This is a genomic window from Aliiglaciecola sp. NS0011-25 (genome assembly GCF_040370605.1).
Taxonomy (GTDB): domain Bacteria; phylum Pseudomonadota; class Gammaproteobacteria; order Enterobacterales; family Alteromonadaceae; genus Aliiglaciecola; species Aliiglaciecola lipolytica_A.
Genome location: NZ_BAABWR010000008.1, coordinates 115343 through 173013, shown reverse-complemented (window position 1 = coordinate 173013; position 57671 = coordinate 115343). Strand labels below are relative to the sequence as shown.

At 42.7% G+C, this 57671-nt stretch carries 45 protein-coding genes (2 of these 45 running past the window's edge); 23 read left to right on the top strand and 22 right to left on the bottom strand.

From position 1 onward, the window contains the following. From ABWV72_RS09080 to ABWV72_RS09045, 8 genes are all read left to right on the top strand, one after another. On the top strand, positions 1–79 hold the end of the coding sequence (locus tag ABWV72_RS09080) for a glycosyltransferase (RefSeq protein WP_353370127.1). 992 nt of this gene lie to the left of the window's left edge; only the last 79 of its 1071 coding nucleotides appear in the window; its start codon lies beyond the left edge, outside the window; it ends in the stop codon at positions 77–79. Beyond that, on the top strand, positions 69–869 hold the full coding sequence (locus ABWV72_RS09075) for a sulfotransferase domain-containing protein (protein ID WP_353370125.1): 801 nt from the start codon (positions 69–71) through the stop codon (positions 867–869). Before ABWV72_RS09080 ends, ABWV72_RS09075 begins: the two co-directional genes overlap by 11 nt. Further along, complete coding sequence (locus tag ABWV72_RS09070; RefSeq protein ID WP_353370123.1) at positions 866–1963, top strand: glycosyltransferase family 4 protein; 1098 nt, start codon at positions 866–868, stop codon at positions 1961–1963. The genes ABWV72_RS09075 and ABWV72_RS09070 overlap by 4 nt, the downstream gene beginning before the upstream one ends. Next, complete coding sequence (locus tag ABWV72_RS09065) at positions 1944–2510, top strand: putative colanic acid biosynthesis acetyltransferase (protein WP_353370121.1); 567 nt, start codon at positions 1944–1946, stop codon at positions 2508–2510. The genes ABWV72_RS09070 and ABWV72_RS09065 overlap by 20 nt, the downstream gene beginning before the upstream one ends. 464 nt (positions 2511–2974) lie before the next feature. Beyond that, positions 2975–4234, top strand: a complete 1260-nt coding sequence (locus ABWV72_RS09060) for a glycosyltransferase WbuB (RefSeq protein ID WP_353370119.1) — start codon at positions 2975–2977, stop codon at positions 4232–4234. After that, positions 4231–5352 carry a GDP-mannose 4,6-dehydratase gene (gene gmd / locus ABWV72_RS09055; RefSeq protein ID WP_353370117.1) on the top strand — a complete coding sequence of 374 codons (1122 nt, stop codon included), beginning with the start codon at positions 4231–4233 and terminating at the stop codon, positions 5350–5352. The genes ABWV72_RS09060 and gmd overlap by 4 nt, the downstream gene beginning before the upstream one ends. A 778-nt stretch (positions 5353–6130) precedes the next feature. Further along, positions 6131–7090, top strand: coding sequence for a GDP-L-fucose synthase (gene fcl / locus ABWV72_RS09050; protein WP_353370115.1), 960 nt, complete (start codon positions 6131–6133; stop codon positions 7088–7090). A gap of 24 nt (positions 7091–7114) precedes the next feature. Beyond that, positions 7115–7567 carry a GDP-mannose mannosyl hydrolase gene (locus ABWV72_RS09045; RefSeq protein ID WP_353370113.1) on the top strand — a complete coding sequence of 151 codons (453 nt, stop codon included), beginning with the start codon at positions 7115–7117 and terminating at the stop codon, positions 7565–7567. A 612-nt stretch (positions 7568–8179) separates the two neighbouring features. On the opposite strand, the gene ABWV72_RS09040 is transcribed toward ABWV72_RS09045, so the two are convergent. From ABWV72_RS09040 to ABWV72_RS09010, 7 genes are all read right to left on the bottom strand, one after another. Next, on the bottom strand, positions 8180–9292 hold the full coding sequence (locus tag ABWV72_RS09040) for a nucleotidyltransferase family protein (RefSeq protein ID WP_353370111.1): 1113 nt from the start codon (positions 9290–9292) through the stop codon (positions 8180–8182). Continuing rightward, positions 9285–10685, bottom strand: coding sequence for an O-antigen ligase family protein (locus ABWV72_RS09035; protein WP_353370109.1), 1401 nt, complete (start codon positions 10683–10685; stop codon positions 9285–9287). Before ABWV72_RS09035 ends, ABWV72_RS09040 begins: the two co-directional genes overlap by 8 nt. After that, on the bottom strand, positions 10682–11395 hold the full coding sequence (locus ABWV72_RS09030; RefSeq protein WP_353370107.1) for a hypothetical protein: 714 nt from the start codon (positions 11393–11395) through the stop codon (positions 10682–10684). Before ABWV72_RS09030 ends, ABWV72_RS09035 begins: the two co-directional genes overlap by 4 nt. A gap of 74 nt (positions 11396–11469) precedes the next feature. Continuing rightward, entirely contained in the window at positions 11470–12201 is a 732-nt protein-coding gene (locus tag ABWV72_RS09025; protein ID WP_342806497.1) for a tyrosine-protein phosphatase, read from the bottom strand. Between the two features lie 27 nt (positions 12202–12228). After that, positions 12229–14469, bottom strand: coding sequence for a GumC family protein (locus tag ABWV72_RS09020; protein WP_353370105.1), 2241 nt, complete (start codon positions 14467–14469; stop codon positions 12229–12231). Between the two features lie 125 nt (positions 14470–14594). Continuing rightward, on the bottom strand, positions 14595–15149 hold the full coding sequence (locus ABWV72_RS09015; protein ID WP_342806501.1) for a polysaccharide biosynthesis/export family protein: 555 nt from the start codon (positions 15147–15149) through the stop codon (positions 14595–14597). 32 nt (positions 15150–15181) lie between these two features. After that, on the bottom strand, positions 15182–16369 hold the full coding sequence (locus ABWV72_RS09010) for an outer membrane beta-barrel protein (RefSeq protein ID WP_353370102.1): 1188 nt from the start codon (positions 16367–16369) through the stop codon (positions 15182–15184). 322 nt (positions 16370–16691) lie between these two features. Between ABWV72_RS09010 and ABWV72_RS09005 the strand changes: the two genes are divergently transcribed. The 5 genes from ABWV72_RS09005 to ABWV72_RS08985 all read left to right on the top strand — a co-directional run bounded on the left by ABWV72_RS09005 (position 16692) and on the right by ABWV72_RS08985 (position 25611). Then, entirely contained in the window at positions 16692–17114 is a 423-nt protein-coding gene (locus ABWV72_RS09005) for a hypothetical protein (protein ID WP_353370100.1), read from the top strand. Positions 17115–17550: 436 nt separating this feature from the next. Further along, the gene (locus ABWV72_RS09000; RefSeq protein WP_353370098.1) at positions 17551–18957 is read left to right on the top strand and encodes a TolC family protein; all 1407 of its coding nucleotides are present in this window, start codon (positions 17551–17553) and stop codon (positions 18955–18957) included. Continuing rightward, the gene (locus ABWV72_RS08995; RefSeq protein ID WP_353370096.1) at positions 18957–20783 is read left to right on the top strand and encodes an efflux RND transporter periplasmic adaptor subunit; all 1827 of its coding nucleotides are present in this window, start codon (positions 18957–18959) and stop codon (positions 20781–20783) included. The genes ABWV72_RS09000 and ABWV72_RS08995 overlap by 1 nt, the downstream gene beginning before the upstream one ends. After that, positions 20776–23934 (top strand): efflux RND transporter permease subunit, encoded by a 3159-nt coding sequence (locus ABWV72_RS08990; protein ID WP_353370094.1) that lies wholly within the window; start codon positions 20776–20778, stop codon positions 23932–23934. The genes ABWV72_RS08995 and ABWV72_RS08990 overlap by 8 nt, the downstream gene beginning before the upstream one ends. Positions 23935–24879: 945 nt before the next feature. After that, the gene (locus tag ABWV72_RS08985) at positions 24880–25611 is read left to right on the top strand and encodes a MauE/DoxX family redox-associated membrane protein (RefSeq protein WP_353370092.1); all 732 of its coding nucleotides are present in this window, start codon (positions 24880–24882) and stop codon (positions 25609–25611) included. Between the two features lie 330 nt (positions 25612–25941). Here ABWV72_RS08985 and ABWV72_RS08980 read toward each other — a convergent pair whose 3' ends face one another. From ABWV72_RS08980 to ABWV72_RS08950, 7 genes are all read right to left on the bottom strand, one after another. Beyond that, the gene (locus tag ABWV72_RS08980) at positions 25942–26511 is read right to left on the bottom strand and encodes a PEP-CTERM sorting domain-containing protein (RefSeq protein ID WP_342806513.1); all 570 of its coding nucleotides are present in this window, start codon (positions 26509–26511) and stop codon (positions 25942–25944) included. 66 nt (positions 26512–26577) lie between these two features. Beyond that, positions 26578–28032, bottom strand: coding sequence for an alkaline phosphatase PhoX (locus tag ABWV72_RS08975; protein WP_353370090.1), 1455 nt, complete (start codon positions 28030–28032; stop codon positions 26578–26580). Between the two features lie 163 nt (positions 28033–28195). Then, complete coding sequence (tatC, locus tag ABWV72_RS08970) at positions 28196–29032, bottom strand: twin-arginine translocase subunit TatC (RefSeq protein WP_252729421.1); 837 nt, start codon at positions 29030–29032, stop codon at positions 28196–28198. Beyond that, complete coding sequence (locus ABWV72_RS08965; RefSeq protein WP_353370088.1) at positions 29029–29424, bottom strand: Sec-independent protein translocase subunit TatA/TatB; 396 nt, start codon at positions 29422–29424, stop codon at positions 29029–29031. Before ABWV72_RS08965 ends, tatC begins: the two co-directional genes overlap by 4 nt. A gap of 21 nt (positions 29425–29445) precedes the next feature. Continuing rightward, positions 29446–29643, bottom strand: a complete 198-nt coding sequence (locus ABWV72_RS08960) for a twin-arginine translocase TatA/TatE family subunit (protein WP_216050544.1) — start codon at positions 29641–29643, stop codon at positions 29446–29448. Positions 29644–30763: 1120 nt separating this feature from the next. Further along, entirely contained in the window at positions 30764–33898 is a 3135-nt protein-coding gene (locus ABWV72_RS08955; RefSeq protein ID WP_353370085.1) for an efflux RND transporter permease subunit, read from the bottom strand. Positions 33899–33908: 10 nt separating this feature from the next. Beyond that, positions 33909–35075, bottom strand: coding sequence for an efflux RND transporter periplasmic adaptor subunit (locus ABWV72_RS08950; protein ID WP_353370083.1), 1167 nt, complete (start codon positions 35073–35075; stop codon positions 33909–33911). Between the two features lie 375 nt (positions 35076–35450). Between ABWV72_RS08950 and ABWV72_RS08945 the strand changes: the two genes are divergently transcribed. The 3 genes from ABWV72_RS08945 to ABWV72_RS08935 all read left to right on the top strand — a co-directional run bounded on the left by ABWV72_RS08945 (position 35451) and on the right by ABWV72_RS08935 (position 38145). Then, entirely contained in the window at positions 35451–36014 is a 564-nt protein-coding gene (locus tag ABWV72_RS08945) for a DsrE family protein (protein WP_353370081.1), read from the top strand. An 86-nt stretch (positions 36015–36100) separates the two neighbouring features. Then, on the top strand, positions 36101–37096 hold the full coding sequence (locus tag ABWV72_RS08940; protein WP_353370079.1) for a hypothetical protein: 996 nt from the start codon (positions 36101–36103) through the stop codon (positions 37094–37096). 176 nt (positions 37097–37272) lie between these two features. Continuing rightward, positions 37273–38145 carry an ATP-grasp domain-containing protein gene (locus ABWV72_RS08935; RefSeq protein ID WP_353370077.1) on the top strand — a complete coding sequence of 291 codons (873 nt, stop codon included), beginning with the start codon at positions 37273–37275 and terminating at the stop codon, positions 38143–38145. Positions 38146–38164: 19 nt separating this feature from the next. Here ABWV72_RS08935 and ABWV72_RS08930 read toward each other — a convergent pair whose 3' ends face one another. After that, complete coding sequence (locus ABWV72_RS08930) at positions 38165–38614, bottom strand: Lrp/AsnC family transcriptional regulator (protein ID WP_353370075.1); 450 nt, start codon at positions 38612–38614, stop codon at positions 38165–38167. A 142-nt stretch (positions 38615–38756) separates the two neighbouring features. Between ABWV72_RS08930 and ABWV72_RS08925 the strand changes: the two genes are divergently transcribed. Next, the gene (locus tag ABWV72_RS08925; protein ID WP_353370073.1) at positions 38757–39518 is read left to right on the top strand and encodes a tryptophan 2,3-dioxygenase family protein; all 762 of its coding nucleotides are present in this window, start codon (positions 38757–38759) and stop codon (positions 39516–39518) included. Further along, on the top strand, positions 39515–40645 hold the full coding sequence (locus tag ABWV72_RS08920) for an aminotransferase class V-fold PLP-dependent enzyme (RefSeq protein WP_353370071.1): 1131 nt from the start codon (positions 39515–39517) through the stop codon (positions 40643–40645). The genes ABWV72_RS08925 and ABWV72_RS08920 overlap by 4 nt, the downstream gene beginning before the upstream one ends. Before the next feature lie 50 nt (positions 40646–40695). Here ABWV72_RS08920 and ABWV72_RS08915 read toward each other — a convergent pair whose 3' ends face one another. Together ABWV72_RS08915 and ABWV72_RS08910 are read right to left on the bottom strand one after the other, a co-directional pair. After that, positions 40696–42339, bottom strand: coding sequence for a response regulator (locus ABWV72_RS08915; protein ID WP_353370069.1), 1644 nt, complete (start codon positions 42337–42339; stop codon positions 40696–40698). Between the two features lie 346 nt (positions 42340–42685). Beyond that, on the bottom strand, positions 42686–44185 hold the full coding sequence (locus tag ABWV72_RS08910; protein ID WP_353370067.1) for a DUF3300 domain-containing protein: 1500 nt from the start codon (positions 44183–44185) through the stop codon (positions 42686–42688). 329 nt (positions 44186–44514) lie between these two features. Between ABWV72_RS08910 and ABWV72_RS08905 the strand changes: the two genes are divergently transcribed. Both ABWV72_RS08905 and ABWV72_RS08900 read left to right on the top strand, forming a co-directional pair. After that, positions 44515–45621 (top strand): efflux RND transporter periplasmic adaptor subunit, encoded by a 1107-nt coding sequence (locus ABWV72_RS08905; protein WP_303501474.1) that lies wholly within the window; start codon positions 44515–44517, stop codon positions 45619–45621. Between the two features lie 15 nt (positions 45622–45636). Next, complete coding sequence (locus ABWV72_RS08900; protein WP_353370064.1) at positions 45637–48807, top strand: efflux RND transporter permease subunit; 3171 nt, start codon at positions 45637–45639, stop codon at positions 48805–48807. Positions 48808–48923: 116 nt separating this feature from the next. Here the strand turns inward: ABWV72_RS08900 and ribA are convergent, their stop codons facing one another. The 4 genes from ribA to ABWV72_RS08880 all read right to left on the bottom strand — a co-directional run bounded on the left by ribA (position 48924) and on the right by ABWV72_RS08880 (position 54305). Beyond that, positions 48924–49562, bottom strand: a complete 639-nt coding sequence (ribA, locus tag ABWV72_RS08895) for a GTP cyclohydrolase II (RefSeq protein WP_216050532.1) — start codon at positions 49560–49562, stop codon at positions 48924–48926. Between the two features lie 71 nt (positions 49563–49633). Next, positions 49634–52495 carry an EAL domain-containing protein gene (locus ABWV72_RS08890; RefSeq protein ID WP_353370062.1) on the bottom strand — a complete coding sequence of 954 codons (2862 nt, stop codon included), beginning with the start codon at positions 52493–52495 and terminating at the stop codon, positions 49634–49636. A gap of 83 nt (positions 52496–52578) precedes the next feature. Beyond that, complete coding sequence (locus ABWV72_RS08885) at positions 52579–52881, bottom strand: DUF3630 family protein (RefSeq protein WP_216050531.1); 303 nt, start codon at positions 52879–52881, stop codon at positions 52579–52581. After that, entirely contained in the window at positions 52869–54305 is a 1437-nt protein-coding gene (locus ABWV72_RS08880) for a protein adenylyltransferase SelO (RefSeq protein ID WP_353370059.1), read from the bottom strand. The genes ABWV72_RS08885 and ABWV72_RS08880 overlap by 13 nt, the downstream gene beginning before the upstream one ends. 149 nt (positions 54306–54454) lie before the next feature. Between ABWV72_RS08880 and ABWV72_RS08875 the strand changes: the two genes are divergently transcribed. After that, the gene (locus ABWV72_RS08875) at positions 54455–54745 is read left to right on the top strand and encodes a c-type cytochrome (protein WP_252729426.1); all 291 of its coding nucleotides are present in this window, start codon (positions 54455–54457) and stop codon (positions 54743–54745) included. 125 nt (positions 54746–54870) lie between these two features. Then, entirely contained in the window at positions 54871–55533 is a 663-nt protein-coding gene (locus ABWV72_RS08870) for a glutathione S-transferase (protein WP_216050528.1), read from the top strand. Between the two features lie 17 nt (positions 55534–55550). Here the strand turns inward: ABWV72_RS08870 and recQ are convergent, their stop codons facing one another. Continuing rightward, the gene (gene recQ, locus ABWV72_RS08865; RefSeq protein ID WP_353370057.1) at positions 55551–57380 is read right to left on the bottom strand and encodes a DNA helicase RecQ; all 1830 of its coding nucleotides are present in this window, start codon (positions 57378–57380) and stop codon (positions 55551–55553) included. 130 nt (positions 57381–57510) lie between these two features. Here recQ and ABWV72_RS08860 point away from each other — a divergent pair, with 130 nt between their 5' ends. Beyond that, positions 57511–57671 carry the 5' end (the start) of a thioesterase family protein gene (locus tag ABWV72_RS08860; protein ID WP_436792315.1) on the top strand. Its footprint extends 313 nt past the window's final position, so only the first 161 of its 474 coding nucleotides appear in the window; it begins with the start codon at positions 57511–57513; its stop codon lies off the right edge, out of view.

Below are 57671 nucleotides of genomic sequence, written 5' to 3'. Positions count from 1 at the left end.
GGCGAAGTGCACATTAGAAAAAGTAGCGAATCAATACTTTAATATATTTTGTAAGGTGCTCAATAATTATGATAATTGAAAAAATAGAGAAATGTCTGAGGTCCCGTTGGGAGGTACCGGCTAAACAAAACACTAATGCAGTTTTACTTGCGTCTTTCCCTAAGTCTGGGAATACTTGGTTGAGATTTGTTTTTTCCAATGTTATTGCAGAAAAGACAAACTTTCCTCAAGAGGTAAACTTCGACAATATACAATTACTGGCCCCTGAGATTAGGGGAAATAGAAATTTAGACAACGCCATTTTTTCAAATGAATGCCCTACATTTCTAAAAACACATTTTTATAATACTCGTAAGTGTAAAGAGTATAAATCGGTAGTCTTATTTCGAGAGCCACAAAAAGCGCTCGTATCGTACTATAAATATATGACTAATGAGCAAGGAAAGAATTATAGCTCTTTCGAAAGGTTTTTAAATTCATCGAGAGTAGGTATCGATTATTGGTCGTTGTTTCATCGCAGTTGGCTTAGTTCCGAAAACACTATTTTTGTTTCTTATGATGATCTCATTAAAAATCAATTTGTAGGTATTACCCAAATATTAGATCTACTTGGGTATCAAATCGAAGAACCAATTATTAGTAATAGTTTACTTTTATCGTCTCGTGAAAATATGGCGAAGTTAGAATCGTTGTACGGTGATCCGAATAAAAAAAATACTGATTTTAAATTTGTTTCGAATAATGAAAATAGATACGCAGAGTTATTTAAGGAAAACCCAGAATTGGCGCGAAAAGTTAAAAGTCTTACACCAATTTACGATGCTTTGCTGGCAAAAAAGATTAAAATTTCAGAGGCAGGGGAATCGTGATTGCATTGCTTGACCGAGCCAAACCGATACATGGTATGTCAAACATAAATGAATCGATACTCAAAGAGTTAAGAGAGTCTAAGCATGTTTATGTTTTAAATACGGTACCTTCCTACGCTGCATTTTTATTCCCTGGAAAGTTGTGGGTATTTATTAAAATATTCCATACTATTGTCTCTTATTTTCGGCTATTGATTACTCTGACTTTTAGAAAACACAAAACAATATATCGTCCAATCAATGGTGGTTCAGGTCAGATATTTGACGTTGTATTTTTTATCATTTGTAAAGCTTTCAATTCACACTTATATATCCATCACCATTCATTCAGTTACCTCAATAACAAAAGTAGACTGTTTTTTATTTTGAATAAACTCTTGGGTGATAAAACTGTCCACGTCGCTCTAGGTGCCAAAATGAAGGAAAAACTTATAGAGCTTTATGCTATTCCTGAAAATAATATTGTGGTGTTATCCAATCTAGCCTTTTTTCCTAAATCAGTAGAGTCGAGTGTCACTGAAAGAAAAAGCAAATTAGTGATAGGGCATCTTGCTAATTTGAGTATCGATAAAGGTTTAGATATTTTTATTGATGTTTGTATAGCGCTCAAAGAAGCAGGTGTTGATTTTCATGCGAGGGTGGCTGGGCCCTTCTCAAGTGAAGCTGAAAAAACACTCTTAGAAAGAGCTTTACAAGATTTGAAAGAGGTAGAGTATGTTGGTTCTGTTTACGGACATGAGAAACAAAAATTTTTTCAATCATTAGATTGTTTCGTATTTCCGTCGAAATATCAAAATGAAGCTGAACCACTTGTATTGTATGAAGCAGCTCAATTTGGTGGACTCTTAATTGGTTCTCAAAGGGGGTGTATGAAAGATGTGATTGGTTGTTTAGGTGGGTTTTCTTTTGAAGAAAATAAAAACTTAGCCGAAGAATTTGTTCTTTCAATCCTAAATGCTCAAAAATGTAATTTGTTTGCTAATGATGCGCGTTTGGCAAGAATAAATCTGTTCAACAAGCAAAAAGAAGTTACAGATGGAACCCTTAGTCAACTTATTAATGGAATGATACAAGATGACATATCAAAACCTTAGTCGCTTTCGCGTGCCTGCAGGCTTTCGGGGGCGTAATGCATTATGGGTGCAACTCTGGTGGCTCGTACAAGCGAGCTTATTTGCTTGGTCTCCTCAGTTCGCTTATAAATGGCGAAATTGGTTACTTCGGCTATTTGGAGCAAAAATTGGTACTGGCGTAATTATTCGACCAACGGTAAAAATTACATACCCTTGGAAATTAACTGTCGGGGATTATGCTTGGGTCGGTGATGAAGCAGAGCTTTATACTCTAGGTGAGATTACTATTGGTAATAATGCAGTGGTCTCGCAAAAGTGTTATCTCTGCACAGGTTCCCACGACTTTGAAGTAGAAACTTTTGATATCTATGCAAAACCCATAGTGATTGAGCCTGAAGCTTGGTTGGCAACGGATGTATTTGTTGCTCCTGGTATAACTATTTGCAAAGGAGCTTTAGTTGGGGCGAGAAGTTCCGTTTTTGAGGACATGCCAAGTGGCATGATCTGCCTAGGGTACCCGGCTAAACCAGTTAAAAAAAGGCAAGTAACAGGTCAATCGACGACGTGATCCTTCTTAGGACTATGAAGCTGATCATTTATGGTGCAACGATTGGCTTAACTGCCTTTTAATGAGACAATCTCGACTATAGAAATAGAGACTTAACACCCGCATCTTAGTATTGGTTAGTCTGTAAAAAATGTTTCTCTTTTCCAAATCTATCTGTCACAGAGTATTCAGTTACATAAGTACTGTTTTTTTGGCAAAAGTGAACGCTCGTTGTTTTGAAGCCTTAGTTTTTGTAAATTTCAAATTATTGCAACAAATTTACAGTAAATTCTAGTTTACTGGTAAGAGACTTGCATATTGCACAACAAATGGTAGGGGAATTTACCTTTTTGACCCATAGTTATTTTGTAGCTGATTTAAGGCTGTATAAACAAGTACTAAAAATGCTTGAAAAATAAAGAACAGAACAGTCTAGGAAATGGTTCGAGCGTGAATTTAGTTGGCAATTTTGATAGGGATATAGCTTGAAGCTGCTTTTAAAAAGTTTAAATTATGCGCCGGAATTAACTGGAATCGGCAAGTACAACGGTGAGATGTGTGAAGCGTTTGTGGAAAGAGGTGTGAACGTAACTGCTATTGTCGCGCCTCCATATTATCCCGAGTGGAAAGTTCACACTGGCTATCGTAAGTTTTGGTTTAAGTCTGAAATTAAAAACGGTGTAGAGCTAGTTCGTTGCCCTTTGTATGTCCCTGAAAAAGTTACCACCATTAAGCGTTTACTGCATTTAGCTACCTTTGCCTTTAGTTCCGGTTTGGCCCTTTTTAGTCGTCTTTTTAAAAAGCCGGACGTGATTATTTTGGTTCAACCTACCTTGTTCTGTGCGCCTTTAACTTTGTTGTATGCCAAATTAATTGGCACTAAAACGGTTTTACACATTCAAGACTTTGAAGTCGATGCAATATTTGGTCTTGGGTTAATGGGGGATGGTAAAGCTGCAAGTGTCGCTAAGAGAATTGAACGTTGGTTAATGTCTGGTTTCGATGCGGTATCGACTATTTCTTATAGTATGTTAGAAAACGCGAAAAAAAAGGGTGTGCCAGAACAGAAATTAATTCATTTTCCCAATTGGTCAGATACTACTTTTGTAGCTCCAGACACCGACGGTTCTGTTTTGCGCCAAGATTGGGGATTTAGTAACCAAGATAAAATTGTACTTTATGCTGGTAACATGGGCGCGAAGCAAGGCTTGGAAATTGTTTTAGATGCTGCCAGTGCTTTACGAGAAAACAGCCAAATCAAATTTGTATTTGTTGGCGCAGGGGCTATTGTTGATAAGCTAAAAACAATGGCAAGTGATCTTGAATTGTCGAATGTGTATTTTAAGCCCTTGCAACCTTGGGAGTTAGTACCCCAATTGCTTGCTATGGCTGATATCCATTTGGTGATTCAGAAAAAAGGTGCTGCCGATGCGGTTTTACCTTCAAAACTAACCAATATATTATCTGCCGGTGGTCATGCAATTGTCACCGCGGAAGAAGATACCGAATTGGGGCGTATTGAAAAAGAACAGCCTGGCATCTATGAGTGTATTGAGCCGGAAAGTATTGGTACACTAGTGTCAGCAATAGAAAACTCTATTAAAAAGAACACAACTAAACACAATGAGGTAGCACGAAAGTTTGCGCTGTCCCATTTAGATAAAAATGTCATCATTGATAGATTTATTAGTAGATTAACAGAGATAACGGAATCAAATTCAGATTTTGCAAAGGAAATAAAATGACAAAAAAAGTCGCATTGGTAACTGGGGTTACAGGTCAAGACGGTTCTTACCTGGCTGAGTTCTTATTAGAAAAAGGTTATGAAGTTCACGGTATTAAACGTCGTGCTTCATTATTTAATACTCAGCGTGTTGATCATATTTATGAAGATCCACATGTTGAAAATGCTAACTTCAAGTTACATTACGGCGACTTATCTGACTCGTCTAACTTAATCCGCATTATGCGTGAAGTTCAGCCTGATGAAGTCTACAACTTGGGCGCTCAGTCTCACGTTGCGGTTTCATTTGAAGCGCCAGAATATACTGCTGATGTGGATGCTTTAGGTACTTTGCGCCTGTTAGAAGCGATTCGTTTCTTAGGTTTAGAAAAGAAAACGAAATTTTACCAAGCCTCTACGTCAGAGCTTTACGGTGAAGTACAAGAAATTCCACAAAAAGAAACCACGCCATTCCACCCACGTTCACCTTATGCCGTGGCAAAAATGTACGCTTACTGGATAGCAGTAAACTACCGTGAATCCTATGGTATTTATGCCTGTAACGGTATTTTGTTTAACCATGAGTCTCCGCGTCGTGGTGAAACCTTTGTAACACGTAAAATTACTCGTGCTATTGCGAACATTGCCCAAGGCCTAGAAAAGTGTTTGTTCCTAGGAAATATGGATGCATTGCGTGACTGGGGTCATGCAAAAGACTACGTTCGTATGCAATGGATGATGTTGCAACAAGACAAGCCAGAAGATTTTGTTATTGCAACTGGTAAACAGATTTCTGTACGTGAGTTTGTTCGTATGTCTGCAGCAGAAGCCGGTATTACTCTTGAATTTAGCGGCGAAGGTGTAGATGAAATTGCTACCGTTACTGCTGTTAGCGGTGACGATGCACCAGGTGTAAGTGTTGGTGATGTGATTGTGAAAGTTGACCCACGTTATTTCCGTCCAGCAGAAGTAGAAACCTTGTTAGGCGACCCTTCAAAAGCCAAAGAAAAACTAGGTTGGGTACCAGAGATCACAGTAGAAGAAATGTGTGCCGAAATGGTTCGCAGTGATTTGGATAAAGCCAAGCAACATGCCTTGTTAAAAGAACACGGTTATTCGTTAGCAGTATCCAGAGAATAGTAAGGCAAAACTCCTTGTAGGCTCGGGCTTCAGCCCGGGTGAAAATTGCAATAGCGAAGCTGTTTTTGATAACGGTGCTCTATGGGCTAAAGCCCATGCTACAAAATAAAAGCGGTTTAAAATTCGTTGTAGGCTCGAGCTTTAGCCCGGGTGAAAATTGCATTACCGAAGCTGTTTTTGATATTGGTACTCCATGGGCTAAAGCCCATGCTACAAAATGAAACGGGTTAAAATTCGTTTTAGGCTCGGGCTTCAGCCCGAGTGAAATATTTCAAATGCCGGTATTGTTTTTTACATCGGTGTCCATGGGCTAAAGCCCATGCTACAAATTAAAACGGGTTAAAATTCGTTGTAGGCTTGGGCTTCAGCCCGAGTGAAATATTTCAAATGCCGGTATTATTTTTTACATCGGTGTCCATGGGCTAAAGCCCATGCTACAAAATGAAACGGACGAAAATTCGGTGTAGGCTTGGGCTTCAGCCCGGGTGAAAATTGCAATAGCGAAGCTGTTTTTGATAACGGTGCTCTATGGGCTAAAGCCCATGCTACAAAATGAAACGGGTTAAAATTCGTTGTAGGCTCGGGCTTCAGCCCGGGTGGAATTGCATTACCGAAGCTGTTTTTGATATCGGTGTTCCATGGGCTGAAGCCCATGCTACAAAATAAAACGGACGAAAATTCGTTGTAGGCTCGGGCTTTAGCCCAGGCAATATTATCGCCTTTTGTATACCGAGGGTTTATCTCGGTGAAATGACTATTATTTAAAGAGTAAATCAACATGAAAAAAGTTTTTGTTGCAGGCCACAGAGGCATGGTGGGTTCCGCCATCGTTCGTCAGCTGACAAAACAAGGTGATGTGGAAATTGTCACTAAAACTCGCAAAGAGCTAGATTTGACTAGCCAAGCCGAAGTCAGTGAGTTTTTTGCTAAAGAAAACATCGAACAAGTGTATTTAGCTGCAGCAAAAGTAGGTGGGATCATTGCTAACAACACTTATCCTGCTGAATTTATTTATGAAAACTTGATGATCCAATGCAACATTATCAACAGTGCTCATGTTGCTGGTGTTCAAGATTTATTGTTTTTAGGTTCCTCTTGTATTTATCCTAAGTTGGCTGAACAGCCAATGTCAGAAGATGCGCTGCTTACCGGTACACTTGAACCAACTAACGAACCTTATGCCATTGCGAAAATCGCCGGTATCAAGCTGTGTGAATCATACAACCGCCAATATGGCCGTAATTACCGTTCAGTGATGCCTACCAACTTGTATGGTGAAAACGATAACTTCCACCCTGAAAACTCTCATGTTATTCCAGCCCTTATTCGCCGTTTCCATGAAGCGAAATTGGAAGGTAAATCTGAAGTGGTAGCTTGGGGAAGTGGTAAGCCAATGCGTGAGTTTTTGCATGTGGATGATATGGCTGCCGCCTCTATCTATGTGATGCAACTAGACAACGCTACTTACGAAGCGAATACCCAGCCAATGCTTAGTCACATTAATGTGGGTACAGGTGTTGATTGTACTATTCGTGAATTAGTTGAGACAGTCGCTAAGGTAACAGGCTACGAAGGTGAGATTAGCTTTGATGCATCTAAACCCGACGGTGCTCCTCGTAAACTAATGAACGTATCGCGCTTAAAAGACTTAGGTTGGCAGTACAGCATTTCATTAGAAGATGGGTTAGCCAGTACGTATGAGTGGTTCTTAGCAAACCAAGATAGCTTTAGAAAATAAGCTTAGTATTAAATAAGAAAACATATGTTTTTAGACAAACCAACCTTTAGTACTGTCATTGCCAGCACACCGCTGGTATCTATTGATTTGGTGATCACCAATGAAAACAATGAAGCGCTGCTTGGGCAGCGCTTAAATCGCCCTGCTAAAGGTTATTGGTTTGTGCCAGGCGGTCGTATTCTAAAAGACGAACCCTTAACTGAAGCGTTTAAGCGTTTGACCGAAGAAGAGTTAGGCGAAGTGTTTACTATGGAGCAAGCCACTCTACTAGGCCCATATGATCATTTTTATCAAGATAATGTGTTTGGGGACGAGTTTAGCACCCATTATGTAGCTATTGCCTACAAGTTAAAATTAACCCAGCCATTAGAAAACCTGCCATTAGATAAACAGCATGGCAGTTATCAGTGGATGCCAATCACCGAATTGTTAAACAACGATGCCGTACATAAACATACCAAATGGTATTTCATGTAACTTGGTATTCGTTAACTCTCCCAATGTAGCATGGGCTTCAGCCCATGGAATCAGATATCAATCATTCTCGCGGGGCTAAAGCACCCACCTACAGGTGGTAACAACCACGTTGTAGCATGGGCTTCAGCCCATGGAATCAGGCATAAATCATTCTCGCGAAGCTAAAGCACCCGCCTACAGGTGGCAACAACCACGTTGTAGCATGGTCTTCAGGCCATGGAAAAAGGTATAAAGCATTCTCGCGAAGCTAAAGCACCCACCTACAGGTGGTAACAACCACGTTGTAGCATGGGCTTCAGCCCATGGAATCAGGCATAAATCATTCTCGCGAAGCTAAAGCACCCGCCTACAGGTGGCAACAACCACGTTGTAGCATGGGCTTCAGCCCATGAATGCTAGCATTAATCATTCTCGCGGGGCTAAAGCACCCGCCTACAGGTGGCAACAACCACGTTGTAGCATGGTCTTCAGGCCATGGAAAAAGGTATAAAGCATTCACACGGGGCTAAAGCACCCGCCTACAGGTAGCAACAACCACGTTGTAGCATGGTCTTCAGGCCATGGAAAAAGGTATAAAGCATTCTCGCGGGCTCAAGCACCGCTAACAGGAATCTAATTAGCTAGGTATTTAATTACTCCGCCGATCAAACGGCGAATGTAAAAAAATGGCATTAAATAACCCGGCTGTTTTCCGTATTTTTGATATATTTCTTGCGCTGGTGGGAATGCTGTCTCTTTTATAAATAGCCACTTTTCTGGTAAGCTTTTCCGTTGTTGCAAAGAACGCTGTAACTGTTTTGAACGGCTATCTATGGTCGTTAAATATATTAATTCAGGGTTTGATGAAGCACCATCTATCAAACCTAACACTCTGTGAATACTTTCGTCCTTAAAATAGCTATTAGCCAATTCTAGGGCAAACTTTGCTAGTGTGCCAAGTCCCTTCTCATCAACACATTGACGAAAATGAGCTTTTTCAGAATGGGTCATTTGTCGACAAAGTAGCAGCAAGTCATATAACCAAATCAACTTCACCGCATCACCCACATTGCGGTGATGAAGAAGATGCACTATTGCGTGTATTAGCCCGTGAGATTTACACACTAGAGGAATGTTCCTTAGCGTTTTGGTATCCGCAGCGTTGGCTAATTCATCAAACTTGAGAATGTTTTCTACTCCAAGTTCATTACTTAATCGCAGATGAATATCAAAATCAACGTTTACTCCAGGACTTAAGGTTTCACGCATTGAAAATTGGTTGATAATAGCTGTAGGGTTCCACCCTCTTGGATTACGAAAGCCCATTGATTCGAAGACCTCAATAATCTCATTTTTATCATCGCTATTGATAAAAATGTCCACGTCAGATTTGGTTCGTAATAAAGGGCTGGTATACACCGTGTGGCCTAGTGCATAACCTTTAAGTACCACAAATTGAACCCCAGACTCGGTAAGCTGCGTTAAAGTTTGATGGAACTGTTGCTCTAACAATTGATTGCGTAAGCTTTGGTGCATTTGATAATTGATTAAAGAAGCAAAAAACGTTCTTTTAAGCTTATGATGTTCGAGTACTTGAGCAAGCAAGGCAGCCACACCGTGTTCAATGGCTATGTCGGTTAGCGCTTGCGCATCTTGCATACCTATTGATTGCAAGCTTGTAAGATCTGCAAGAATCAACTTACTAAGCTGTACTAGCTTTGGTGTTGTTTGGGGAGAGTTAAGCACTGGCGCTCCCCCTGCGTTTAGAAGGTTCAACTAACCTTAATCCAATGGCTAACAAGGTAAAAAACAGCGCGGATAAGTAAAAAGTAGCAACGTTATAATCGAAGCTTGAATGCAATAACAACATTAACAAGGATGCTTGGCAGCCCATTAACAGCCCTTGTTGGGTACTCGATTTGCCCATGAATACTTTTTTCAGCATAAGTAAAATTGCAATACTAAATATCAAGATCCCGACGATACCCTGGGTCGCGAGGGTTTCAAGGTAGTCGTTATGAGCTCGTTTCGACATTTCACTGTTACCCAATGACTCAGGTTTATAATGATGTTGAATTAGCGGGTAAGTGCCAGGGCCACTGCCAAATAGCGGGAAATCAGCTATCACACTTAAAGCCACACTGTGTAAGTTAGAGCGTGAGCTATCACTAAAACCATATTTTTCGAATCGCTCGAAGGAATTGGAATTCACAAAAATCAGTCCAAGCACCACAATTACGCCAAAAATAGATAAAAGTGACTTTCGTTTATTAAGCTTCTGTTGTTGCCAAAATATATAGCGTGCACATATTCCACAGATAACCAGCATAAATACCAAGTTACCACCTCTAGAGTCGGTTTTGGTTAGTACGAAAAACAGTAACAGTGCGATGCAAAGATAGACAAATATTCGCGAGCAGATGATATAAATCAGCGCACGTGATAAACGATTATGTTGCCAATTTTTCTTTCGCTTTTTTAAGACATCAAAAGTTAATCCAAGGGCCAGAGGAATGCTCATCGCTAAATAGATGGCATATTGGTTTTTGTAACTAAAGGTGCCCCGTATCACCTTGTTCCAATCGGAATCCCAGGGTGGTATGGCCTTTGAAAGTTGGTATTGTCCCCCAGTGTAATGATTTACTAGGGAATACAGCGCGGTAGCTGAGGCAACAATTAACAAGCAATACACTAATTTGCTTAATCGCTGTGGCCGTTTTAAAAGTACGTAAGTGAGCAAAAACAGCATCACTAGGGTGGTGAGTTCGAACCACTCGATGGCAGAGGTGGTAGGAGATAAACTAAGGTACCCATAATCTGTATTCGTATTAAGTTGATAATAATAAGCGCTTTGCGGGCTAATTATCGATAATAATTCCATGGGGATTGGAATTAAATAGATACCCAAATACAGCAACCACAACAACAAAACCAATAGTGGTTTTTGTACCTGCCTAGTCTCCGCAAAAAACTGTTCTTTACCCAAGACTAAAAGAATTAGCCCAAAAGTCGTGATTATCGCGATTGAGGAAAGCTCCCAAGCCAGTTCAGCACCGTGTAACCACGGTGAAACAATGTGAACAGCCAGTAAACATAAAAATGCGCTAGCTGTTAACCAAGTGCTTATGTGTGTTTTCATTGTAGCAGTACCCGCTGAATACGGTCGTTATATCGTGAATTAGCGATCAATCGACGAAAAGGCTCAATATTGCCAAATTTACGCATATTCATAGCAGCTAACCGTGACATATGGAGTTCATTCAGTGCGGCATGGAGCATATTACTAGCAAGAGCCTTATTCTTGAGAGATAAAGTTGCCCAATTCTCTATAAGTAAAGGAACAAGACGGATCTGGTTCGTCCTTTCGAATGGGCCCAAAGTTAGTGTTTTTGTCAGAGCTGATTGATCTTCCCAATTGTAGTTTTCGTTGTTGACTTTGGATTGTGCAAGTAAAGTCCAACCTAAATAATCTGACGGTGCCTCTTGGGTCAATCGCAAGGCATAGTGTTCTGCTGATATTAAGTTACTTTCGGGGTGCTCCAATAAAGCTAAAGTTAGATAGAGTCGGCTATATAGCTCATTGATTTTCGTGGAATCCCTTAATCTGAGTGGTAAAAATGCCAGTCTTTCCGCACGCTCCAAACGATATATAATTGTAAGTGCTTGAGCAGCGTCCACTGGCTTTTTTTTATTTTCCCACAGACTAATTGTCTGTTCCGGTTTTACAATAAGAACGGATGAGATAAAAAACTGACAGGCGAGAATGAGTAAAAAACTTAAAAAAGCAATACATGCTAGTTTGCTGATTTTAGCTAGTTTGTTGGGGGAATGCTTAGACGAACTAGTCATGATTGAATTCACTGCAATTTAGAGAGATAAAGAAATTTATTGGCTGTAAGCCACTAAAAAATAGCATCTACATTTCAAAGCCGAGTTTCATTACCGTCGAAAAGGGATTGTGGATTATTTAACACTAGGTTATTGAGCTTATCTTGGCCAATAATCGCTGGTAAATCTGCAATACTAGGTTTTAAATCCGGCGCACGTCCTTTCAAGTTATGGCAATCAGAAGCGATAGCAAAGGCTTTGTCTTGTTCAACTAATTGCAATGCCATCTGTTTAACGTCATCCCCAAATTTTCCGGTTAAACTGCTGGCGGTAATTTGCAGTGGGCAACCCATATCGGTAAAAATTTCTAGTTTGTGAGGGTGATTCAAAAAGGTTTTATTGCGTTCAGGGTGCACTATGATGGGAATAATGTCTTTTTGCAGTAGCCAGCGGACTAAATTATCGCTGCCGTGGGGCACATCGATACGAGGAAACTCTAACAAGAAAGTTTTCTTGCCTTGGTAAGTGCCTAGCCAAGGAATTTGATCTTGCTGCACCAATTGCATAAGCTCAGTGCCAATTCGGATCTCGGCACCTAAACGTAATTCAATATCAATATTGGCTTCAATAACCTGTTGTTGAAATTGCGCAAAACGATTGATTAAATCGGCTTTGGTATTTTCATAACGACCAAAATGTATATGTGGGGTGAGCACTTGTGTTTTCACCCCCTGATCCACAGCCATTTTTAACATTTCCAGCGCTTCAGCCAGAGTTTTTGCTCCGTCATCTACTCCCGGTAATATATGGCTGTGAATATCTATCATAGCTGGTGTTCCTTCAAGCTATGCAGCTCAGCTTTTAACGTTTTCAGGCTGAACCACAGTACCGTAATATTCACCTGAATAATAATGATCACCGTAGTAACTCATCTTCTGAGGTTCGGCTACTGTCAACACTGCGCCTATAACGTTGGCATGTAGCTTCTGCAAACGTTTAACCGCTTCTTTAGAGACTTTAATTTTAGTCTCTTCTGCTCGTACTGCGACTATCACACCATCAACTTTAGTCCCCACAATGCAGGCATCACTTACCGGTAAAGTAGGGGGGCCATCTAATATAATGTGATCGAAGTGGGTTTTTAACGACTGCAAGGCTTTAGCAAACTTTTCTGAAGACAACAGTTCAATGGGGTTGTGTGGAATAGTCCCGCAAGGCATCACATTAAACTGTTTATTGTCTGTTGGGTTTACAATGCAATCTGCGAAGTTTACCGTGCCTGCTAAAAGATCGGTCAAACCATGGCGAGATTGAATTTTAAGATTTTTTGCAATGCTCGGCTTACGTAAATCCACTTCTAACAACAGCGTTTTGCCAATTTGACTGTAGGCAGCTGCTAAATTCATTGCTAAAGTAGATTTGCCTTCTGCACCCGTTGCCGAGGTCACTAACAAGGTTTTAGGCGGATTATCGATATTCGAAAACTGCAATCCGGTACGGATACTGTTAATACTCTCAGCAAAAACAGAGCGGGTATCTTCTGAGTATTCCATCTCTGGAATAGTGTGAGTATCTTTTTTCTTCAAGGCCATGGTAATGCCCAGCGCTGGAATATTTAGATTTTCTTCCAGTGCATCTGGTGTTCGATAAGTGTTGTGTAGTGCCTCTTTTACAAAGGCTAATACCACCCCAAAAAACACGCCCATAAACACTGACAATGCCACAATCAATTTGACGTTAGGTTTAATTGGCGAGGTCGGAACCGTCGCTGTATCAATTACTTGTACATTAGATGCAGTAAAGTCACCGCGAATATTGGTTTCCATCAAGCGATTAATAAATGACTCATAGATACGGCGGTTATTCTCCACTTCACGTTCCAAGGAAGTAAGAGTGAAGTTTGAACCTTGTAATGATTGTATTTCATCTTTTTCATTGCTAATTAACCGTTGAATATTGTTAACTTGTTGGCTCGCTAGTCGGTAATCACTTTCAATGCGATCAACAATTTTAGCAATTTCGCGAGATAAACTATCGCGCACACTTTTCAGTTCAGTACGGGCTGAAATCATTTTAGGGTGTTTTTCTTTATAACGCTCAAACAGCTCATCAACTTTACTTTGCAATCTGGCTTCTTCTTTCACCAAGTCACTAGCGGTTTTATTTTGTAACACAGGCCCTAGTGAATAAAATGCTTTGGAATCAGGTTTTACACCTTCCACCTGTCTATATAACTCTTCTGCAGTACTGAGTTCAGTTTGTGCACTGATTAACTGACTATTTAACGATTGTAAGCGCGAGTTTGAATCCCGCTGTTGCAAGGAGCTATCGACAATGCCTTGCTGCATTCTGAATTGACGTAGTTTTTCTTCAGAGGCGCTTAACTGCGCTTTTAGCTCTGATGATTGTTCCGACAGCCATTTTTCAGTATTTTTCACATCACCCAAGCGGGACTCTAAACCAAACTGAATATAAGCCTCACCCAAAGCATTAATAATATCGGTAGCTAACTGTGGATCATCCGACTGATAACTAATATTGATAATTTGGCTTTGTTTACCACCACTCACCTTTAGCCCCGCTTGAATGTCTGCAGCCAACATTACTTTAATCTCGTGGTCAGAGCGTTTTTTAGCAGGAGCGGCACTCTCATCCTTGCCAAAAAGTGCAACGATTTCTTGTTTTATTTCAGTAATGGTGGCCGATAATCCACTGGCTTTTTTGCCTTTATTTGCTAGTTGTTCTTTTTTGTATTTTTCTACCAGATCAAGTTTGTCGACAACGGTTTCGGCAATGGCTCTAGATTGTAAGATTTCATACTGAGTTTCATAAAACAAAAATACTAAGGCCGAAGCTATATATTGCTCTTCTCTTGCAGCATTAGGTTGCTGGGGATCTGCGAGTATTTTTGAGCTAGCTTGATAAATGGGCGTTGCGGTAGCCGCAATATAACCACCAATTAACAGACATACCATAGTCACTGCAGCAATTAACCATTTGGCCCGTTTAATGGTGCGCCAATACTGGCTCAAGTCTAACGTCTCTTCGGCGCTGTCGTTAGTTAAAGTGGGGTTCAAGCCTTGTTGTGATGTCATTTTTTCACTGTTCCATTTCTATTGCGCTTATTTTGCGCTACCTATTATCTTTGCTACATTCAAAACACTACTATTGTTACTACTGCTCATAGGTCTAATGGCCGCTGAGCTTTAACATATAGTGCTTAGAAAAAGCTTTCTTCCACTGTAATTACATCGCCCGGTTTAACCGTGGCATTTAAATCGACTTTTTTTCGTTCGCTATTTTGGGCTTGGTTTAACAAGTAAATATTGCTTTTTGAAGCACGCTCAGTAAACCCGCCCGCAATGGTAACGGCAATTTGTACCGTCATCTTGGTTCTAAACGGGTAGCTTCCTGGTTTTTTCACTTCACCATTAATATAAAAAGGGCGATATTCAGCGATGCTCACAGATACGCTGGGCTTTTTCAGGTAGTCGTCACCAAATAGCTTAGTCAACAAGGCTTCCACTTCAGGTACGGTTTTGCCTTGCACTACTACTTGGCCCAACAGTGGCACAGATATAGTCCCTTCATCGGTTATTTGCGCTTCTTTTAGGCCTAATTCTGGCTCATCAAATACCGTGACAGATATGGAATCACCGGTTGATAATCGATAGGTAGTGTCGGTGTCACTTGTATTTTCAACGCTTTGTGCAAACACATTTACACTAAGCCCAGTCCATAAAATGCCAATGAACAAAAGAATACGTTTTTTCACTTAATAGTTCCTTTTCAAAATCTGTAAATTGACTAATCGATTAACCAGTCAATACCTAACATATAAATATTTGAGTCATAATCATAAAGTGCAAGTTCAGAGCTACGCTTTCTATGAGAGTAATCAATATAAATTTCTAAACTGCGTTTTAATGCATAAGTGTATTTAGTTTCGATGGCGCTAATAGTATCTTTTCTAGAGAAAGTGCTTCCTAAATCATCTTCACGATAAAGGTAACTAAAGCTTATTTCACTTTTTGCGCTAAAATTATGCTCTAACCCAATGGAATAAGTTTCGCTGACGAAACTGGGTAAGCCTTGTACTGCACTTTCTCGGGTGGAGCGATCAGCTCCTAACGTGATTGTGGAGTATGTGTTGGGTTTCCAAACCATATCTAAATAATAAGCTAGGCCGGATATATCATCATAAAACTCATTGTCGTAATCTATATCTTGATAACCTACTTTGAATATTCCAGTGGTTTGCGCTGTTGCTGTCCACTCCGCCCCCATTAAAAATCGATTCTGGCTTGCTGAAACATCAAATGTCTCGGTATTTATATAGCTTAAATCATCTATACTTGCTTCTAACAACAATCGGGTTTTTGGGGCTAATCGATAATAAAATGTCCCAGTAATTCGATTGACATCGTAATCACGGAAGAATTGTTCATTATTGTCGTATCTGCGTTTGTCTATATCGTAAGCTATTCTTATCTGACCAATACTCTTTCGCGTTCCGTAAGTCCCTGAGGTTTTTAATGAGGAAGACGATACCTCAGTAAATTCGTCTAACACGCTGGTTTCAGCATTAGTTGTGCCAGGCTCTTCTATTTTATTTGAGTAGCCCAAGGTTAATTCTGATGTGAACTTAGAAGTGTGTTTATACTGACCTTTCAATGATGCCTCATGTTCGGCATAACTTAGGTCGCTCAAATCATTATATTGACGATAATTGCCCTTATATTGTGCATCTAGTTGCACAGACTCATAAAGCTCGGTCAATTTTAGTGCAGGAACAAGTTGTAAAAACTTATCGGATACTTCTTCTGAACTACGAAAAATATTGTCATCATGACCAATGTTGGCACCAATGACTGCTGAAAAACCTTCATGCTGTTGCGCATAGGCGGAATTGAAACACGCCGAAACAATAAGCATCAAAATAAGCTTGGAGAAGGATTTCTGTGAATCAGAAATCATATTGTTAAAGTTAATCATACAGCTCTTTCCATAAACTCCGGTCTTTCTCTCAAGTGGCTGATAGCCTGCTTTTCGAGAGAACTCCTGCATTACCACAACTAAGCGAGTTGATTAACGCATAATCGCCGTGGAAAATAGCAAATATCGACGCAAAAATATAGATTATTCGGTAATTAAATTTTTGTGACTTAATCCACATTATTGTTCGTTCAATGGGCAATCTACCTTTAAGTCGTGCAAAAGATATGCACATTTCGCACCAAGGCTATTCTTTTTTTGTGGGTAGCATTCTTCATTCGCTGGGTTTATTATACTGGAGATACTTCATTTAGGTTTATTCATGGTGAAACAACTTGTTACCGCGTTAATGATAATCGCCTTGCTTTTTAGCCAAGGGGTTTCTGCGTTGGTGGCGGTTTGTGACATGGAAAATATGCCTGAAATGAATCATATTGCTGATGTCTCTGAACCTATTATGGTGCAACAACATGATTCACACCGTGGAATGCAGCATGGTAGCGAAGAAGGTGAACTCAGTGAGTCGATTCCGGTCCTAGATGAAACCCAGTATCACAGCATGCAATCAAACCAAGATTGCTGCAACCAAACCTGCGATTGCGAACACGGCACTGCGTTTTCAGCAGCGTTGGTAGTGGCCAATCCATTCCCAGATTCGCTGATAAACCACACCGATGTTATCGCCGAGCAATTCAGGGCCCTCGACGCCCACACCTCAAATTTAATCAAACCCCCGATTATTTAATATCCCCAAAATAGATCCGCCGTTTTTTCGTCGCACGGGATTTACCGAACCCCGTGTAGCATGGCCTTTAGGCCATGGAGAAACCATGGATACGAACGTTTAGGTTTTTATTGTTTTCGCGGGGCTAAAGCACCCGCCTACAAAAGGGGAGGTTTAGGCCATGGGGAAACCATGGATACGAACGTTTAGGTTTTTATCATTCTCGCGGGGCTAAAGCACCCGCCTACAGAAGGGGAGGTTTAGGCCATGGAGAAACCATGGATACGAACGTTTAGGTTTTTATTGTTTTCGCGGGGCTAAAGCACCCGCCTACAAAAGGGGAGGTTTAGGCCATGGGGAAAAACCATGGATTCGAACGTTTAGGTTTTTATCATTTTTGCGGGGCTAAAGCACCCGCCTACAGGTTTTGGAATTACATTATGAATAGAGTTTTGACATGTTTAAGCTTAATTATCTAACCCGGATTTTAATTGCAGGTGCTTTTGTGTTTGCGCTGCCTGCGGCTCAGGCTAATCTTGAGGCTGCCGAACGGCAACTGACCTTGCATGATGCGGTGCAGTTGGCCATCGATAATGATCCTTGGCAAAGCGGCAATCAATTAAAGCGTCAGGCTTTGGAGTCGCAAAGCTATGCGGCTGATACTTTGCCCGATCCGGTTTTATCTATGGGCTTGCTGAATTTGCCAACCAACGGGTTTGCATTCGATCAAGAGGCGATGACCCAGCTTAAAGTCGGTATTGCGCAACAATTTCCCCGTGGTGATAGTCGTGGTATTCGCAAACGCCAGCTTCAGCAACTAGCGGCTAAACATCCGTTTTTGGCGCAAGATCGCTCAGCGCAAATCGCGGTGACAGTTTCGCAGTTATGGCTCGATGGTTATGGGGCGCAACAAAGCATTCAATTGCTAAAGCAAGAAAGTCGTCTTTTTGAACAATTGGCGCAAACGGTTGAATCTCAGTACGCCTCTGGACAAAAGCGTACTCGCCAAGAAGATGTGATACGCGCCAATCTTGAGCTTGCACGCCTGCAAGACCGCTTAACTCAATTACAGAGTGATAAAGAGACAGCCACAGCTTCGTTATATCAGTGGATAGCAAATGAGCATTTTGACCAGAGTAATGTCGGCGCTTTCGATTTTGCACTAAATCAGGCGGTCAGTAATGAAGCCGAGACCAATCAAGCTGAGACAGCCATGTTTCCCGCTATGACAGAATTTGTATCTGCTCCCATTGATCGGCAACGTTTTGGACAGCTTCTTAGCAAACATCCTGCGGTGCTAGCGTTACAGCAAACCATTCTGGCGGGACAGGTTGGCGTTGAACTAGCGCAGCAAAAATATCAGCCGCAATGGGGCGTGAATGCCAGTTATGCCATGCGAGCAGATGATCAGGCGGGGCAAAGCCGTGCGGACTTCTTTTCTGTTGGTGTGTCTGTGGATTTGCCGCTGTTTACCCATCAGCGCCAAGACAAAGCCGTGCAGGCGGCAAAATACCAAGCCGAATCTCTAAAAACTGAAAAACGTCTGTTGTTGCGCAATATGTTGTCGCAACTTGAATCTTTGCTTTCCCAGCGCCAGCGACTTGCAGATAGGTTAGCGAATTATGACGCGTCCATTTTACCGCAAATGCACGAACAGGCCGAAGCTGAATTGACTGCCTACACCAGTAACAACGGAGATTTTGGGGAAGTGATGCAAGCTCGAATCGCTGAGCTAAATAGTCGCTTAGAGCGCATATTAATTGCCACTAAAAAACAAAAAGTAAATGCTCACTTACAGTATTTCCTCGTACAGGCAAACCCCAGTGACAACCAGCAATCAAAACTGGTTTTAGGAGAACAGTAATGAATCAAACTAACAATCAATCCACAAATAGCAAATCGCAATTAGCATCCGTGTTTTATTTAGTTGCCGGTTTGTTGGGTGGAGCGCTGTTAACGGGGTTGTATTTCAACTTTAGCGGTCACGGTCAATCAGCATCAGCTAAACAAGATACACATGTTGAAGCAGATGAAGCGCCGCTTTACTGGGTAGCGCCTATGGATCCGAACTTCAAACGCGATCAACCTGGCAAGTCTCCTATGGGAATGGATTTAGTGCCGGTATATGCCAACAAAAATTCGACAAATAGCAACAGCCCAGGTACGGTTTCTATTGCTTCGAACATTGTCAATAATTTGGGAGTGCGCACCGCCAAAGTAGCGTACAGCACCATGCATGTGCCGATACAAACAATTGGCTATGTTGGTTATAACCAAGATAGATTAATTCATATTCACGCTCGTGCCCAAGGTTGGGTAGATAAACTTTATGTTACCGCCTCTGGCGAGCCGGTGGAAAAAGACCAGCCTTTATACGCCCTTTATTCCCCCGAGCTGGTTAATGCTCAAGAAGAATATTTACTTGCGGTAAATCGAGGTAATAGCGCACTCACCAATGCTGCGCTGTCGCGTTTAGTGGCACTACAAATGCCCAAACAAGCCATTCAAACTCTCAAACAGACACAAAAAGTACTACAAACCGTGGAGTTTCGTTCACCCCAAGCTGGTGTGGTAGATAACTTAAATATTCGAGAAGGCTTTTTTGTGAATCCCGAGCGCACTCTGATGTCGATAGCGTCACTTGATGATGTGTGGGTAGAAACTGAAGTGTTTGAGCGTTTGGCGGGGCAAGTGGAAGTTGGTTTGCCGGTAACCATGAGTTTGGATTACCTGCCTGGTGAAAGTTGGCAAGGTGTAGTGGATTATATTTATCCTACATTGAATGAACAAACGCGCACCCTTCGTGCCCGATTAAGGTTCAGCAATAGTCAGCAAAAACTTAAACCCAATATGTTTGCCCAAGTGGTGATCCATACCAAACCCAGCGCGCGCAGTTTATGGGTGCCTAGCGAAGCGGTGATCCGCACCCGCACACAAAACCGCGTAGTGCTCGCATTAGGCGATGGCCAATTTAAATCCGTTGCGGTAAAACTCGGCACAGTAGTACATGGACAGGCACAAATCCTCGATGGATTAGAACAGGGCGATACCATCGTCACCTCAGCACAGTTCTTACTGGACTCCGAAAGCAGCATCAATTCAGACTTTTCACGAATGACGGCACTCTCGAATAAACAGGACAGCCATGATATGTCGGGCATGGTTAAACAGGACAGCCATGCTAATCACGAGGGCATGGACCACAGCAACATGAACCACGGCAACATGGACAGCCATGATATGTCGGACAAGGATAAGCAGGACAGCCAGGATAAGCAGGACAGCCATGCTAACCACGAGGGCATGGACCACAGCAACATGAACCACGACAACATGGACAGCCATGATATGTCGGACATGGATAAGCAGGACAGCCATGCTAACCACGAGGGCATGGACCACAGCAACATGAACCACGGCAACATGGACAGCCATGATATGTCGGGCATGGATAAGCAGGACAGCCATGCTAATCACGAGGGCATGGACCACAGCAACATGAACCACGAAAACATGGACAGCCATGATATGTCGGGCATGGATAAACAAGACAGCCATGCTAATCACGAGGGCATGGACCACAGCAATATGAATCACGGCAACATGGACAGCCATGATATGTCGGACAAGGATAAACAAGACAGTCATCAAAACCACGCTGAAAAGCATCAGGGGATGCAGCATGATTGAGAAGCTAATTCATTGGTCCATTCACAATCGATTTTTTGTGTTGTTATGCACTGCAATGATGATTGGGGTGGGTGTCTACAGTGTGAAAAATACGCCTGTAGATGCCATTCCTGATTTGTCTGATGTACAGGTTATCATCAAAACCAGTTATCCAGGACAGTCACCTCAGGTGGTCGAAGACCAAGTCACTTATCCCATCACCACGGCCATGTTGTCGGTCCCTGGGGCGCAAACCGTGCGCGGTTTCTCATTTTTTGGTGATTCTTATGTGTATGTGATTTTTGACGACAAAACGGATCTTTATTGGGCTCGCAGTCGGGTTCTTGAATATTTATCGCAGGTTTCTTCGCGCCTTCCTGATTCCGCGAAGCCGCAACTGGGGCCTGATGCCACTGGAGTGGGCTGGGTGTTTATGTATGCTCTGACAGATAAAAGCGGTCAGCACGATATTAGCCATTTGCGTTCTTTGCAGGATTGGTTTTTGAAGTTTGAGCTGCAAACTGTGCCCGGTATTGCTGAAATTGCCACTATTGGCGGCATGGTAAAACAGTATCAGGTGAATATTGACCCCGACAAGTTGCGTGCTTACAACATTCCCCTTAGTCATATCCAAAACGCCATTCGCCAAGGCAATCAAGAGGTGGGGGCGTCGGTGATTGAAATGGCCGAAGCTGAATATATGGTGACAGCCACTGGTTACTTAACTGGCATTGCCGATTTAGAGTCGATTCCCCTTGGATTAAACGATAAAGGCACTGCGCTGCAATTGCGCGATGTAGCTGATATTCGTTTAGGACCACAAATGCGCCGGGGGATTGCTGAGCTAAATGGCCAAGGTGAAGTCGTTGGTGGCGTGGCGGTGATGCGCTTTGGTGAAAATGCACAAAAAACCATTCATTCCCTCAAGGCTAAATTGGCCAGTCTGCAATCTAGCTTACCCGATGGGGTAGAGGTGGTTACGGTTTACGATAGGTCGGAACTGATCAACCGAGCGGTGGATAATCTATGGAGTAAGTTGGCTCAAGAGCTGATTATTGTGGCACTGGTGTGTGCGATTTTCTTATTTCATCTGCGCTCTGCCATAGTGGCGGTAGTGAGTTTGCCGATGGGGATTTTGCTTGCATTTGCGGTGATGTATTGGCAGGGAATTAATGCCAATATCATGTCGTTAGGGGGAATAGCCATTGCCATCGGGGCCATGACCGACGGTGCAATTGTGATGATTGAAAATCTGCATAAGCACATGGAAAAAACGCCATTAACTGAGCAAAATCGTTGGCAAATAGTGGCCAAAGCGGCGTCTGAGGTAGGGCCACCACTATTTTTTAGTTTGTTGATCATCACCGTGAGTTTTTTGCCGGTGTTTATTCTAGAAGCACAAGAAGGCCGGATGTTTGCGCCGCTGGCCTATACAAAAACCTACGCCATGGCCGCTTCAGCTGGTTTGGCGGTAACCTTAATTCCGGTGTTAATGGGGTATTTGGTGCGCGGCAAAGTAATCAGTGAAGCTAAAAATCCATTGAATCGATTGTTGATTGCGGTTTACACCCCTGTACTTAAATTAGTCCTGCTGTTCCCTAAACTGACTTTGCTTGGGGCGTTTGTGTTGGCAGTTGTTGGTTTTTATCCACTGAGCAAAATAGGGACTGAATTTATTCCCCCTTTTGATGAAGGGGATCTGATGTATATGCCTACCACGTACGCGGGATTATCTATTGGTAAAGCCCGCGAGATATTGCAACAAACCGATAAATTAATTGCCACCATTCCCGAGGTGAAAAGCGTGTTTGGCAAAATCGGCCGAGCTGAGACAGCCACAGATCCAGCGCCGCTCACCATGATCGAAACTGTCATTCAATTAAAACCCCAATCCCAATGGCGAGAGGGGTTGAGTATTGATGATTTGCGCGAGGAACTTGATCAGGTAGTGCAGTTGCCGGGCTTAACCAATGCTTGGGTAATGCCGATTCAAACCCGAATTGATATGTTGGCAACGGGAATTAAAACCCCCGTGGGTATTAAGGTAGCAGGGCCAGATATCAAAGTCATTCAGCGTATTGGTCAGGATATCGAAAGAATCCTTTCTACCATGGACGGCACGGCTTCGGTTTATGCTGAGCGTGTGGCTGGTGGACGTTACATCAAGGTGGATATCAATCGCGAAAAATCAGCCCGTTATGGTCTTAATATCAGTGATGTACAACAAGTGGTAGCTACTGCTATCGGTGGAATGAACATTACCCAAACTGTTGAGGGCTTGGAACGTTATCCGGTGAATGTGCGTTACCCACAATCTTACCGCGATTCGCCGGAAGCCTTGCAATTGCTACCCATAGTGACACCCAATGGCCAACGAATTGCGCTGGCTGATGTCGCCCAAGTGTATATCGAAGAAGGTCCGCCGGGGATTAAGAGTGAGAATGCGCGGATCAACGGTTGGACCTACATTGATATTGAGAATATTGATGTGGGCAGCTATGTGGAAAACGCCAAAATACGCTTAGCAGAAAATTTGGATTTACCTACAGGTTACAGTCTGCAATGGGCAGGACAGTATGAATATATGCAGCGTGCTACCCAAAAGCTCAGTTATGTTGTGCCTTTAACGCTGGCAATTATTGTGCTTCTGCTATACATGAACTTTCGAAATGCTGTGGAAGTCATCATTATCATGGGCACCTTACCACTGGCGTTAATTGGTGGAATTTGGTTGATATATATCGAAGGCTTCAATTTATCCGTGGCTGTTGGTGTCGGCTTTATCGCTTTGGCCGGCGTGGCGGTGGAAATAGGGGTGATCATGTTGGTTTATCTGAATCAGGCTTTTCAGGTTTTACTGGACAGGCATGCAAGCGCTAACGTGGACAGGCATGTTAATGAACCCTCGACTAATGCGGTGGCTGTCACCGAAAGTGCGTTAATTGAAGCCATTTTAGACGGCGCTGGAAAACGAGTAAGACCAGTGATTATGACGGTTGCAACAGTGATGATTGGATTGTTGCCCGTCATGTATGGTACAGGCACAGGTTCCGAGGTAATGAGCCGAATCGCAGCCCCCATGGTAGGTGGCATGGCAAGTGCATTGATCCTGTCATTGTTGGTCGTGCCCGTGGTGTTCTATTTATGGCGAAAACAACAACTAAAACTGTAGCATGGCCTTCAGGCCATGGATTATTGAACATTTTCGCGGGGTTAAAACACCCGCCTACAGATGAAGGAGGTTATCTCTTTTGTAGCATGGCCTTCAGGCCATGGAATATTGAACATTTTCGCGGGGTTAAAGCACCCGCCTACAGATGAAGGAGGTTATCTCTCTTGTAGCATGGCCTTCAGGCCATGGAATATTGAACATTTTCGCGGGGCTAAAGCACCCGCCTACAGATGAAGGAGGTTATCTCTCTTGTAGCATGGCCTTCAGGCCATGGAAAAACCCATGGCAACCCGCGGGGCTAAAGCACCCGCCTACAGGTGGGGGAGGTTATTTCTCTTGTAGCATGGCCTTCAGGCCATGGAAAAACCATGGAAAAAACCCATGGCAACCCACGGGGCTAAAGCACCCGCCTACAGGTGCGGGAGGTAATCTCTCTTGTAGCATGGCCTTTAGGCCATGGAACCCCCCAATGGAACCGCCGATGTTGGGATGGTTTACCATTTCACGGAGCTAAAGCACCCGCCTACAGGTGCGGGAGGTAATTTCTCTTGTAGCATGGCCTTCAGGCCATGGAAAAACCATGGGAAAACCCATGGCAACCCGCGGGGCTAAAACACCCGCCTACAGGTGGGGGAGGTTTTTTCTCTTGTAGCATGGCCTTCAGGCCATGGAAAACCCATGGAAAAACCCATGGCAACCCGCGGGACTAAAGCACCCGCCTACAGGTGGGGGAGGTTTTTTCTCTTGTAGCATGGCCTTTAGGCCATGGAAAAACCATGGAAAAACCCATGGCAACCCGCGGAGCTAAAGCACCCGCCTACAGGTGCGGGAGGTTATTTCTCTTGTAGCATGGCCTTTAGGCCATGGAAAAACCATGGAAAAACCCATGGCAACCCGCGGAGCTAAAGCACCCGCCTACAGGCACTAAGGTATATTGGAGGAAATATGAAAAATACTGCAAAACTATATCGAATGGAAACCTCGCAACATATTTGTCCTTTTGGTTTAAAATCCAAAGACTTATTGCAAAGAAAAGGTTTCATTGTAGAAGATCACAAATTGACGTCTCGTCAGGAAACGGATGAATTCAAAAAACTCCATGACGTCAAAACCACTCCACAAACTTTTATCAACGGTGAAAGGATCGGTGGATATGATGATCTAAGAACCTTTTTTGGTATGTCAAAACCCGGACAACAAGGTAAAACTTACACACCTGTGATTGCAATATTTGCAGTCGCTGCGCTTTTAGCGGTGGCGTTGGCCTATCCTTCGCTGTCGATTATGTTCTCTATTGAGACATTAATGCTCTTTGTTGCATTTTCCATGGCGATTCTCGCAGTGCAAAAACTGCGAGATTTGTATAGCTTCTCAAATTCGTTTATCACCTATGACTTGCTGGCAATGCGGGTTGTGCCGTATGCCTATGTATATCCATTTCTAGAGGCATTTGTTGGGATCGGAATGGTGGCAAATCTGCCCCCATTAATGATTGCGCCAATATCCCTATTGATTGGTGGGATTGGCGCGGTTTCGGTATTTAAGGCTGTTTATATCGACAAACGTGATCTCAAATGTGCCTGCGTCGGCGGTAAAAGTGATGTTCCACTAGGAGCCGTTTCATTAACCGAAAACCTATTTATGATAGCCGCCGGCTTGTGGATGTTAAACCTGTAGCATGGCCTTCAGGCCATGGATCCGCAGAAGCCGGATGTTATCGCCCCGTAGCATGGCCTTCAGGCCATGGACCCCCCCAATGGAGGAACCGCCGACGTTGGGATGGTTTACCATTTCGCGGGGCTAAAGCGCCCGCCTACAGGTAGATGTTCTGTTGTAGCATGGCCTTCAGGCCATGGATCCGCAGAAGCCGGATGTTAACGTCCTTGTAGCATGGCCTTTAGGCCATGGAACGCGGGCCATGGATTGCGGGGCCATGGGTTTGGCATTGGCGAGGACAAAACAAAAAAGGGGCGTTTGCCCCTTGGTATTCGATGATTGTTTCGCGGTTTATTTTGTTTGTTGTTTGCGAGCTGCTAACAAACCAGCGATACCGAAAAACAATAAAAATAATGCAGATGGCTCAGAAACTTGCTGTACTTCTGCAATCGCTACTTCAAGGTTGTAGCTGTATTCTGTGAATGTATCGAAGAAACCTTCGTTACCACCAACAGCTAAAGTATAAGAACCCGCTTCTAGTACTAGGCCTGTTAAGCTTCCGCCTAAGCCAGGTACAAACGGACTATTTCCATCTACAAACACTAAATTGCTGAAGAAATCAGTAAAATCTGAGTTATTTGAAAATGGAATAGCGAAGTCGTTAGCTATCGTTCCTTGATATAAGCTCAAACCCATAGTGATCAATGAATCAGCAGTGGCAGAGAAAGTCGATTGTGCTGCAACATCGAAAGTGATGAAGTCGATGGCGTCACCAAAAGTATCTTCGTTTAACCAACCGCTATCACCGACAACTGAATCAGCGATTAAGCCGTCACTTGGTAAAGAAATAATTGAAGCAGAAGCTGATGCGCTGCATAACAATACTAGGGCAGCTAGCATTGGAGTAAATATACGTTTCATAGTCTTTCCTAATTTGAAGAAGGCACCTGCGAAGTATTTCGAGGTGCCATTTATTATTGTTTTAGATTAAAGTGCGCCGTTTTCCCAAGGACCTGTGATTGCGAAAGTCACACCTGGAGATTGCACGTTTACGAATAACCAACGACCAAAGAAACATGCGCCAGCCATTTCTTGGCTAGTGAAGCTGCGTCTGTTGCTACCGTCTGTTGAGTCACCTACTGAGTCCCAGAAGTTAGCTGCTGTACCCGGATAAATTGAATCGATGTGGGCTAAATCGCCTTGGTCCAAAGACACGTTGTTTTCAACGAATGGGAAGGTTTCACCTGATAGGGTTAAACCGATTAGACGTTTAGGGTTAGAGCTTCCATCTTCACACATCAAGATGTTTCCACGTGGGCTAACAGCGATGTTATCTGGCGCGTTAACTTCATTCACAGCGTCTGAAGATTCAAAAATAATGGTTAGTGTTTCTTTACGAGGATCGTAGCAGAAGATTTGGCCAAGATTTGCGGCGCCGCCTGAAGTAGACACGAAGTAAATTTTGCCATCGTCATACCAGCAGCCTTCGCCACGCTCAATGATTGCCGCGTCAGAAGCTTGGTTGTAACATCTTTCGGTAGTTGCATCTGGATCAGCAATTTCTTGCCAAGTCACATCCCAAACTGTTCCTACAACTAAACCGCCACGCAAATCTACGCGAGACTCACCGTTTAAAACCATAGCGAACAAGCTACCGCCAGATTTTAAGTCGCCCCATTCGCCTGCAGGTACAAATTTGTAGAATGCAGATGAGCCAGCGTCTTCAGTTTCATACACATAGCCAGTTGCCGGATCAACAGCAGCAGCTTCGTGAGAGAAACGACCCATTTCGCGAATTGGTTGGCCATCAGAAATACCAAATCCAGGTACTTCGAATACATAACCGTGGTTTTCGCCTTGTGGACCTTGATTCCAGTTATGGAACGTTTCTTCACAAGACAACCAAGTACCCCAAGGCGTGCTTCCGCCAGCACAGTTTCTGATCGTGCCGCCTAAGCTGTTATAGGAAGATAAAAATTCACCTTTGACGATATCAAACATAAGATTAGTTGTGCCGCCGTTTTGGGCTGGGTTATACACGCCACGACCACCGCGAGGTGATGCTGGAGAACCTTCGCCTTCTGAACATTCGTGGTTACGCACAAGTGCAATGATGTTGCCTTTTACTGCCGCGATACCCATACCATCGTGATCAGTAGGAGTAGGTAAAAGGTCTGCTTGTGTTTGACCTGTCCAGCCGTAAGAGGTGTACTCAAAACCTTCTGGTAAAGAAAGTAGGTTTAGACCCGTGGCTTTGTCAGCTGTTGGTACTAATGGACCATATGAGCTGGTAAAAGGTAAAGACGCAGCTTGTGCTTTACTAGAAACCGCTGCAAAAGCAGTACTTGCTGCGGCAATAGAGCCACCTTTTAACACTTGACGGCGGCTAAAAGCAGGTTCAATTTTATCATTATTTTGTGGTATTAAATCTTGTTCTGACATGTTGTCTCCGGTCCTTTATTAGTGGTTTGGCGATAGTTGAATTCTGTTTTAGAAAACAACCTGCTGACAACTAATCTACCGACCTTAAATGACAGTTTAGGATCTGTTTTTTTACGCTTTTTTAAACTTTTAATGACACAAATATTGCTTTTTTATTAATCAGTTAGGTGGACTGGTCCATTTGCTTGCGAAGTATTTGTTGTTTGTCTGATTGGGTCCAATTTATCAGTACAATCGACAATTCGTACAAGGCTAAAATAGGCACGCCTAAGGCTATCTGCGAAATTAAATCTGGAGGTGTAATTAACGCGGCAATGAAAAATACCGCGACTACGGCGTGCTTTCGGTAGTCTTTTAGGGTTTGCCCATCAATCACTCCTGCTTTGGCTAAAACCAGCAGTAAAACTGGTAATTCGAAACACAGCCCAAAGGCTAAGATTAAGCGGATCACCAATGCTAGGTATTCACTCATTTTAGCTTCAAGTTCAACATTGATAGTGGCGTTTTGCCCGCTTGATTCAAAGCTTATGAAAAACTCCCAAGCTAATGGCATCACCACATAAAAGGCTAGGGCTGCGCCCATTACAAACAAAATTGGGGTGGCTATAAACAGTGGTGAGAGAGCCTTTTGTTCGTTTTTATACATGCCTGGGGCAATGAACTTCCAGACTTGAATTAAGGTGATGGGTAAAGTACAAAAAGTGGCACTAAAGAAGGCAAGTTTAATATAGGTAAAAAACGCTTCATGTAAGCCGGTGTAGATCATTCTTCTGCCGCTGTCCGGCCCGAAAATTTGGTACAAAGGTTGTTGTAAGAAGCTGTAAATTTGTTCTGCAAAAAAGTAAGAAACACCAAACATTAAAGCAAAAAACGCAAAACAGAAAAGTAGGCGTCTGCGCAATTCTATTAAGTGAGTCAGCAGTGGCGCTTTATTTTCAGTGTGGCTTTTGTTTGCCCCATCGTTATTTAAATGACTGTCGTTTGGTTGAGATTGTTTCATTGCGCCTGTTCCTGTTTTGTGGGAGTGGCGTTGTTTTGCTCTAGTTGCGTCGTTTGATGCTGCTCGATTTCAGCTTTTTTGTTTGCTATTTGCTGTTCACGGTTACTGTGATATTCGGCGTGTTGCGAGCCGGGTATGAAATCATCGGGCAAGTTGCGTATCTCGTCTGGTAATAGTTGCTTCCAGTTTGTTGACTCCGGCGTAGTGCCTTCAACTATGCGTATTTCATTTTCAAGTTGTTTAAAGCCGCCTTTAACGTCATTGATAGTGCGTTTTGCTTTGGTTACAAACTGATTAATCATTTTGAACATTTTTGGCAGGTCTTTAGGACCAATTACCAATAGTGCGATGGCGGCCACAAAACCAAGTTCTACCCAGCTGAGATCAAACATAAGGTGCTCCAGACAGTGTAATTATTGGTTTTCTAACTTGTCTTTTGGCTGTGACTCAGTCGGTGTTTGAGTCGCTGTTTCGTCGTTTTCGCCAATGCCTTGTTTGAAGCTTTTTATGCCTTGCGCCAAGTCACCCATCAAAGCAGGAATACGGCCTCTGCCGAACAATAAAATGAACAACAACGCCACTAAAACCAATTGCCAAATACTTAAACTCATTTTTTCTTTCTCCAATTAACGAAGATAAAGCATGCGATTAAAGTATGACTAAGCTGTGACGAAATTATGAAATTTAAAAGTAAGTAGCAGGTTACGGCCCGTAGCATGGCCTTTAGGCCATGGATCCGCAGAAGCCGGATTTTATCGCCCTGTAGCATGGCCTTTAGGCCATGGATCCGCAGAAGCCAGATTTTATCGCCCTTGTAGCATGAGCTTCAGGCCATGGCATATTTTACATTTTCGCGGGGTTAAAACACCCGCCTACGGGGGGAATACAATTCATCACGGTAAACACGGGTTGTAGCATGGCCTTCAGGCCATGGAATATTGAACATTTTCGCGGGGTTAAAACACCCGCCTACGGGGGGAATACAATACATCACGGTAAACACGGGTTGTAGCATGGTCTTTAGGCCATGGATCCGCAGGAGATGGAGGTTATCTCTTGTAGCATGGCCTTCAGGCCATGGATCCGCAGAAGCCGGATTTTATCGCCCTTGTAGCATGGGCTTCAGGCCATGGCATATTTTACATTTTCGCGGGGTTAAAACACCCGCCTACGGGGGGAATACAATACATCACGGTAAACGCGGGTTGTAGCATGGCCTTCAGGCCATGGAATATTGAACATTTTCGCGGGGTTAAAACACCCGCCTACAGGGGGAATACAATTCATCACGGTAAACACGGGTTGTAGCATGGCCTTCAGGCCATGGATACGCGGTAGCCGGATTTTATCGCCCTGTAGCATGGCCTTTAGGCCATGGAATATTGAACATTTTCGCGGGGTTAAAACACCCGCCTACGGGGGGAATACAATACATCACGGTAAACGCGGGTTGTAGCATGGCCTTTAGGCCATGGAACCGCAGGAGACGGAGGTTATCTCTTGTAGCATGGCCTTTAGGCCATGGAATATTTTACATTTTCGCGGGGTTAAAACACCCGCCTACGGGGGGAATACAATACATCACGGTAAACGCGGGTTGTAGCATGGCCTTTAGGCCATGGATCCGCAGGAGATGGAGGTTATCTCTTGTAGCATGGCCTTCAGGCCATGGAGAAAGCCCATGGAAAACCCCCATGAATACGCAGGTGTTAGTGAGGCTAAAGCACCCGCCTATGGGGTGCTTTGTTGTGGGGTTGGTTCGGATTTGGATAGCCGTGCTTTGATCCATCTAAACGGTAATCTAATATCTTCCAATATCAGGTACATGCTTGGAATCAGAACCAAGGTTACTATGGTGGCGTAGATTACGGCGAAGCCTAGTGCGATGGCCATGGGCACTACCATCCGGGCTTGCATGCTGGTTTCGAACATGATTGGCAATACCCCCACAAAAGTGGTGATCGAGGTTAATGTGATTGCTCTGAAACGAGCACAACCTGCGTCCAGTACTGCTTGTTTTATATGAATGCCTTCTTTGCGTCTGGAATTAATAAAATCTGTCATTAACAATGAATCGTTGATTACTACCCCTGCTGCAGCAATGAGCCCAAAGGTCGACATGGTGCTAAGGTCAACGCCAAAGAAAAAGTGGCCCCATATTGCTCCTGTAAAACTAAATGGAATCACCATCAATATCATAAAGGGCTGCATGTAACTTTTCAGCGGCACGGCCAATAGAATATACATCATGATTAAGCCGGCAATGAAAAACAGTATTTGTTCATTTTGCTGGGCTTGGGTTTCTTCTATCGCACCACCTAATTCAGTTTTCACCGATGGGAAAAATTTCTGCATTTCAGGCAGTAAGTTTTCCGCAATTCTTTCGACTACGGCATTGGGTTCTACCGCTTCTTCGTCGATATTGCCATATACATAAACGCTTCTATAGCCGCCTTCTCTGCGGATGTAACTGATGCCGGGCATTTCTTCTAAACTTACTACGTCACCTAACATCACTTCTTTACCAGAAGGTGTGGTGATGACGGCGTATTTTAGTTCGGCAAAACGTTCCCGAGTCAGCCTAGGGTAGCGGACCATAACTCTGACTTCTTCACCATTACGAATGACGCGCTGGGCTTCGCCGCCGTAGAAGCTGGCACCCACTTGGTTGGCGATAGATGAAAGATCCAAGCCCAAATCGTAGGCCACTGGTAATAGTGTCATCTGGATTTCTTTACTGGCAGGATCGATAGTGGAGCTAATATCGAATAGGCCTTTTTCTTGTTGTAATAGCTCGATGAATTTTCGTCCAGCGGCATTGAGTGTTTCAATGTCGGGGCCAAATAATAAGTAGCCAAAGTCACCATCACCGCCACCTTCAGCGAAGGGGTCATCTCTAATCGTAAATGACTTCATGCCCGGAATTTCAGGTATTTCCGCACGCCATCTTCTTGCCAATTCAAAGGTATCAAAGGGACGTTGTTCTTCTGGCACTAGTGCAACCAGAATCTGACCTTCGGTGCGACCATCGTTAAATGAAAGCGTGTCTCTGACCAAGCCAGAGCCGTATTCATCTATCACGTCGTTCTCCACTTTCTGGACAACTTTTTCGATAAGTTTTAATGCCTCTATAGTCGCTGTATCTGAAACGGTTTCATTCATTTCTATGCGAATACTAGGGAAATCATGTGGTACAGATGGCGATGGAACCATGCGTACAAAGTTGCCGGAAATTAGCCCAACACTGGTCAGTAACAAGGCAATAAAGGTACCAAATACTGCCCAGCGAAAGCGTGTACTGACTTCAATGAAGTTACGGTATGGGCCGTTAATAAAGCCAAAAAATCGGCTGTTAAATCTATCTCGCCAACTGCCTGCTTTGACAGGTTTAAAATTGGTATGGGCTAGATGGGCCGGCAAGATTAATTTTGATTCAACTAAGCTAAAGGCTAAACAAAATATGGCTACACCGGCGATGTTCCACATCATAGTGCCTAAAAACCCACTGCCTTGGGTGAATGGTACGAATACAGCTATGGTGGTCAGTACTCCGAAGGTGGCTGGGGTGGCTACCCGCATTGTACCTCTAACCACATTTTCGACCCCTCCGCCGTGTTTTTCTATTTCGGTATAGGCACTTTCACCTATTACTATGGCGTCATCTACGACTATGCCCAGAACCATAATAAACGCAAACAACGATAGCACGTTGATGCTAATGCCAAACATGCCCATGGTTAAAATCGCGCCCAAGAAACACACGGGCAGACCGATCATTACCCATAATGCAAGCCTAAAACGTAAGAACAGGGTCAACATGAATGCAACTAAAATGGAACCTTGAAATAGGTTGCTGAGCATCATATTTAATCGTTCAGTAACGTATTTGGTCATATCAACTAAGATTTTTAGTTCCAAGCCCTCGGGTAAGGATTTATTGCGTTCTTTAACGTAGGCTTTTACCGATTCTGCCACGGGGATCATGTTTTGATCTTTAGTGGCCTTCACCGACATGTAAATGGCGTTCTGGCCAGAAAAACTAAAGTAGCGTTCGCCTTCGGTGAAACCGTCTTGAATAATGGCCACGTCTTCAAGCAAAACTTGGGCGCCGTTGTTGCCTATTTTAATTGGGATACGGCGGAACTCATCCCCTTTATAGAATTGGTTTTCCACCCGCACAGAAATGATGCCGGTGTCGGTGCGTAGTTGGCCAGCCGAATAATTGGCTGAAAAACGCTGAATCGCCAGACGAATATCGTCAAGGGTTATGTTGTATTTGCGTAATTGGTCGGGCTGAATTTCAACCGCGATTTCGTCATCTGGGGCATATAGGTCAACCAAAGACACATTGGATAATTGCAGCAATTCGTTTTCGATATCTTTGGCTAGTGGTTTCAAGTCTTTTAAGCTTGAATCGCCGACAATTGCCATTTCTATGACGTCTTGATTAAATTCTTCTTGATAAACCGTGACCGGTTCCATACCTGCTGGAAACGTGGCAATGCCATCCACTCGCAACTTAACTTTGTCGAGCACATCAGACAATTGCTCATCAGGATCAATTTCTAAGGAGACTCGTCCACTGTTTCTATATGCTCTAGAAACACTGCGTTTAATTTCGGTGACATCTTTTAAGGCTTCATCAATCTTAATCAGAATACTTTCTTCAATTTCTTGCGGGGACGCACCAGGGTAATTGGCTTGAATCGAAATAAAGTTTACTTCAATACTGGGGAACATTTGTCTGGGTAGCGAGAAGTACGTGACTGCACCCATGATAGCGATAAAAATCATCAGCAAATTGGCGGCTACTGCATTATTCGCAAAATAGGCGATTAGTCCCGTTTGTTTGGCTTCATTAGTCATAATATTCGGCCTACTGGTTTGGTTGCTGGGCGACTAAATCGTCATCTTTTGGATCGCTAGACAGGCGTACTTCCATATTTTTCTGAGGATATTCTGGAATAGTAGTAACAATGCGGTCTTGATTGTCTAAACCACTTTTTAATATAAAGTGCGCGCCCTCTTCGCGAATAATCTCTACTGGTTTGGGTTGTAATTTGTTGTCTTTATCAACGACCCACACGGTTTTGTTGGTAACCAAGTCTTGTTGTAGGCGATATACATTTTCCAATACCTGACCGGAAATGTTGACCTCTACATAACTACCAAATTTCAAGGCTGGGACTTGGCTTTTCAAGCCATAAGGGTCATCTATTTTGACCACGATATGACTCATTCTGGTGGATTGATCGATAACCCCAGTATCACGTGCAATTTTGCCCACACGGGTAAAAGTTTTTGCACCCTTGATAATCACCACTGCGTCTTGGTTTTCTAAGTTTGTTGGCAGAAAAGCGCTATCGAATCCAGCAATTGGGAACAAAATCTCCGCCGCTTCGATACTGTTTAAAGTGCCGGCTTTGGTGCCACTGCTTATGTATTCTCCAAGGCCAATGGAGCGTTCGATGACGAGCGCATCATAAGGAGCGGTCACTTCGCAATTGTCTAAATCACGCTGCGCTATTTTCATTCTTGCTTGCGCAGATTTTAGGGCAGCTTGGGCACTCATTACTTGCGGTTTACGTAGGTACAAGTCACTCACTTGACTTGATGGGAAGTTTTTCGCTTCTTGTTTTGCTACTTCGGCGCGGGCTTGTTCTTCAATTAATGCTGCCTGGGCTTGGGTATATTCCGCTTCTGCTTGCAATAGCGCGGCTTCGTAGGTGTCTTTTTCGATGCTAAATAAAACTTCGCCCCGTTTGACTAGTCCACCGGCAACAAATTTAGGGTTCCAGCTGGTCACTTCACCTGATACCTGAGCAGACAAATTAGTACTTTCTAGTGGTGTGACTTCGCCAAAACTATGGATCAAAACCTGATAATTCATGGATTCTGCAGGAATAATATTGACCAGCGGGCGAGTATCTACTTTTTCTTCTGCTGGCTCTTCTTTACCTGATGCGCTAATTATCATCATAGCGCCAATTCCCAAACCAACTACACCAATAAATAGCAGGGCTCTAATCCATGTATTATTCATACTAACTCACATTTTTATTTTTATACTTTATGGGCATCTGTTTGCTGTACCTGTCGTTTTCAGACCAACACTCACAAATCAACTACTTCACACCTAAGGTCTTCTCAATACAGCGATTAACCGTTTTGATGAATGCCTGAATATCTTTCACTGTTTTAAAGGCCGACAATCTTACCTTGTCTAATGCCAATAAAGAAGATTTTACCTTAGCTGATTTGTTAAAATATGTGTCTTAACTTGTAAACTTGGCAACAATAGTTGGTGCGCTTGGAATAACCATTGAGCTCAAAGATAAAGTAAAGGATAAAATCGTACTCAGAGAATTTGCAAAAGTAGGGTAGTATTTGTCACTTATCTGAATTGGGAGTGAAAAGGTTGAAACAGTTTATTCTAACGTTGGGTGTTTTGGTGATCTGTTGGCAAGGTGGCATAACTGAAAGTGTCGCAGCTGAAAGCAAAAAGGCGGAAGTGTTTAGCTCTGGTCCTGTGATCCATAATTTTGGAAAACACGCAAAAGTGCAAATAGATCAAACCTTTGCTAGTGATACTAAATTCAAGGTAGCGTTTGACGTGAGTAAAGTCAGTGGCGAGAAAAAGCTTAACCGTTATTTTGGTAGTTTAGCTCGGTTTATCAATATGCTAGTGGCTAACGGCGCAAAGCAAGAAAACATTCAATTAGCGTTAGTTGTACATGGTCGCGCGGGTAACGATTTACTTAATCCAACAGCCTATAATAAACGTTTTGCTACCGACAACCCCAATCATCCGTTGATCACTGAGCTGTTAAAAAACAATGTTCAAGTGTTCTTATGCGGCCAGTCGGCAGCCTTTGATGAAATTGCTAACCAAGATCTGATAGACGGAGTTCAAATGTCGCTTTCAGCTATGACGGCCCACGCGTTGCTGAATCAGCAAGGCTATTCACTTAATCCATTTTAAACTTTTGCTTTTTAGTCGTTTAAATGTATAAATATTAGCCGTAAAGCTGAGTTCGTTATCAATTTGTAAGTAGTGATTGGGCGTTTGTGAGTAGTAAAAGTTTTAGATTAAATGTTAGTTCGGCTTATTGGGCGATTTGTATTGCGGTTTGCTTTTTTACATCTAATGTCGTCTGCGGATTGATAGTAAGTCCTAACTTAATTTCCAATGAGGTGCAGATTCGAGATGTTGGCGCTGCATTAGGCTTGCCAATAATTGGCGCTTTTTGCTACATTATTTTGCCATTGATAATTTCAATTGCCCATAAAGAAGTCTTAAAAAATGCGCAAAATTGTGGCTTGTCAGCCAATGAGTCCACTGTCATTGCCAATAAAATCATTCGCATTCCTCGGAAAATATTCCTATTCAGCCTTATCGCGGGCTTGGTTATTATGTTCAGCTATTTGTATAGCGAACGTCTTTTTTACATAGAAGAGTTGGACTTTGAAAGTAACCTCAAACGTTTTCCTTTATTTTTACAAACATGGTGGATGTGGACAGGCATCTGTTTAGCTATTGCTGTGATTCTGCGTAATACACACATTATTGATAAATTCATTGTGGAACATTTAACCGTAGAGCTGTTTCGAAGCTACCATACTTATCCTTTTTCTACGGCGGTTTTTTGGAATGCTCTGTTCTTTTCTATTGGTCTTTCATTCGTACCATTACTTTGGATTGGTGGAGAACCCCAATTTAAAGACTTTATCATGGCCGGGACAGTCTTTTTGATTTTGATTAACCTAACGTGTTATCCACTGCTGAGAATCAAACAAATAAAAAGTAGTACGTTTGAAACCCTCAAAGCGGCTAATCAATATGAGTGGCATTTGTCTGAGATGACACCCCATGTCAGCTTTGAAAAGTTAACGCCACGTGAACGAGATCTGATTTTAAGTGATACAGAACGTCTACATAACACCCCGCCAAAAAAATGGGCAAATGCCTTTCAATTGATAGTACGAGTCACCATATTGATATCTATTCCATTGTTGACTTGGGCTGGCTTTCAACTACTCAACAAATCGCTGTTTTTCGTCTAACGCCAGGTGAATTAGACCGCAGTGTGAAAGTTGCTGGTCTAAGTGAATATGCTATTACCATTGTGGAAACTAACAAAATTTTAACAATGCTGGTGAAGGAGTAGATTCTTAGTTACCCTAAATCCAACGTTTCAACGTATTAACCTATGTATTTGCAATTACTCGGAGGATAACCGATGCGAAAAGTAGCAATTTTATCAACTGACGATCTGGAAGATTTTTTTGTTTACGATCACCTAGCTTACGAGCCGCTGGCAGAAATGGGCTGGGAAGCAGTTGAAATTTCTTGGCATGCAGACGGTACCAACTGGGATGACTACGAAGTGGTGATAATTCGCAGTACCTGGGATTATCAAAATAACGCCGATGCCTTTTTAGCGCGTTTACAACAAATAGACAGTAGCACAGCAAAACTAGAGAACAGTTTAGCGTTGGTACAGTGGAATATTCGTAAAGACTATTTAAAGTCACTTGAAGCCAAGGGGGTAGGGATTGTGCCTACTATTTGGTGTGACACTTTTGATTTAGAATTTATGAAAGGTGCTTTTGAACAATTTAATTGCCGAGAAATCGTCGTCAAACCTTTAGTCAGTGCAAATGCCGATTACACCTATCGATTGTCCCTCGAATCTGTGGTGGCAGAGGAAGCAGGTTTGACTGAAGTATTTTCCAATCGCCCATTTATGATCCAACCTTTTTTAAAAAGTGTGATTAACGAAGGCGAATATTCATTGTTTTATTTTAACGGACAATACAGTCATTGCATTGTTAAAGTGCCCAAGCAGAATGATTTTCGAGTGCAAGAAGAACATGGTGGACAACTGCGAAGCGTAGAAGCCGACGAACATATATTAGCAGGCGCACAAAAAGTGTTAACTGCCTTACCGGAAATGCCGTTGTATGCCCGTATCGACTTAGTTAAATACAAAGACACTTACGTGACAATGGAAGTTGAATTGATTGAGCCTTCGTTGTATTTCAATATGGATGTGGACTCTGCACAACGCTTTGCCGATGGTTTTGTGGATAAATATGGGCGAGGCAACTAGCCGAGAGTTTTAAAATGATTTAAAGCATTTTGCTGTAATGCCCGTTTTGCTTAACTAAGCGTGTAGTAATTGAAGTGTTAAAACGCAAAACCCCAGGAAGCCTGCTTAAATCTACTCGCAACAATTCATCAAAGTCAGTTATGTCCTTGGCTAAAATCTCCAAAACATAGTCGAACTCTCCTGTGATTGCGTGACAGGAGCGTATCGACGCGTGCTCAATAATTGCTTGTTCAAATTGTTGATGTTGACCAATGTCAATGACTACATTGACTAGGGCACGAATATTAAGGCCCATGGCTTGTGGCGATAAAATCGCTGAAAACCCGGTAATTATCTGCTTCTGTTGCAAGGTTTTTACTCTATTCCAGCAGGGGGTTTTGCTCAAGCCAATTGAATCGCCGAGGGTGGCGAAGGACAAACGGCCATCTTCTTCTAGTTTGGAAACGATTTGTTTATCTTTATCATTCATGGTTTATTTCGACATTCGTTCTTATTATTTCTATATAAATGGAACTTTGTTCTAAAATTTGCAAAATATCAAGTAATTCAGGAACAATGTTCAAATCCCGATCCCTTACCATAAAATCCAAATTAAACCTTTGGAAAGTCCCATGTACCGACAAAAATACAGCAGTCTACTAGAAAACCCAGAAATTCTTGATTACGGTGCTTATTTGCAATGTGACACCTTACTACAATGCCAAAAGCCCTTAGATAAATTGTGTAATTCAGACGAACTGCAGTTTCAGATTGTTCATCAAGTTGAAGAGTTATGGATGAAATTGATGATATTCACACTTATCGATGTATTGGAATACATGCAAACTGAACAAAGTCATCGTGTGATTACGCTCATGAAGCGGGTACACATGTTGCAAAAAATGATGAGCGAACAAATGGACTTATTGGAAACAATGTCGCCCAAAGAGTATCAACAAATTCGTTTGCAGTTAGGTAATGGCAGTGGCCAGGAGTCTCCAGGATTTCGTATTTTGGTAAAGATTCCTGCGGATCTGTGGACGGTATTTAATAAACACTATATTCAAGACCGAAACACCACTATCGAAGCTATTTACGATAGCCAATATCAGCATGATGATAGTTATGTGATCGCCGAGAGTTTAATTGAATTTGATGAATTACTGCAGAAGTTTCGTTGGCAGCATCTGTTCTTGATTCAGCGCAGCATCGGCATGGAATCTCATTCGTTAAAAGGCCGACCTGTTGATTTGTTAAAGTCAGGGGCAAGGAATCAATTTTTCCCAGAATTGTGGCAGATTCGAAATCAAATGACGGATGCATGGGGACAGTCTTACGGTAAAGTGAGAGACTCTATCGTGCCCAAACAAGCTAACGGAACTCCAGTAAGGTGAGTTTTTCTAACTTGTTCAATCTTCCCGCTGGGCCCTATTTTTTAAGTCATTCAGTGGGGTGCTTAAGCAAACAGTCGGAACTTAGTTTGGCTGAAAACTTTTTAACCCCTTGGAAATTGTCAGGGGGCGATGCTTGGCCAGATTGGTTGCAAACTGTTGATTTGTTTTGTGCTTCATTAGCAAAGTTGTTTAACGCAAAGGCTGCGGATTTTTGTCCTCAAACTAATTTATCCAGTGCTTTTACAAAGTGGTTGATGGCGTTGCCAATGGATAATTTTCAGGTAGGTAAACGCAAGATTCTGATCCACGAAGACGCGTTTCCATCCATGGGGTATGTAGGACAGGCAATGCAGCAATTCGGTTTTGAACTTGTGTTCATTCCTGCATCCGAGTCAGCGCTCAACATTCAAACTTGGCAGCGCTATATTCAAAAAGATATTGATTGTGTTTTGGCAACCCATGTTCATTCCAATACGGGTCAGGTCGCACCGATTGAAGCTATTGGACGATTGTGTAACCAACAATCCTGTTATCTGGCAGTGGATGTGGCGCAATCGGCGGGTATCTTGCCGATTGATTTGCAATGTTGGGATGTGGATGCGTTGTTTGGTTCATGCGTTAAGTGGCTGTGTGGAGGGCCAGGCGCTGGGTTTTTGTGGGTTAATCCGAATACTGTCGAACAACTTAAACCAATAGATGTGGGTTGGTTTTCCCATAGCGATCCTTTCGAAATGGAGATTAAGCGCTTTGCCTATGCACCCGATGCCAAACGGTTTTGGGGAGGTACACCAAATATTGCGCCTTATGCCTTGGCGTTGGGAGGTTTGCAAACCTTGTTAGAGATTGGTCAAAACACTGTTTTTGCCCACAATCGAAAGTTGGCCGAATACTTTTTAACAAACTTGGACGAAAGTGCGGTGCAGCCAATTGATTTAGCAAATGTTGGTGGTACTTTGTGTATCGAATTATCAGCACCTCGAATCGCGGCAATTAGCCAACGCTTAAAACAGCAGAATTGTTATTTTGATACGCGGGGTAATGTCATGCGCTTGTCGTTTCATGTTTACAACTCCCTGCAACAAGTTGACTTGTTGATAGCTGCGTTTAAGCACAATAGCGGCGATTAAAGAGAAATTGGCAGGGGGTATTCGTCCTGCCAATTGTTATCCCAACTTAATTAAGCGGATTTTAACAATGGTTCGATAACCGCCAAGTATTCGTCCATTTTTTTATGCTGATTGGGGGATAATGGGATGGAATCTAATAAATCTTTGCATCGTTTGAGGCAAGCAAGTTGCTCGTCGTTAAAATGTCCTTCATCAATTAATTTAACCATGACTTTTAGAATGCTTAACGCCATATTGGGGTTTTTCGGGGCTAAGACAAAAGCTTGCGTAAGCAATTCATAAGCAGGTTCATAGCGTTTATTTTTATAATGGGAAGAAGCCATTTCGCCTAGCTCTTTGGGAGAGTAGCGAATATCTGTGCGCTCTTTGCTTTCCTGATCTAGGTACTCATTGATCACCTGTCCGATAAAACTATCCCCTTCAATTTTAGACTTGATAGAGTCAAGTAAACGAATCGACTCTTCCCAATAGCCCATTTCATGAAATGCTTTTACTTTGTCTAGGTTATCTTCCACCGAGTTGCTTGAATTTGTTTGCATGTGCTCTTTGATAATTTCTTCGGCAGCTTTTTTATCATTCTTCAAATTCAACATGCGAGCATTGATAATCGCCAATTGTTCTTTTAACTGGCTGTCGTGTCCGTATTCATTGATGAAAAAAGATAAATCACGTTCGGTTTTGGTGATCAGTCGAGTGGCCTCTTCGCCGTTTAGCGAACCGGCTAAATCTATGGCGGCGCGGATAACGTTGAGATTTAAATCTGGTGTATCATGAATCGAGTTTTTAGCAAATTTTGCCATGTTCATGGTGGCCATGTATTGGCCTTTTTTATCATGATTAAGACGTGCTAAATTCCACGATTTTTTATTTCTGTCTAGGTTGCGTGGCGCTAATTTGGTGGCCTCTTGAATAATTTCATAACCTTTGGCGTAATCTTCTTTTTCAATGTAATACTCGGCTAACGCATCATACGTTGTGAAACGCGTATCATCTCGTTCGAGGAGTGCATCGGTGAGCGCTATGGCTTCAGACATTTTGTCTTGTTTTAATAAACTGCGTGCGAGATTGACCTGAACCCAACCATATTTATACCGTTCGCTTAGTTTTTTATAAAAAGCTTCTGCTTGGGAATATTCTTTTAGATTAATTAAACATTCGCCGATTAAACGGTTAATCATCGGGTAGTATTTGCTAAGAGATTCGTCTTTTAGTTGGCGTTCAGCATAGTAGATGGCAGTGGGATACTCTGCTTTATCAATGCAGTAGGATAATTTATACAGTTTTTCTTTAATCGCAAATAAGTACTTAAAGCGTTTTTCCATGGTTTTGCGATCTAATGGTTTCACCCAAAAATCGCTGGGCTGCAATTCAACCACGCAATTCACCAATGACATAGAGGTGTCAGCGCTTAAGAATATGACCATGGTTGTTTTACTGATATGGCCTTTGAGGCGCATTTCTTCAAGTAAATTGAAGCCGTCTTTGTCACTTCGAATATCAAACGAAATGAGTACCACATCAAACTTAGTTTGCTCACATAAACGCAGTGCACAAAAGGCGTTCTCGGCACTTTTACAATTACTGATACCAATCTCTGCCAATGCCGACTTAATGGTGTCGTGAACTAACGATTGTCCATCTATGACCAACACATTTAAGCTGCTTAATGGTTTTTGCGGGGGGATCTCAATCAATTCTTAAATTCCAACATCTTATTTTTCTATTGTGGAAGGTCGAATACAACATGAATCCTTATCGACAAGCAAATTGTGATTGAATCGATTGCTTTTAAGGGTATCGCTTTCAATCGAATTTAACCCCGTTAACCAGTTTATCAATTCAAAGGTGTTAAATTTGCTGCGTTGCCACTAACCTTGTGGATAGGGTTCAAAAAGACCGCTTAACCGTATAATTGCGCAAGATGTGAGGTTTAGCAAGCGCCATAGCGCATAATGGAATCAATCCATACTCACAATGTCTTGGTTAGCATGGATTGATTTTGGGATTAAACGCAGTTTGTAAAATCCTTAAATGCTGATTTTAGCGCTCTTTAGTATTCCCTCTGTGACTCTGCTTTTGTGCAGGTCTATTGCTCGACCTTGGCGTGGTTGCTCGATTGGTTGAATAGCTTCTGGTACTCCGTTGCGCGCCCTGCGATTGTTTATTCGAGTAACCTTGTTTCGAGGCACTATTGCTTTTTGAACTTGAACGGTCAGCGCTAGACACCTTATCCCGTGAGACATTACTAGTTTTGCGCTGCGCACTTGCTTTGTCACTTGTAATATTGTTGCTATTACGTTGCACATTCGCGGCATTTTGCTGCGAATCTTTTGGTGAACGTTGCACTACATTATTACGCGACTGGGCAGACACCTGGCGTACATTTTTTTGCTCTGTCTTATCGCGCTCTACCCGTTGACGTTGACTCGATTTATCGTTCTTATTTGAATAGTCATTGACTCGGTTAGACTTGGTCTGCAAACGCTGTTGTGTTTGCTGCGCCTTAGTACTGGTTTTTACTGTTTTGATATTTTGGCGCACTTGAACCGGTCTAGATTTATCTAATACACGAGACTTTCCTTCAGAACTAATCACTCGTTTATTATCATTTCGGTTCTGCTGACGGTATACCACTTTTGGTGTGTGCGCGTCGTATCTTACGCCTCTTCTATGAGTCGGGTTGTGCTGCCACCGCTGATACTCACTAGAGCTGACTCTGCGCACGCCATCATCACGACGACCATTGCGATATGGATAACGATGATTCACAACAATGTAGCGATTACGCCAATTAAACCCACCCCAAAATAGATTGTGACGGACATAAACTCGTGGACTCCAATACAAACCTGCATGTATGTAAAAATGGGCCGGACGATGCCAGTAAATTGGAGGGTAGTCGTGCCACCACCATGAACCATAAACGACACGCGTGTCATAATAAGGTACGTAAACAATTTCTGTGCTGGCGGGTTGAATAAGGATGTCATTATCCTCTTCTACCACTTCTATATACTCACTGTTTTCTAAACTACCTTGAGCATAGGCTTTTTGGCGCAGGTTCTGCACGCTAGACAATACTTGTTCTTCGTTAATTAGGAAGGCATCACCTAAATCTTGTAACCAGTTAAGATCTTCAGTTATTTGTTGCAACAGTTGATGAAATGGCACCAGCGCTTTGACACTCGGATCCCAGTCTTCCTCCGCTGTCGCGTCCATCACTTCTTGTTCTGACAAGCTTTGATTTTTTTCACGCCATCTAGCCGCTTGCACTACTTCCAATGGATAAGTGGAGGCTACTAAAATGTGTGATAGCACTGTGTCTGGATACAGTGCGATTGGAGCAAGCATTTGATCTAGCTCTGCCTGATCAAGTAAATAAGCACTTTCTTGAGCAGACTCATCAATATCTGTGTCACTATTAGTTTCAATGGCAATGACATTTTGTGTTTCTTGCGCTTGTGCAAGATTGACAGCTAACATCACAGTCAACGAAATTAATGTCAGGTACACTAAAACGTATTTTGTACTGCTTTTCATAGTATTCTCCTCTATTACAGAATACTTATAGAATGACTGTCCTTAACCTTAGCTGAACCAATGCTTAAAATCTCACCTTAATTCGCAGCGTTAAAGTGAATTAACTGAGATCTTTCTACAGATTAACCACGTAGTAAGTTACAATCTTGGCTGGAAGACATGATTCTCACCTCTAAATTTTTCACATTATTCTGCAATAAATTTATCGTTTAATCGTTCTATCCAAGATTAACTATACTGCTAAGAGGCAATCTTAGCAGTTGGGCCTAACAATAAGCGCTAAACCACAGTGTTTGGGTGCCGTAATTACCAATTTAAGGACTCTAAGAATGCGTCTTAGTTTTGCTACACTCATTTTTTCTCTAACGCTGTTATCTGCATGCAGCGAACAGCCGTCAGCCCCTCAGTCTCAGCCAATTCCAGAAGTGGATGTTGCCCAGCCAATCAAAACGGTAATTGATCAATGGGACGAATACACTGGGCGTTTTAGGGCGGTTAAAGAGGTAGAAATTGTTGCTAGAGTAAGCGGTTACTTAGACAAGGTGAACTTTAAAGATGGCCAAGCGGTTAATAAAGGTGACGTGTTGTTTGTAATCGATCAGAGACCGTTTGAAATTGCTTTAAAAAGCGCTAAGTCTCGGGTTTCCTTGGCTAAAAAAGAGCTAGAGCGTGGACTGGATTTGCGTAAAAAAAATTCCATCTCGCAAGAAGAAGTAGATCAGCGTCTTAGTGAATTTGAAATGGCTGAAGCTGCCTATGACAACGCTAAATTAGAAATGGAATTTACCGAAGTTAAATCGCCCATTGATGGGATTGTTTCTAGAGATTTTGTGAATGCCGGAAACTTGGTCAACGGAACCGCTACCAATGCCACTTTGTTAACCACTGTAGTGTCCATTTCGCCGATTCATTTTTACTTTGATGCTGGGGAAAGAGATTTTTTGAAATATCTTCGCCTAGATCAGAATAATCAGCGAGAAAGTTCACGTGATGTACCCAATCCAGTGAAAATCAAATTGCAAGATGAAGATACCTACACCCATGAAGGTGTGATGGATTTTGTTGATAATAAAATGGACCAAAGCACTGGGACAATTCAGGGCCGCGCCATTCTGAAAAACGAAGACGGCTTTATTGTTCCAGGAATATTTGGGCGTATTCGTTTGCTAAATCGGGAAAATGTTACTGTTTTACTCATACCTGACAAATCTATCGGCACTGATCAGTCACGAAAATATGTGAATTTAATTAATCAAGACAACCAAATTGAACGTCGATTTGTCACTTTAGGTGAGCTGCATACCCGCGAGTTAAGAATAATTGAACAGGGTCTTGAAGAAGGCGACAAAATTGTAGTCAACGGCATGATGCGAGCCAGACCGGGAGCGACAGTCTCTCCGGTGGAAGTCAATATCAGCGAAATCTACAGTCATTAATTGGGAGAATAACAGATGAAGTTTTCCCATTTTTTCATTGATAGACCTAAATTTGCTTCGGTACTGGCAATTATCGTTCTTATCGTGGGGGCGCTGTCGTATTTTACCTTGCCGATTGAGCAATACCCGCAAATCGCTCCGCCGACGATTCAAGTCTCGGCCAGTTATCCAGGCGCAAATGCTGAAACTGCGGCTAAAACGGTGGCAACTCCCCTTGAGCAAGAAATTAACGGCATTGAAAATATGCTGTATATGTCGTCACAATCTACTGCCGACGGACAAGTGTCTATCACTATTACGTTCAAACTGGGAACCGACCTAGATAATGCACAGGTACAGGTGCAAAACCGGGTCGCTATAGCCGAACCTCGGTTACCTGAAACGGTTAGGCGCTTGGGTATTGTGACCCGCAAAAACTCTCCGGATTTGATGTTGGTGGTGAATTTGTTTTCACCTAACAGTACTTATGACCAAACCTACATTGCCAACTATGCAACCTTGCAAATAAAAGATCAGATAGCGCGAATTAATGGGGTTGGCGAGGTGCGTATTTTTGGTGCTAGCCAATACTCGATGCGAATTTGGCTTGATCCTGACGTAATATCTTCCATTGGGATGACGGCTTCAGAAGTCATTACTGCGCTGCAAGGGCAAAACATTCAAGTCGCCAGTGGTACGCTAAATAAATCACCTGTAGAGTCAGGACAAAATGCCTTTGAATTAAGTGTGCAAACCCAAGGACGCTTGATTGATCCGCAACAGTTCGAGAATGTGATAATCAAAAATACCGACGGTCGAATCGTACGCTTAAAAGATGTGGGACGAGTTGAGTTAGGTGCTGAAAGTTATGCCACCCGAGGGTATTTAGGCACTAAAAAAGCCATTGCGATGCCTGTATTTCAACGGCCTGGTTCAAATGCATTGGAGACCGCTGCGGCGATTCAACAAACCATGCTAGAAATGTCTCAAGACTTTCCTCCAGGGCTTACCTACGATATTGCTTATAACCCTACCCAATTTATTAGTCAGTCGATTGATGCAGTAGAAGTCACTATTTATGAAGCGATAGCGCTAGTGGTGCTGGTGATCTTGGTGTTTTTACAAAATTGGCGCGCGGCGATTATCCCCATATTGGCGATTCCGATTTCGTTAGTTGGTACCTTTGCGGTAATGAGCGCTCTGGGCTTTTCTTTGAATAATTTGACCTTGTTTGGTTTGGTATTAGCGATTGGCATTGTGGTGGATGATGCCATAGTGGTGGTTGAAAACATGGAGCGCCTTATTGCCGAAGGAATGAGTCCGCGGGAAGCTGCGCGGGAAACCATGACGGAAGTGGGCGGTGCCTTGGTAGCAATTGGTTTGGTGCTGGTGGCTGTATTTTTACCTACTGCGTTTGTGGATGGAATTTCCGGCACTTTTTATAGCCAATTTGGGATCACCATTGCTGCGGCTACTATGATTTCGGTATTTGTCTCTTTGGTGTTAAGCCCTGCGTTGTCAGCGGTTTTATTTAAACCTCATAGTGACAAGACATCGAGTAAAGGTCCTTTTGCATGGTTTGCGAATAAGTTTAACCACGGCATGCATCGCACGTCTTCTGCATATGGCAAGTTCGTGTCGAAGATAATTCGTTTTGGCGCGATCATGTCTATCATTTATCTGGGTTTGATGTGTTTGACGGGCTTTTTCTTCAATAAAGTCCCGCAAGGATTTATCCCTGCACAGGATCAGGGTTATTTGATCATCGCTGTGCAGTTACCTGCTGGTGCATCACTAGAACGTACTGATAATGTGGTGCAGGAAGTATTGGATAAGTTGCTGAAAATTGATGGCATAAAAACATCTGTTGCATTTACTGGGTTTTCTGGCGCAACGTTTTCAAGTGCGTCTAATTCGGCAGCTTTGTTCCCAGCGCTTGAGTCCTTTGAATATAGGGCAGCGAAGGGCATCACCTTCGACCAGTTAGTGGCTCAGGCACGTAAGGAGTTGTCTGGCATTAAAGAGGCTTATGTGGCGGTAATTCCGCCTCCACCTGTACGTGGAGTAGGTAACGGTGGTGGGTTTAAAATGATGCTTGAGGATCGTCGTGGCTTGGGTCTTCCTGCGCTTGAGGCATCCATGTGGCAACTTGCTAACGCCGCCAATCAAGAGCCTGCTACTACCTCAGTGTTTAGCTTCTTTGAAACGAATACACCGCAGTTGTACGCTGACATTGATCGAGAACGAGTTGAGCGCTTAGGTGTGCCAGTTAATGAGGTTTTTAGTGCTCTTGAAATTTATCTTGGTAGCGCCTTTGTGAACGATTTTAACTATTTAGGGCGTACCTTCAGAGTCACGGCACAAGCGGATGCTCCTTTTAGGATGGAGGCCGATGATGTTGGCCGGATTCGGGTTCGCAACAAAGCGGGTGATATGGTTCCGTTGAGTTCTGTGGCAACTTTCGAATATCGCTCTGGGCCGTCGCGGGTTCCCCGATATAATCTTTATCCAGCGGCAGATTTGAACGGAGATACCGCTGCTGGTTATAGCTCTGGCGAGGCAATCGCCACCATGGAGCGTTTAGCTGCGCAAATTTTGCCAGACGGCATCGCTTATGAGTGGACTGAACTTGCTTATCAACAAAAACAAGCGGGCAGCTCGGCTATATTGGCCTTCGTTTTTGCGGTTGTTTTTGTGTATTTGTTACTCGTTGCCTTGTACGAAAGTTGGACTTTACCACTATCGGTAATTCTAATTGTTCCAATGTGTTTGTTAGGGGCTATCGCTGGTGTTTACATTGCTGGAATGGACAATAATATTTTGACTCAGGTTGGTTTGATTGTGTTGATTGGCTTGGCCAGTAAAAATGCGATTTTGATAGTGGAATTTGCACGTCACAAAGAACAGCATGGCGTCCCGCTTTATAATGCGGCAGTTGAAGCTGCGAGGTTAAGACTACGTCCAATATTGATGACCTCTTTTGCCTTTATACTTGGGGTTGTTCCTTTGGTGATTGCCACTGGAGCTGGAGCCGAAATGCGTCAAGCATTGGGTGTGGCGGTATTTAGCGGCATGCTTGGCGTGTTATTCTTTGGTCTTATTTTTACGCCGGTTTTTTACATTTTATGCCGCAAATTGTCGATGTTGGTTAAACGCCAGAAACTCGATGAAAACGGTTGTGTTCCCGGTGTTCAAATTCACAACTAAGCAGTGCTAAAGAGACTGTTTTAGACAATAAAAAAGAGACCTAGGTCTCTTTTTTATTAGGCAGGTATTTGGCTTTGGCTAATATCTATGTAATTGGCAAATTCGAGTGCCGTTAGCTATTTATTCGGACCGTTATTGAGTAAGTGTAAATCGAACTGATGACCTAGCTTTTCTGTTTTTGTGCGTAGGTAGCGTCGATTATCCTCTGTTAAACCATGGTCGATAGGGGTTCTGGAAACCACATTAACGCCCATTTCTGCCAACGCCGCTTGTTTTTTGGGGTTGTTGGTCATCAACGCAACATTCTTAACACCCAGCGTATCGAGCATTAACTTACATATTGCATAGTCACGTAAGTCAGCATCAAAACCCAAATGTTCATTGGCTTCTACTGTGTCTAGACCGCTGTCTTGTAATTTGTAGGCGCGGATCTTATTCAATAAGCCTATACCTCGTCCTTCTTGACGAAGATAAAGCAACACCCCTTTTCCTTGTTCAACAATATTTTGCAGGGCTTTTTTTAACTGAGACCCACAATCGCAGCGAGTACTAAATAGAGCATCACCTGTTAAACATTCAGAATGTACGCGGATTGGAATGGTTTCATCTTGCTGCCATTCACCGTATGAAAGAGCAACATGTTCTTGTTGTGTTTCAATTTCAACAAAACCATGGATAGTAAATAATCCAAATTGGGTTGGAAGGGCAGCTGAACTTACAAATTCAAACTTATTGGTTGGCGTGTTTGTCACCACTACGGGCCTTTATAAATTGTAAATTAAATATTAATTCACCAATATGGGCACGAATCTACACATTACAACCTTTAGTCGATAGTTTTACAGTCAGTAAATTCGTTAAGGGGAGTTGGTTTCGCTACGCCATAACCTTGGGCGAAGTCTATGCCCATCTTACCTAGCTCTACCATTACGTCTTTAGACTCTACAAATTCAGCTACGGTGCTCATGGACATTGCTTTGGCCAAATCTTTCATCGAACCAACCATTGCCATATCGACTGGGTCAACTAAGAGATCTTTAACGAAACTTCCGTCGATTTTGAGACAATTGACCGGCAGGTTTTTTAAATAGCTGTAAGACGAAAATCCGCTGCCAAAATCATCTAGCGCGAAGGTGCAGCCGAGTTTCTTAAATGCGCTTATAAAGCGTAAGGTTTCTTCCATTTTGACGATTGCCATGCTTTCGGTAATTTCAAAGCAAATCTTTTGATGGGGAATTTGATAATCTTCAAAGGCTTTGGTTACATGACGCTTGAGGTCGTTGTCGGCTAGCGAATGACCACTGAGATTGATATTGCACTGACGCAATTGTGCTAGGTGTTCGGGGTGTTCGGACAGCCATTTAAAGGTATGTTGAATTACCCATTTATCTATTTCGATGGTTAAATTGTAGCGTTCCGCTGCAGGTAAAAATGCCGCTGGTGGTACTATTTGGTCATCTTCGTCTCGCATCCGCAGCAAAATTTCATAGTGGTGGCCATCGGCCACTTTAGACAGCGGGTAGTAGTGTTGATAATAGAGCTGAAATTTATCTTGTTCCAACGCCAAGTTTATTTGAGACACCCACTTTAATTCAGATTCATAACGCTGCATTTTGAGATCTTCACTGGAGTACAGGTGTATCTGACTGCGGCCTTTTTCTTTGGCTACGTAACAGGCTGCATCGGCCATGCTCATAAGTTGTTCCGGCGTTTCAATCTCGTCTTGCCATTTGGCCATGCCTATACTCAAGCCCATAGTAAATATACGATTGTCCCAAATAAACCTAAATTCCTTAACGGCGTTCATTAATTGGTTTGCAATAACATCTGCCATTTGCGCATTTTCAGATTCTAAAATCACGCCAAATTCATCGCCCCCCAGTCGGGCTAATACACCTTTATTCAATACCACGTCATTGAGGATCTGTGATAGTTGTTTAATGAGTGCATCTCCGGCTTTGTGACCGCAGGTATCATTCACTATCTTAAACTGCTCAAGATCCATATAAAGCAGTGTGAGCTCTTGTTTTAACTGCTTAGAACGGCGTATGCCATCTCGTAGTTTTTGCTCAAACTCTCTTCGGTTATACACACCGGTTAATGAATCGTGGGTGGCTAAGTATTCTAAGCTAATCGTTGATTGTTTCTTTTCGGTGATGTCAAAAATTGACCCAAAAAAGTATTTTTTATCTTCTGTGCCAGTGAGTTGTACTGAAATACAAAACCAAAATTCACTGCCGTCCCTACGAATACCTTTTATCTCTTTGCCTAATGCCATGCCGTTGAGGAAGATTTCTTCCATTAATAAATCACGTTCATGGGGATTGGCGTAGAGCACGGATGTATCTTTGACTTCTAATAACATCTGCGATTCGTCAGCGTATCCGAACAATTGACACATTGCTGGGTTGGTGGTGACTAACTTACCGTCTTGGGTTGATGTATAAAGGCCCTCTGCGGAGTTGCGGAAAAGATCATAAAACTGGTGTAGGTTTTCAATGGCGTTTTGTTGTTGTACCTGTTTGGCAAAGGCGAGTGCTTTTTCATGGCTTTCAATTGCTACCGCTATTAGCAAGACACCAGACATAACGATTAACGACAATATCAACCCCGTGTATGTATCTATTGCATTTCCAGATAAGTAAAAACTGACTTCCGCCATTACTGTAGCGCAGATAATCAACCAGCCGAATGCATATAAGCCGTTGGGCATAGTATGTTTCCGATCATGATAAATTAGCGCTAATAATAAGTGTAACAAGACCGCGGCAGCAGCGAGGGCTGAGCCAACCACTAGTTGTAGATAGCTGTTTAAAATAGGCGCGATAACAATCAGCGAAATCGCCATTAAATAAGAAATAAAACGCCAAAATATTGGGACCCGTACCAACATGGCGTGACAAACTTTTGCAGCTGCGAATATTACAATTGCTACTGTTACACTGCTAATTTGTGAGGTGTATGATCCTAGGCCGGTAAACTGGCTGACAATTCCTTGAATATTCAAAAATAGGAATAACAAACCCGCATTAGCCACAGAAAACCAAAATCGGATGGGGCTTCTAAGCAGCACATAAGTGACAAGGAAGTAGAAAAATAGAATAGCTAGGGCGCCGCCGACCACGCCAATGAAGGCCAAATGGAATTGTTCTTCGGCAATAAATTCGGTGTCTGTCCAAAGATCGATAGCATAAACAGAGGGACCATCATCCTGGATGCGTAGGTATATATTGACGCTTTGGTTTGGGCTCAATGCTATGGGTAAAACGAAGTCTCTATGGTTATAAGGGCGTGTTGCTAAATCGCGTTTTGCGCCGACTAAATAAGTCTCCAAAAGTCGATCTTTATCATCGAGCACATAGGCGTCTAGATAATCTATTGAAGGGTTGCTGATGACCAACAAATATTGTTGGTCTATGCTGTCTTGGTGAACAATTGAAAAACGCTGCCACAAGGCTTGGTTTTCAACTAATGGCGTTGTATCAATCACTTTTGACCAGTCTTGTAACGCCTGAACTTGAGAAAGTTGATCACGTTTATTGGTGCGTTTTAATTCAGACAAGCCGTTTACACGCACATGCTCCACTTCGGCATCTACTATTACCGTTGGGATAGGATCTGTTTGTTGAGCAACAACACAGCCTGCGAAACTCAATAACAACAGACTCAGAAGACCGACAAATTTCACATTAAGCAACCATTTTTATTATTTTGACGTTAACTTTATTGGTAAAAATAAAGAACATATATTCAGTGCGTGAGAAGGCTATATTATTGAATTGCATCTAATTTAGCTAATAATTTTGTTAAACTAGTCGACTCGGCGTAGCCCGTCACTTCTATCCATAATGCCTCACAAGTTCCGTCATAACAAAGTAAAAAGGTATCTTGATCTGATACAAATTGTATTTGTGCTCGGTCAGCACCTTCACTAACATCTGAAACTCTAGATTCTATCGACTGTAACCAATTTTGGGCTTGCTCAATTGCTTCCTCTTGAGAAGGAAAATAATCACAAACCAATCTGATAATCGACTCCTCTAATTGCCAGCTATAGTTGTTTAGCTTGAACATGATATTTCCATTGATTGTCCCCAGTCTGGTGGAGTTTGTGCGTAACGATCGAATTCAGGTTGTTCATCGAATGGATTAGAAAGTACTTTTAGTAAGCGCTTGCACTCGTCAAAGCTCCCTTTTTCCGCTTCATTAATCGCATTTTGAGCTAAGTAGTTTCGTAAAATAAATTTCGGGTTTGCTTCTTTCATTGTCACTAAGCGTTCGTTTTTAGGTATTGATTCCTCTGCTAACTTTGCAATATATGAGGTATACCAGCTTTCTGCCTTAGCACGGTCAATGAAGTGGTCTGCAACTTTCTGGATATTCAAGTTATCATCACACAGTAAACGGAAACTTTGGGTGTAATCCCGTTTGTCTTGAGCAAGTAATGCGAGCCAGTCATTTACTAATGTCATGTGGTTACTACTGTTTTTTTTGAATCCAAATTTTAATCCCATAAGCTCGGCATATTGAGTCTGTAAACGCGTTTCATACTGTGTGAGAGCTTGTTTTATTTGCTCGATGGACAAGTAGGGAGTGAATGCATGGGCTAATGCATTTAAATTCCACAAGGCGACACTAGGTTGCTGGTCAAATGCGTAACGTCCGTTATGGTCAGAGTGATTGCAGATGTAGTCTGGGGCATAGGTGTCTAGAAAGGCGTAGGGTCCAAAATCAAAGGTAATACCGTGAATCGACATATTATCAGTGTTCATTACGCCATGGCAAAAGCCATAGGCCTGCCATTTTGCAATCAAGTCTGCAGTAGCTAACACGATCTGTTCGAGCAACGAATAATGAGGATTATCGTGATTCAGTAATTCAGGGTAATGCTTTTGTAACGTATATTTAAAAAGATTGTCGAGCTTATCGAGCTGTTTCGTTTGATAAAAATACTCAAAATGGCCGAATCGAATATGGCTTTGACATGCTCTAATTAACATTGCTCCAGTTTCGGGTTGTTCTCGATACACTATTTCTTGACTGGAGATTAGGCACAATGCCCGTGAGGTGGGGATGCCTAGACTGTGTAAAGCTTCACTTGCTAGATATTCACGGATTGTTGACCTTAACACCGCACGTCCATCGCCAAAGCGTGAGTAGGGGGTTTTGCCAGCCCCTTTAAGATGCAGATCCCATGACGTCTGTTTTTCGGTTATCACTTCAGCCAATAACAGGCCACGACCGTCACCAAGTTCTGGATTCCAGCCGCCAAATTGGTGGCCTCCGTATTTTTGTGCGATAGCATGTTGATTTAACTGACCTTGAGGCTCAAATAATTCTCTAAAAAGGGTTTCGGCTTGCGAAAATTCGTTCTTAAGTTCTATGTCTTCTGCCAATTGGTAGTTATATAATGCTAATTCTGGCTCAAGTAACGGTGAAATTCGAACTTGGCTTACCATATTGGATAATTTTTGTGCGTAAGAATGATCGAAATGCACGTTTGCGCCTTATTAGTATTAATTCAAAGTATAGTTTATCCTGACATGGGGCTATCTTGATACCCTTGTTCTGAAAAACGATTTTGGAACTCTTAATCAATTATTACGAGGTTAGTAACATGAATTTAAAACCTGTAGCACTTTTCGCTATGTTGATTGCTGGTAGTGCCCTGTGTGCCCCTGCATTTGCTGGAGATGCAGAAAAAGGCAAGAGTAAGTCTGCTACTTGTGCAGCTTGTCACGGGTCTAATGGAATTTCTATGATCCCTATGTATCCAAATTTAGCTGGTCAAAAAGAGCAGTATTTGGTTTTACAAATGAAAGCATTTCGTAGTGGCGAGCGTAACAATATGGTTATGGCACCTATGGCTAAGGGCCTAAGCGACGAGGATATTGATGATTTAGCGGCTTATTTCGCGAGCCTGAATCCGGCTGGATAAATTGTAAGTAACAGTTTGTGACAGGAGGTTTAATACCTCCTGTTTATTGCTGACGCATTTTTTTCGAAATAGATCTTTTTCGAAACCTTAACGTATCTACTGAAATTAAATAACAGAGATTTCTTATGATCGTTCTACATCACCTCAATAATTCACGTTCGCAACGCATTTTGTGGTTGCTCGAAGAGCTTGAATTAGACTACCAAATTAAACATTACAAGCGTGATGCAAACACCAACCTTGCGCCTTCTACGTTAAAGTTAATTCACCCTTTAGGAAAGTCGCCCGTTATTACCGATGGTGACGTTACGGTTGCTGAGTCGGGTGCGATTATCGAATACTTAGTTGAGCATTATGGTGAGCATTTGAAACCTAAAGCGCACACTGAAGCCCTTAGACAATACCAATATTGGTTACATTTTGCCGAGGGAACTCTGATGCCGCCCATGGTAGCGAAACTGGTTTTTGATAAAGTTAGAGCTAATGCGAAACCATTTTTCATCAAAATAATTGCCAACAAAATTGCTGATAAAGTCATGGATGGTTATTACATGCCAATGATTTCAGGTAATTTGGAGTATGTTGATACTCACTTACAAAATAATCTCTGGTTTGCTGGCGATGAGCTCTCAGGTGCCGATTTCCAAATGAGTTTTCCATTGGAAGCGAGCTTCTCTCGTGGAGGAGGTAAGCAATATCCCGCTATTGCTGCTTATGTGCAAAAAATCCATCAGCGCGAAGCTTACAAACGGGCATTGCAAAAAGGTGGCGAGTACGCCTACGCTTAAGTTACGCCTTGAGGCTTTTAACTCCCATTAACGTGCCGACTTATTTGTGCTAAAAAGCGCTCTCCGTAGCGCTCTAATTTAGTGTTTCCTACGCCACTTATTTGTAGAAATTGGGATGCATTTTCTGGTAAAAATTCAGCCATATCTGCCAGACTAGCATCACTGAACACGACAAATGGGGGCACGTCATCTTGTTCGGCAATTGTCTTGCGTAAATGTTTTAACTTGGCGAATAAGGCTCGATCATAATATCGCTTGTCGTTTTTACTTCGTTTGGTGGTTTCTAACGCAAGGCGCGGCACAGCAAGGGTAACCATCACTTCAGATTTTAAGATTGGTCGAGCTGCCTCAGTGAGTTTCAAGTTGGCGTTTTGGGTAATATCTATTCGAATTAAACCTTGATGAATAAGTTGGCTGATCACGTTGTGCCAGTAGGCTTCTGATTGGTCTTTGCCAATCCCGTGGGTGGGAAGTTTGTCATGTTGTTGTTCAATAATACGTTTGTGGTTTTTTCCCCGCAGAACATCGATAACGTATTGAGTTGCCACGGTTTGACCTAGTCTGAATATGCAGGAAAGTACTTTTTGCGCTTGAATGGTGCCGTCAAAACGTTTGGGTGGGTCGATACAGATGTCGCAGTTACCACAATGGGCGCCACTGTACTCGGAAAAATAATTGAGGAGTACTTGGCGTCGACAGGTTTGTGCATCAGCAAAGGCTTCCATGGCCGCAAATTTTTGCAGTTCTACTTCGTGACGCTCGGTATTTTCACCCATGCTGATCCATTGACGAATGCGGGCGGCATCTTTTTCGTCATATAACAATAAGGCTTCCGCTGGCATGCCATCGCGTCCAGCTCGGCCGGTTTCTTGATAATATGATTCGACGCTTCGTGGCAAGTCAAAATGCACGACGTAGCGTACATTGGATTTGTTGATGCCCATTCCGAAGGCAACTGTGGCGACGATCACATCTACATTGTCTTGAATGAAGTCCCGTTGGATTTTATCTCTTATCTCTGGCTCTAAGCCTGCGTGATAACCGGCGCTATTAATCCCTTGTTTGGCTAATTTAAAGCTTATTTCATCTACTTTAGCGCGACTGTTGCAATAAACAATTCCGCTGCCTTCTTGGTTTTTTACGTAGTGGATGAGCTGATCTACTGCTTTGTATTTTGAGAGTAAATTGTAGCGTATGTTGGGTCTGTCAAAACTACTTCTGAATACAAATGGATTGTGTAAATTCAATTGTTGGGAGATATCGGCTCTGGTTGCGATGTCGGCTGTTGCTGTTAGGCCCATAACGGTGGTGTTGGGAAAATGCTTTTTTAATTGGCCGAGAAGTCGGTAGTCTTGTCTGAAATCGTGTCCCCAGTGGGAAACACAATGGGCTTCATCTACTGCAATTAAACTTAAATTTAGGGTGTGTAGACGGTCGATAAATTCCAATTGCATGAGTCTTTCTGGGGCAACATAGAGTAATTTAAATTTGCCGTCTTGTAGTTGCCGATAGATATTGACCAACTGCTCACGGGGAATTGATGAGTTAATGTAGGTTGCGGCAACACCTGATGCGGTTAATGCATCAACTTGATCTTTCATTAATGAAATAAGTGGGGATACGACAACGGTTAATCCGGGCAATAGCAAAGCGGGAACTTGGTAACATAGGGATTTTCCGCCACCAGTGGGCATTAAAACCAGCGCGTCACGTCCGTTTAGGACTTGCTCGATGATTTGTTGTTGTCCATCCCTGAAGTTGTCATAACCGAAAACATCTTTTAGCACTTTTACTGCTGGCGCTGCAAAATCTTTGCTTGCTAGGGGGTTGCTGGTGGCAGTAGACAAGTAGTTTCCTCGTACGAATCAAAAATGGTGTTGAATTGGAATTAGTAATGATGATTTTACTTAAAAAGCGCCTTGGGGTATACGCTATAAACACCAAATATTAATGGGATCTAATATGACACAAAATAACATGGATACAACTGTACGTTTGAGTTCTGAGGCGTTAGGTGAATTTGTGATGCATATGTTTAGTGAGCAAATGCCATTTAATAAGCTACTTGGACTAAAAATCGATAAATTGAGCGCTGATGAGGTTGAGGTTAGATTGCCTTGGGATGACAAGTTAATGGG

Excerpts from the sequence above, each read along its gene's own strand:
- ABWV72_RS09075 (WP_353370125.1), top strand. The coding sequence starts at position 69 with ATGATAATTGAAAAAATAGAGAAATGTCTGAGGTCCCGTTGGGAGGTA.
- ABWV72_RS09065 (WP_353370121.1), top strand. The coding sequence starts at position 1,944 with ATGACATATCAAAACCTTAGTCGCTTTCGCGTGCCTGCAGGCTTTCGG.
- gmd (WP_353370117.1), top strand. The coding sequence starts at position 4,231 with ATGACAAAAAAAGTCGCATTGGTAACTGGGGTTACAGGTCAAGACGGT.
- fcl (WP_353370115.1), top strand. The coding sequence starts at position 6,131 with ATGAAAAAAGTTTTTGTTGCAGGCCACAGAGGCATGGTGGGTTCCGCC.
- ABWV72_RS09045 (WP_353370113.1), top strand. The coding sequence starts at position 7,115 with ATGTTTTTAGACAAACCAACCTTTAGTACTGTCATTGCCAGCACACCG.
- ABWV72_RS09035 (WP_353370109.1), bottom strand. The coding sequence starts at position 10,685 with ATGAAAACACACATAAGCACTTGGTTAACAGCTAGCGCATTTTTATGT.
- ABWV72_RS09030 (WP_353370107.1), bottom strand. The coding sequence starts at position 11,395 with ATGACTAGTTCGTCTAAGCATTCCCCCAACAAACTAGCTAAAATCAGC.
- ABWV72_RS09025 (WP_342806497.1), bottom strand. The coding sequence starts at position 12,201 with ATGATAGATATTCACAGCCATATATTACCGGGAGTAGATGACGGAGCA.
- ABWV72_RS09020 (WP_353370105.1), bottom strand. The coding sequence starts at position 14,469 with ATGACATCACAACAAGGCTTGAACCCCACTTTAACTAACGACAGCGCC.
- ABWV72_RS09010 (WP_353370102.1), bottom strand. The coding sequence starts at position 16,369 with ATGATTAACTTTAACAATATGATTTCTGATTCACAGAAATCCTTCTCC.
- ABWV72_RS09005 (WP_353370100.1), top strand. The coding sequence starts at position 16,692 with ATGGTGAAACAACTTGTTACCGCGTTAATGATAATCGCCTTGCTTTTT.
- ABWV72_RS09000 (WP_353370098.1), top strand. The coding sequence starts at position 17,551 with ATGTTTAAGCTTAATTATCTAACCCGGATTTTAATTGCAGGTGCTTTT.
- ABWV72_RS08995 (WP_353370096.1), top strand. The coding sequence starts at position 18,957 with ATGAATCAAACTAACAATCAATCCACAAATAGCAAATCGCAATTAGCA.
- ABWV72_RS08990 (WP_353370094.1), top strand. The coding sequence starts at position 20,776 with ATGATTGAGAAGCTAATTCATTGGTCCATTCACAATCGATTTTTTGTG.
- ABWV72_RS08985 (WP_353370092.1), top strand. The coding sequence starts at position 24,880 with ATGAAAAATACTGCAAAACTATATCGAATGGAAACCTCGCAACATATT.
- ABWV72_RS08980 (WP_342806513.1), bottom strand. The coding sequence starts at position 26,511 with ATGAAACGTATATTTACTCCAATGCTAGCTGCCCTAGTATTGTTATGC.
- ABWV72_RS08975 (WP_353370090.1), bottom strand. The coding sequence starts at position 28,032 with ATGTCAGAACAAGATTTAATACCACAAAATAATGATAAAATTGAACCT.
- tatC (WP_252729421.1), bottom strand. The coding sequence starts at position 29,032 with ATGAAACAATCTCAACCAAACGACAGTCATTTAAATAACGATGGGGCA.
- ABWV72_RS08965 (WP_353370088.1), bottom strand. The coding sequence starts at position 29,424 with ATGTTTGATCTCAGCTGGGTAGAACTTGGTTTTGTGGCCGCCATCGCA.
- ABWV72_RS08960 (WP_216050544.1), bottom strand. The coding sequence starts at position 29,643 with ATGAGTTTAAGTATTTGGCAATTGGTTTTAGTGGCGTTGTTGTTCATT.
- ABWV72_RS08955 (WP_353370085.1), bottom strand. The coding sequence starts at position 33,898 with ATGACTAATGAAGCCAAACAAACGGGACTAATCGCCTATTTTGCGAAT.
- ABWV72_RS08950 (WP_353370083.1), bottom strand. The coding sequence starts at position 35,075 with ATGAATAATACATGGATTAGAGCCCTGCTATTTATTGGTGTAGTTGGT.
- ABWV72_RS08935 (WP_353370077.1), top strand. The coding sequence starts at position 37,273 with ATGCGAAAAGTAGCAATTTTATCAACTGACGATCTGGAAGATTTTTTT.
- ABWV72_RS08930 (WP_353370075.1), bottom strand. The coding sequence starts at position 38,614 with ATGAATGATAAAGATAAACAAATCGTTTCCAAACTAGAAGAAGATGGC.
- ABWV72_RS08925 (WP_353370073.1), top strand. The coding sequence starts at position 38,757 with ATGTACCGACAAAAATACAGCAGTCTACTAGAAAACCCAGAAATTCTT.
- ABWV72_RS08910 (WP_353370067.1), bottom strand. The coding sequence starts at position 44,185 with ATGAAAAGCAGTACAAAATACGTTTTAGTGTACCTGACATTAATTTCG.
- ABWV72_RS08905 (WP_303501474.1), top strand. The coding sequence starts at position 44,515 with ATGCGTCTTAGTTTTGCTACACTCATTTTTTCTCTAACGCTGTTATCT.
- ABWV72_RS08900 (WP_353370064.1), top strand. The coding sequence starts at position 45,637 with ATGAAGTTTTCCCATTTTTTCATTGATAGACCTAAATTTGCTTCGGTA.
- ABWV72_RS08885 (WP_216050531.1), bottom strand. The coding sequence starts at position 52,881 with ATGTTCAAGCTAAACAACTATAGCTGGCAATTAGAGGAGTCGATTATC.
- ABWV72_RS08875 (WP_252729426.1), top strand. The coding sequence starts at position 54,455 with ATGTTGATTGCTGGTAGTGCCCTGTGTGCCCCTGCATTTGCTGGAGAT.
- ABWV72_RS08870 (WP_216050528.1), top strand. The coding sequence starts at position 54,871 with ATGATCGTTCTACATCACCTCAATAATTCACGTTCGCAACGCATTTTG.